At 64.8% G+C, this 57,671-nt stretch carries 47 protein-coding genes and 1 pseudogene (2 of these 48 only partly in view); 28 read left to right on the top strand and 20 right to left on the bottom strand.

What is annotated here, in order from left to right; genetic code table 11:
- The 4 genes in view from RPS27_RS35580 to RPS27_RS35565 are tightly spaced (at most 32 nt apart) and all read right to left on the bottom strand, a layout consistent with a single transcriptional unit that may run on beyond the window.
- Nucleotides 1–1,055 carry the 5' portion of a malate/lactate/ureidoglycolate dehydrogenase gene (locus RPS27_RS35580; protein WP_212065295.1) on the bottom strand. It extends 19 nt beyond the left edge of the window, so the window shows 1,055 of its 1,074 coding nt (coding positions 1–1,055); the start codon lies at nt 1,053–1,055; its stop codon lies off the left edge, out of view.
- Nucleotides 1,056–1,066: 11 nt separating this feature from the next.
- Entirely contained in the window at nt 1,067–1,978 is a 912-nt protein-coding gene (locus RPS27_RS35575) for an NAD(P)-dependent oxidoreductase (protein ID WP_212065294.1), read from the bottom strand.
- Nucleotides 1,979–1,990: 12 nt separating this feature from the next.
- Nucleotides 1,991–3,241, bottom strand: a complete 1,251-nt coding sequence (locus tag RPS27_RS35570) for a Zn-dependent hydrolase (RefSeq protein ID WP_211417764.1) — start codon at nt 3,239–3,241, stop codon at nt 1,991–1,993.
- 32 nt (nt 3,242–3,273) lie between these two features.
- Nucleotides 3,274–4,191: a LysR family transcriptional regulator gene (locus RPS27_RS35565; RefSeq protein WP_194407013.1), complete on the bottom strand. Its 918-nt coding sequence runs from the start codon at nt 4,189–4,191 to the stop codon at nt 3,274–3,276.
- Between the two features lie 120 nt (nt 4,192–4,311).
- Between RPS27_RS35565 and RPS27_RS35560 the strand changes: the two genes are divergently transcribed.
- The 6 genes from RPS27_RS35560 to RPS27_RS35535 all read left to right on the top strand — a co-directional run bounded on the left by RPS27_RS35560 (nt 4,312) and on the right by RPS27_RS35535 (nt 9,890).
- Nucleotides 4,312–5,127 (top strand): putative hydro-lyase, encoded by an 816-nt coding sequence (locus RPS27_RS35560; RefSeq protein WP_313754998.1) that lies wholly within the window; start codon nt 4,312–4,314, stop codon nt 5,125–5,127.
- 88 nt (nt 5,128–5,215) lie between these two features.
- Nucleotides 5,216–6,460: an ABC transporter substrate-binding protein gene (locus RPS27_RS35555; RefSeq protein WP_212065292.1), complete on the top strand. Its 1,245-nt coding sequence runs from the start codon at nt 5,216–5,218 to the stop codon at nt 6,458–6,460.
- Nucleotides 6,461–6,657: 197 nt separating this feature from the next.
- Nucleotides 6,658–7,491: a branched-chain amino acid ABC transporter permease gene (locus tag RPS27_RS35550; RefSeq protein ID WP_246776496.1), complete on the top strand. Its 834-nt coding sequence runs from the start codon at nt 6,658–6,660 to the stop codon at nt 7,489–7,491.
- On the top strand, nt 7,491–8,474 hold the full coding sequence (locus RPS27_RS35545) for a branched-chain amino acid ABC transporter permease (RefSeq protein WP_194407017.1): 984 nt from the start codon (nt 7,491–7,493) through the stop codon (nt 8,472–8,474). The genes RPS27_RS35550 and RPS27_RS35545 overlap by 1 nt, the downstream gene beginning before the upstream one ends.
- Nucleotides 8,471–9,202 carry an ABC transporter ATP-binding protein gene (locus RPS27_RS35540; protein ID WP_313754997.1) on the top strand — a complete coding sequence of 244 codons (732 nt, stop codon included), beginning with the start codon at nt 8,471–8,473 and terminating at the stop codon, nt 9,200–9,202. Before RPS27_RS35545 ends, RPS27_RS35540 begins: the two co-directional genes overlap by 4 nt.
- Nucleotides 9,186–9,890 carry an ABC transporter ATP-binding protein gene (locus RPS27_RS35535; RefSeq protein WP_194407019.1) on the top strand — a complete coding sequence of 235 codons (705 nt, stop codon included), beginning with the start codon at nt 9,186–9,188 and terminating at the stop codon, nt 9,888–9,890. Before RPS27_RS35540 ends, RPS27_RS35535 begins: the two co-directional genes overlap by 17 nt.
- 150 nt (nt 9,891–10,040) lie before the next feature.
- Here RPS27_RS35535 and RPS27_RS35530 read toward each other — a convergent pair whose 3' ends face one another.
- Nucleotides 10,041–10,727: an aldolase gene (locus tag RPS27_RS35530; RefSeq protein WP_212065290.1), complete on the bottom strand. Its 687-nt coding sequence runs from the start codon at nt 10,725–10,727 to the stop codon at nt 10,041–10,043.
- 65 nt (nt 10,728–10,792) lie between these two features.
- Here RPS27_RS35530 and ltnD point away from each other — a divergent pair.
- The 7 genes and pseudogenes from ltnD to RPS27_RS35495 form a co-directional block, all read left to right on the top strand.
- Nucleotides 10,793–11,752, top strand: a pseudogene (ltnD, locus tag RPS27_RS35525) (L-threonate dehydrogenase); the annotation flags it as partial.
- 14 nt (nt 11,753–11,766) lie between these two features.
- On the top strand, nt 11,767–12,549 hold the full coding sequence (gene otnI / locus RPS27_RS35520; protein WP_212065289.1) for a 2-oxo-tetronate isomerase: 783 nt from the start codon (nt 11,767–11,769) through the stop codon (nt 12,547–12,549).
- The gene (otnK, locus tag RPS27_RS35515) at nt 12,546–13,835 is read left to right on the top strand and encodes a 3-oxo-tetronate kinase (protein ID WP_212065288.1); all 1,290 of its coding nucleotides are present in this window, start codon (nt 12,546–12,548) and stop codon (nt 13,833–13,835) included. Before otnI ends, otnK begins: the two co-directional genes overlap by 4 nt.
- 171 nt (nt 13,836–14,006) lie before the next feature.
- A complete protein-coding gene (locus RPS27_RS35510; protein ID WP_212065287.1) occupies nt 14,007–15,698 on the top strand; it encodes a methyl-accepting chemotaxis protein in 1,692 nt (563 codons plus the stop codon).
- Nucleotides 15,699–16,234: 536 nt separating this feature from the next.
- On the top strand, nt 16,235–18,331 hold the full coding sequence (locus RPS27_RS35505; protein ID WP_313754996.1) for a methyl-accepting chemotaxis protein: 2,097 nt from the start codon (nt 16,235–16,237) through the stop codon (nt 18,329–18,331).
- A gap of 168 nt (nt 18,332–18,499) precedes the next feature.
- Complete coding sequence (locus tag RPS27_RS35500) at nt 18,500–21,679, top strand: efflux RND transporter permease subunit (protein WP_212065286.1); 3,180 nt, start codon at nt 18,500–18,502, stop codon at nt 21,677–21,679.
- Nucleotides 21,666–22,862 (top strand): efflux RND transporter periplasmic adaptor subunit, encoded by a 1,197-nt coding sequence (locus tag RPS27_RS35495; RefSeq protein WP_211417754.1) that lies wholly within the window; start codon nt 21,666–21,668, stop codon nt 22,860–22,862. Before RPS27_RS35500 ends, RPS27_RS35495 begins: the two co-directional genes overlap by 14 nt.
- A gap of 150 nt (nt 22,863–23,012) precedes the next feature.
- On the opposite strand, the gene RPS27_RS35490 is transcribed toward RPS27_RS35495, so the two are convergent.
- Nucleotides 23,013–24,521, bottom strand: a complete 1,509-nt coding sequence (locus RPS27_RS35490) for an acetyl-CoA acetyltransferase (RefSeq protein WP_212065285.1) — start codon at nt 24,519–24,521, stop codon at nt 23,013–23,015.
- A gap of 136 nt (nt 24,522–24,657) precedes the next feature.
- Nucleotides 24,658–25,791 (bottom strand): nitronate monooxygenase, encoded by a 1,134-nt coding sequence (locus tag RPS27_RS35485; RefSeq protein ID WP_194407029.1) that lies wholly within the window; start codon nt 25,789–25,791, stop codon nt 24,658–24,660.
- Between the two features lie 301 nt (nt 25,792–26,092).
- On the opposite strand from RPS27_RS35485, the gene yghU reads away from it, so the two are divergent.
- A complete protein-coding gene (yghU, locus tag RPS27_RS35480) occupies nt 26,093–26,968 on the top strand; it encodes a glutathione-dependent disulfide-bond oxidoreductase (protein WP_212065284.1) in 876 nt (291 codons plus the stop codon).
- A gap of 117 nt (nt 26,969–27,085) precedes the next feature.
- Here the strand turns inward: yghU and RPS27_RS35475 are convergent, their stop codons facing one another.
- The 5 genes from RPS27_RS35475 to RPS27_RS35455 all read right to left on the bottom strand — a co-directional run bounded on the left by RPS27_RS35475 (nt 27,086) and on the right by RPS27_RS35455 (nt 31,397).
- On the bottom strand, nt 27,086–27,811 hold the full coding sequence (locus tag RPS27_RS35475; protein WP_313754995.1) for an N-acetyltransferase: 726 nt from the start codon (nt 27,809–27,811) through the stop codon (nt 27,086–27,088).
- 20 nt (nt 27,812–27,831) lie between these two features.
- The gene (locus RPS27_RS35470) at nt 27,832–28,449 is read right to left on the bottom strand and encodes a flavin reductase family protein (protein WP_212065283.1); all 618 of its coding nucleotides are present in this window, start codon (nt 28,447–28,449) and stop codon (nt 27,832–27,834) included.
- A 113-nt stretch (nt 28,450–28,562) separates the two neighbouring features.
- A complete protein-coding gene (locus tag RPS27_RS35465) occupies nt 28,563–29,840 on the bottom strand; it encodes an acyl-CoA dehydrogenase family protein (RefSeq protein WP_028143270.1) in 1,278 nt (425 codons plus the stop codon).
- Between the two features lie 291 nt (nt 29,841–30,131).
- Nucleotides 30,132–30,512 carry a VOC family protein gene (locus tag RPS27_RS35460; protein ID WP_211417748.1) on the bottom strand — a complete coding sequence of 127 codons (381 nt, stop codon included), beginning with the start codon at nt 30,510–30,512 and terminating at the stop codon, nt 30,132–30,134.
- Between the two features lie 105 nt (nt 30,513–30,617).
- A complete protein-coding gene (locus RPS27_RS35455) occupies nt 30,618–31,397 on the bottom strand; it encodes an SDR family NAD(P)-dependent oxidoreductase (protein WP_194407032.1) in 780 nt (259 codons plus the stop codon).
- A gap of 168 nt (nt 31,398–31,565) precedes the next feature.
- Here RPS27_RS35455 and RPS27_RS35450 point away from each other — a divergent pair, with 168 nt between their 5' ends.
- From RPS27_RS35450 to RPS27_RS35440, 3 genes are read left to right on the top strand one after another with little or no spacing between them, the layout of a single operon-like run.
- Nucleotides 31,566–32,354, top strand: a complete 789-nt coding sequence (locus RPS27_RS35450) for an enoyl-CoA hydratase/isomerase (RefSeq protein WP_211417746.1) — start codon at nt 31,566–31,568, stop codon at nt 32,352–32,354.
- Nucleotides 32,355–32,364: 10 nt separating this feature from the next.
- Nucleotides 32,365–33,351 carry a phosphotransferase family protein gene (locus tag RPS27_RS35445; protein ID WP_211417745.1) on the top strand — a complete coding sequence of 329 codons (987 nt, stop codon included), beginning with the start codon at nt 32,365–32,367 and terminating at the stop codon, nt 33,349–33,351.
- A gap of 3 nt (nt 33,352–33,354) precedes the next feature.
- A complete protein-coding gene (locus RPS27_RS35440) occupies nt 33,355–33,732 on the top strand; it encodes a DUF6285 domain-containing protein (RefSeq protein WP_194407035.1) in 378 nt (125 codons plus the stop codon).
- Nucleotides 33,733–33,873: 141 nt separating this feature from the next.
- On the opposite strand, the gene RPS27_RS35435 is transcribed toward RPS27_RS35440, so the two are convergent.
- Nucleotides 33,874–34,653, bottom strand: coding sequence for an enoyl-CoA hydratase-related protein (locus RPS27_RS35435; protein WP_212065281.1), 780 nt, complete (start codon nt 34,651–34,653; stop codon nt 33,874–33,876).
- A gap of 213 nt (nt 34,654–34,866) precedes the next feature.
- On the opposite strand from RPS27_RS35435, the gene RPS27_RS35430 reads away from it, so the two are divergent.
- Nucleotides 34,867–36,141: an acyl-CoA dehydrogenase family protein gene (locus RPS27_RS35430; RefSeq protein WP_212065280.1), complete on the top strand. Its 1,275-nt coding sequence runs from the start codon at nt 34,867–34,869 to the stop codon at nt 36,139–36,141.
- 116 nt (nt 36,142–36,257) lie between these two features.
- Here the strand turns inward: RPS27_RS35430 and RPS27_RS35425 are convergent, their stop codons facing one another.
- Nucleotides 36,258–37,835 (bottom strand): fatty acid--CoA ligase, encoded by a 1,578-nt coding sequence (locus RPS27_RS35425; protein ID WP_212065279.1) that lies wholly within the window; start codon nt 37,833–37,835, stop codon nt 36,258–36,260.
- A gap of 236 nt (nt 37,836–38,071) precedes the next feature.
- The gene (locus RPS27_RS35420) at nt 38,072–38,944 is read right to left on the bottom strand and encodes an SDR family oxidoreductase (protein WP_194407039.1); all 873 of its coding nucleotides are present in this window, start codon (nt 38,942–38,944) and stop codon (nt 38,072–38,074) included.
- Between the two features lie 116 nt (nt 38,945–39,060).
- Here RPS27_RS35420 and RPS27_RS35415 point away from each other — a divergent pair, with 116 nt between their 5' ends.
- The 4 genes from RPS27_RS35415 (at nt 39,061) to RPS27_RS35400 (ending at nt 43,033) form a co-directional block, all read left to right on the top strand.
- Nucleotides 39,061–39,870: a crotonase/enoyl-CoA hydratase family protein gene (locus RPS27_RS35415; protein WP_194407040.1), complete on the top strand. Its 810-nt coding sequence runs from the start codon at nt 39,061–39,063 to the stop codon at nt 39,868–39,870.
- Nucleotides 39,871–40,030: 160 nt separating this feature from the next.
- Nucleotides 40,031–41,575 (top strand): acyl-CoA synthetase, encoded by a 1,545-nt coding sequence (locus RPS27_RS35410; protein WP_212065278.1) that lies wholly within the window; start codon nt 40,031–40,033, stop codon nt 41,573–41,575.
- Nucleotides 41,576–41,685: 110 nt separating this feature from the next.
- Nucleotides 41,686–42,489 (top strand): enoyl-CoA hydratase/isomerase family protein, encoded by an 804-nt coding sequence (locus tag RPS27_RS35405; RefSeq protein WP_212065277.1) that lies wholly within the window; start codon nt 41,686–41,688, stop codon nt 42,487–42,489.
- 139 nt (nt 42,490–42,628) lie between these two features.
- Nucleotides 42,629–43,033, top strand: a complete 405-nt coding sequence (locus tag RPS27_RS35400; RefSeq protein ID WP_194407043.1) for a YccF domain-containing protein — start codon at nt 42,629–42,631, stop codon at nt 43,031–43,033.
- A 148-nt stretch (nt 43,034–43,181) separates the two neighbouring features.
- Here RPS27_RS35400 and RPS27_RS35395 read toward each other — a convergent pair whose 3' ends face one another.
- Entirely contained in the window at nt 43,182–44,720 is a 1,539-nt protein-coding gene (locus tag RPS27_RS35395; protein WP_212065276.1) for a winged helix-turn-helix domain-containing protein, read from the bottom strand.
- A 148-nt stretch (nt 44,721–44,868) separates the two neighbouring features.
- Here RPS27_RS35395 and RPS27_RS35390 point away from each other — a divergent pair, with 148 nt between their 5' ends.
- The 3 genes from RPS27_RS35390 (at nt 44,869) to ppc (ending at nt 50,908) form a co-directional block, all read left to right on the top strand.
- Entirely contained in the window at nt 44,869–45,858 is a 990-nt protein-coding gene (locus RPS27_RS35390) for a tripartite tricarboxylate transporter substrate binding protein (protein WP_212065275.1), read from the top strand.
- 29 nt (nt 45,859–45,887) lie between these two features.
- The gene (locus RPS27_RS35385; protein WP_313755094.1) at nt 45,888–47,063 is read left to right on the top strand and encodes an FAD-dependent monooxygenase; all 1,176 of its coding nucleotides are present in this window, start codon (nt 45,888–45,890) and stop codon (nt 47,061–47,063) included.
- A gap of 1,052 nt (nt 47,064–48,115) precedes the next feature.
- Entirely contained in the window at nt 48,116–50,908 is a 2,793-nt protein-coding gene (gene ppc / locus RPS27_RS35380) for a phosphoenolpyruvate carboxylase (protein WP_212065273.1), read from the top strand.
- Between the two features lie 89 nt (nt 50,909–50,997).
- On the opposite strand, the gene RPS27_RS35375 is transcribed toward ppc, so the two are convergent.
- The 4 genes from RPS27_RS35375 to RPS27_RS35360 form a co-directional block, all read right to left on the bottom strand.
- Nucleotides 50,998–52,161: an SMP-30/gluconolactonase/LRE family protein gene (locus tag RPS27_RS35375; RefSeq protein WP_212065272.1), complete on the bottom strand. Its 1,164-nt coding sequence runs from the start codon at nt 52,159–52,161 to the stop codon at nt 50,998–51,000.
- Between the two features lie 116 nt (nt 52,162–52,277).
- The gene (locus RPS27_RS35370) at nt 52,278–53,192 is read right to left on the bottom strand and encodes an SDR family NAD(P)-dependent oxidoreductase (protein WP_194407049.1); all 915 of its coding nucleotides are present in this window, start codon (nt 53,190–53,192) and stop codon (nt 52,278–52,280) included.
- 5 nt (nt 53,193–53,197) lie between these two features.
- On the bottom strand, nt 53,198–54,337 hold the full coding sequence (locus tag RPS27_RS35365; protein WP_211417732.1) for a thiolase C-terminal domain-containing protein: 1,140 nt from the start codon (nt 54,335–54,337) through the stop codon (nt 53,198–53,200).
- A 3-nt stretch (nt 54,338–54,340) separates the two neighbouring features.
- Complete coding sequence (locus RPS27_RS35360; RefSeq protein ID WP_027568974.1) at nt 54,341–54,754, bottom strand: Zn-ribbon domain-containing OB-fold protein; 414 nt, start codon at nt 54,752–54,754, stop codon at nt 54,341–54,343.
- Between the two features lie 177 nt (nt 54,755–54,931).
- Here RPS27_RS35360 and RPS27_RS35355 point away from each other — a divergent pair, with 177 nt between their 5' ends.
- The 3 genes from RPS27_RS35355 to RPS27_RS35345 all read left to right on the top strand — a co-directional run.
- Nucleotides 54,932–56,281, top strand: coding sequence for an amidase (locus RPS27_RS35355; protein ID WP_212065271.1), 1,350 nt, complete (start codon nt 54,932–54,934; stop codon nt 56,279–56,281).
- Nucleotides 56,274–56,960 carry a DUF2848 domain-containing protein gene (locus RPS27_RS35350; protein WP_212065270.1) on the top strand — a complete coding sequence of 229 codons (687 nt, stop codon included), beginning with the start codon at nt 56,274–56,276 and terminating at the stop codon, nt 56,958–56,960. Before RPS27_RS35355 ends, RPS27_RS35350 begins: the two co-directional genes overlap by 8 nt.
- 179 nt (nt 56,961–57,139) lie before the next feature.
- Nucleotides 57,140–57,671 carry the 5' portion of a 2OG-Fe(II) oxygenase gene (locus RPS27_RS35345; RefSeq protein WP_212065269.1) on the top strand. Its footprint extends 215 nt past the window's final position, so only the first 532 of its 747 coding nucleotides appear in the window; its start codon is at nt 57,140–57,142; the stop codon falls past the right edge of the window.

Below are 57,671 nucleotides of genomic sequence, written 5' to 3'. Positions count from 1 at the left end.
ATTGCGGCCTCGTCCAGGCCGAATTTCTTCCCGGCCTCCAGGATCTCCTGCCAGGTGGTCGGATCGACCGGAATGCCTTCGGCGAGGCGCTTTGTCTTGGTCTCGCGTTCGGGCTCGCCGGCGATCTTGACCTTGTCGACCCCGGAAGCGGGCGGCGAGCCGGTGTGCCAGGCCACAAAGCTCTCGACTTCACGCGCGAGGTTCTCGCCGGTGCCGAGCTTGGCGGGATCGATGACGATCGAGAGCATGCCGTTGAGGACGTTGTACTTGCCGTCGGACGGGCCCTTGACGACTTGCCCGCCGGAGAGCGCGCCGCCGAGGATTTCGCACACCAGCGCGAGGCCCGAACCCTTGTGCTCGCCGAACGGAAGGATGGCGCCGTAGGGCGGGATCACCGTGTAGCGCGGATTGACCGTGGGCTTGCCTTCATTGTCGATGATGGTGCCGGGCTCCAGCGCGACGCCCTTGTTGTGGGCGACGCGGGTCTTGCCTTGCGCGATTCTGCTGGTGGCGAAGTCGAGCACGATGGGATCCTTGCCCCGGCGCGGGATGCCGACGCAGAACGGGTTGGTGCCGTGGCGCGGATCGCTGCCACCCCAGGGCGCCACGATCGGCCGCGAGATCACGTTGACGAAGTGGATCGAGACCAGGCCGTGGTCGATGCATTGCTCGGCCCAATGGCCGATGCGGCCGATGTGGTGCGAGTTGGAGAGGCCGACCAGGCACACGCCGTTCTGCTTGGCGCGCTCGGCCGCAAGCTCCATCGCCTCATGGCCGATCACCTGGCCGTAGCCGGTGACGCCGTCGAGGGTGAGGAGCGGACCGGTGTCGAGCACGATCTTGACGTGCGCGTTCACGGCGAGGCCGCCATTGGTGACGCTCTGGACGTAGCGCGGGATCATGCCGACGCCGTGGGAATCGTGTCCCTTCAGATTGGCCTCGACGAGATTGCTGGACACGAGCTCGGCCTCTCGGTCCGAGGAGCCGCCGGCCTTGACGATGGCGCGGATGGCCTTGGTGAGCGGCTCAGCCTTGATGATGCGATAGTCGGCCATTGTCGTTGCTCTTATCCCTTCACGATCCGGCGGCAGTGCTCCCACGCCGCGCCAATCAGGTTCTCGCTGGCCTCCGGCGTCCGGAATGCCGAATGTGCCGACAGCGTCACGTTTGGAATCTTCGTCAGCGGATGATCGCCGGGCAGGGGCTCGGTGTTGAAGACATCGAGGCCGGCATGGCGGATGTGGCCGGACTTCAGCGCGTCGATCATGGCGGCTTCGTCGACGATCGCGGCGCGCGCGGTGTTGACGAAGATGACGCCCGGTTTCATTTGAGCGATCTTCTCGCGCGTGATCATGCCGCGCGTCTCGTCGTTGAGCAGCAGATGCAGCGACACCACGTCGCTGCGCGCCAGCAAGGTGTCGAGATCGGTGAACTCGACGCCCGGATAGCTCTTCGGCGAGCGGTTCCAGGCGATCACCTTCATACCGCTGCCGGACGCAATGCGCGCCACTTCAGCTGCGATGCCGCCAAAGCCGATCAGCCCGAGCGTCTTGCCGGTGAGCTGCATGCCGTCCTCGCGCAGCCAGTTGCCGACGCGCATCTCGCGATCCATCTTCGCGATGACCCGGGCCGACGCCCACATCAGCGCGATCGCGGATTCGGCGACTGCGGTGTCGCCGTAGCCCTTGATCAGATGCACGGAGATGCCGAGCTCGGCAAGTTCCTCCGGATTCATGTAGCTGCGTGCGCCGGTTCCGAGGAACACGACGTGCTTGAGCCCCGCGCACTTCTTGGCGACCTCGGTCGGCAGTGCGGTGTGGTCGACGATCGCGATCTCGGCGCCGTCGAGAACTTCCGGATATTGCTCCGGCTTGATGTCGGGATTCCGGTGGATCCGCACCTTGGGATCACCGGGCTTTTCCAGCCGCTCCATGATCACGGCGAGGGCTTCGTTGGCGTCGACGAAAACTCCGCGCATGGCTCTCTCCGGTCAGGACGCGACGCCGGCGATCGCCAGCACGGTATGCATGAGGACGTTGGTTCCTGCGGCGCAGTCGGCCTGCGTGGCGTCTTCCAGCTCGTTGTGGCTGATGCCGTCCTTGCAGGGCACGAACACCATTGCCGCCGGCATTTTGGTGTTGAGGTTGCACGCGTCGTGGCCGGCGCCCGAGGTGATACGGCGCGAGGAGTAACCGAGCGTCTTCGCCGCGCTCTCGACCGCTGCAATGAGCTTGGGATCGAAATGCGTCGGCGGCTTGCGCCAGACCAGATCGAGCTTCACCTCGACCTTGCGGCGCGCGGAGATCTCGGCAATCGCGGCGCGCAGATCGCGGTCGAGCGCGTCCATGATCGCCCCATCCGCGCTGCGGCAATCCACGGTGAAGGCGATCTCGCCGGGAATGACGTTGCGCGAGGGATTGGCGATCACGGCCTCGCCGATGGTGCCGACCGCCTTGGGCCCGTGCTTCCTCGCGATCGCCTCCATCGCCAGCACGATCTCCGACAGCGTCGCCAGCGCATCGCGTCGCAGCGGCATCGGGGTCGAGCCGGCATGGCTCTCGAAGCCGGAAATCTTGCCGTCATACCACAAGACGCCCTGGCCGGAATCGACCACGCCGATGGTCTTGCCTTCGGCCTCCAGGATCGGGCCCTGCTCAATGTGCAATTCGACGAAGCAGCCGAGCTTCTGGAAGCCCACCGGCTTGTCGCCGCGATAGCCGATGCTGTCGAGCGCCTGGCCGACGGTCGTGCCGTCGATATCCTTGCGCGACAAAATGTCGTCGGTGGTGAAGTCGCCGACATAGGCTGCGGAGGCCATCATCGCCGGCGCGAAGCGCGAGCCTTCCTCGTTGGTCCAGTTGACGACGCAGATCGGCGCCTCGGTCTCGATGCCGGCATCGTTCAGCGTGCGGATGACTTCGAGCGCGCCGAGCGTGCCCAGGATGCCGTCATACTTGCCGCCGGTCGGCTGGGTGTCGAGATGCGAGCCGATGCCGACGGGCGGCTTCGACATGTCGCGTCCCTTGCGCAGGCCGAATTGTGAGCCGAGCGCATCGGTGTGCACCTCGAGCCCGGCTTCCTCGCAGGCTTTGCGGAACCAGTCGCGTACCTGCTTGTCTTCGGCACTCAGTGTCAGCCGCCGCACGCCGCCTTTGGCCGTCGCGCCGAATTGCGCGGTCTCGTGGATGGAGCCCCAGAGGCGGGCGGAATCGATTTGCAAATTGGTGACGGCTCGGCTCATGCGTTCGGTCTCTCGATTGTCCGGCGCCTTTTTCAATGACCCGCCAGCGCGGGCGCGTCAACCGCGAGGCTGCTCTGCGCAATTTGCCGTGCAAGCTCGGCGACGCGCTCTACGGCGACGACGTCGGGCGAGGCAAGCCAGCTCGCGGTGAAGGTCAGCGGCGCGATGGCAAGGTCGGTGTCGAGCAGCTGCAGCCGCCCGTCGGCAAGCTCGTTCTCGACGATGGCGTCGGGGATCACGGCAACGCCGAGCCCCTCGACCGCCATGTGGATGACGGTGGCCAGTGAAGCCGACGCGTGCAGGCGGATCGGCGGCAGGTCCGGCCGGTCGAACACCTCGCGCACGACCTCGTAAGGCTTGGTCTTGCGCGGGAAGGTGATAATCGGAAATCGCGCGAGATCCGCCGGCGTCACCGGGCCCTTGCCGAGGCCGAGCGAGGGGCTTGCGAGAAAGCCGATCGGATAATCGGCGAGCACGCGGTTGTGCACGCCGGAGGCGGACAGCGGCCCGACGACGAACGCAAGCTCGATCTCCTGCGCGAGCAGGCGGGCGGTGAGGTTCGGCGTGATGTCGACTTCGATCTCCAGCGACAGGTTCGGATAGACCTGGTTCACGCTCTTCACGAGGCGCGGCAGCCAGGTGTGCACGATGGTCTCGGCGACGCCGAGCCGCATCACGCCGCGCATCGCCGACCGATCGCCGATTTCCGCCATCATCTGGGCGCGCAGGCCGATCAGCTTCTCCGCATAGACCATCATCTGGCGGCCGCTCGGCGTCGGCGAGGCCACGCGATGATCGCGGTTGAGTAGCTTCACGCCCATCTCGCGCTCGAGCTGGGCGATGCGCTGGGAGATCGCCGGCTGGGTCGTGTTGAGCCGCTGGGCGGCGCCCCGGAAGCTGCCGAGCTTCACAACCCAGAGGAACGTCTCGATCGACCTGAAGTCCAGCATTGGAAGGATTTTCCCAGTCGATAAATCAGATTTATCGAGATTGATTAGAAACGACGATTAGACTTTATAGCACGCTTGGTGTTGGCTTGTCTTTGTCGAGTTTATAGGCAGGTCGATCTCATGACTGTTTTGGTGGCAGCGCAGCAAACTGAAACGCCCGACACGCTCCCGAGCCGCAAGGCGCGGCTTGCCTATCGTCAGGGACTGGTCGCTTCCACCGCCGGCGTCGCTCCCGGCTTCGTCCAGGGCAATCTGACGATCCTGCCGGCGGAACATGCCGGCGCCTTCCACCGCTTCTGCCAGCTCAATCCGAAACCGTGCCCGATCATCGGCATGTCCGATGTCGGCAGCCCCCACATTCCCGCGCTCGGCGCCGATCTCGACATTCGCACCGACGTGCCGCGCTACCGCGTCTGGCGCGACGGCGAAGTCGTCGACGAGCCGACCGACGTGACCAAGCATTGGCGCGATGATCTCGTCACCTTCGTGCTCGGCTGCTCGTTCTCGTTCGAAGAGGCGTTGCTCGACGCGGGCATGCCGATCCGCCACATCGAAGAGAACGTGCGCGTGCCGATGTACCGCACCAACATCGCGTGCGGCGAGGCCGGTCCGTTCGCCGGCCCCATGGTGGTGTCGATGCGGCCGTTCAAGCCGGCGGACGCGATCCGTGCGGTGCAGATCACCTCGCGCTATCCCGCCGTGCACGGCGCGCCCGTGCATATCGGCCATCCGCATCTGATCGGCATCAAGGATATCGCCAAGCCCGACTACGGCGATCCCGTGCCGGTCGCCGATGACGAGATCCCGGTGTTCTGGGCCTGCGGCGTGACGCCGCAATCGGTCATCAACGCCGCGAAGCTTCCGTTCGCGATCACGCATTCGCCCGGCCTGATGCTGGTGACGGATCTCAAGAACAGGAACATGGCCGTGATTTAGTGGGCAGCGTTTGCTGCTTCTTCGGGCTTTACCGCATCCATCAATCGCTTCATTCGATCAACCGAAATTCAGTACAGGGGACTTTGCCATGACGATCACTCGCCGCGACGTGTTGTTGGGAGCCACCGCCACTGCCGCTCTCGTGCCGCTGGCAGCGCGCGCGCAGACCTCGGAAGTCGTGATCGGTGTGATCTATCCGTTCTCCGGCGGCAGCGCCCAGCAGGGCGTCGACGCGCAGAAGGCCTATGAGACCGCGCTCGAAGTCATCAACAAGAGCACCGATTTCGATCTGCCGCTGGCCAAGGGCGAGGGCTTGCCGGGCCTCGGCGGCGCGAAGATCCGCCTCGTCTTCGCCGACCACCAGGCCGATCCGCAGAAGGGCCGCGCCGAGGCCGAGCGCCTGATCACGCAGGAGAAGGTCTGCGCCATCATCGGCACCTATCAGAGCGCCGTCGCCGTCACCGTCAGCCAGATCTGCGAGCGCTATCAGGTCCCGTTCGTGTCCGCCGACAATTCCTCGCCGAGCCTGCATCGCCGCGGCCTGAAGTACTATTTCCGCGCCGCGCCGCACGACGAGATGTACTCGGCCGCCATGTTCGACTTCTTCGACGCCATGAAGAAGAAGGGCACCAAGATCGAGACGCTCTCGCTGTTCCACGAGGACACCATCTTCGGCACCGATTCCGGCAACGCCCAGACCAAGATCGCCGGCGAGCGCGGCTACAAGATCGTTACCGACATCAAGTATCGCGCCAACTCGCCCTCGCTCTCGGCTGAGGTGCAGCAGCTCAAGTCTGCGAACGCCGACGTGCTGATGCCCTCGAGCTACACCACCGACGGCATCCTCCTGGTCAAGACCATGGCCGAGCTCGGCTACAAGCCGAACGCGATCGTGGCGCAGGATGCCGGCTTCTCCGAGAAGGCGCTCTACGATGCCGTCGGCGACAAGCTCGAAGGCGTGATTTCGCGCGGCACCTTCTCGCTCGACCTCGCGCAGAAGCGCCCGATGGTCGGCAAGATCAACGAGATGTTCAAGACGCGCTCGGGCAAGGACTTCAATGACCTGACCTCGCGCCAGTTCATGGGCCTGATCATCCTCGCCGACGCCATCAGCCGCGCCAAGTCGACCGACGGCGAGAAGATCCGCGATGCGCTGGCGGCGACCGACATCCCGGGCGAGCAGACCATCATGCCCTGGAAGCGCGTCAAGTTCGACGAGATGGGCCAGAACAACGACGCCGACCCGGTGCTGCTGCAATATGTCGGCGGCAAGTTCGTCACCATCTTCCCGCCGCAGGCCGCGATCGCCGAGGCGATCTGGCCGATGAAGTAAGATTGGGAAAGCGGGAGCTCAGACGTAGCTCCCGCCCTCATCCTGAGGAGCGGGCGTAGCCCGCGTCTCGAAGGACGGGGGCTGGGCCATCCTTCGAGACGCGCGCTTGTGCGCGCTCCTCAGGATGAGGATCTATTTCGGGGGACAGACTTTTGACAGCCCAAGCCATTATCCAGAGTCTCGCGAGCGGCCTGCTCATGGGCCTGCTCTACGGACTGATCGCGGTCGGCCTCGCGCTGATCTTCGGCCTGATGGACGTCACGAACTTCGCCCATGGCGAGTTCCTGATGATCGCGATGTACCTGTCCTTCTTCCTGTTCGCGTTCTTCGCCATCGACCCCTTGCTGTCGGCGCCATTGGTCGCCGCGGCACTATTCGTGTTCGGGGCGGTGATCTATCTCTTGATTGTACGCTTCGCCATGCGGGCCAAGGCCAATGCCGGCATGGTGCAGATCTTCACCACCTTCGGCCTTGCCATCGTGATGCGCGGCCTCGCGCAGTTCTTCTTCACGCCGGACTATCGCAGCATTCCGCAGTCCTGGCTCGGCGGAAAGACCATCTCGATTGCCGGCATCTTCCTGCCGGAGCCGCAGCTGGTCGGCGCGCTGGTCTCGATTCTCGCCTTCGCCGGTCTCTATTTCTTCATCCACCGCACTGATTTCGGCCGTGCGCTGGAAGCCACCCGCGAAGATCCGGGTGCGGTCGCGCTGGTCGGCATCGACAAGAACCGCGTGTTCGCGTTCGGCTGGGGCCTTGGCGCCGCGCTGGTCGGCCTCGCCGGCGCGATCATGGCGAGCTTCTTCTACATCTATCCCGATGTCGGCGCGTCCTTTGCCCTGATCGCCTATGTCACGGTGGCGCTCGGCGGCTTCGGCAGCGTGTTCGGCGCCTTCGCCGGCGGCATCATCGTCGGTCTCGTCGAAGCCACCACCGCCCTGGTGCTGCCGCCGTCGCTGAAATCAGTCGGCATCTACGCGGTCTACCTGCTGGTCGTCTTCATCCGGCCGCGCGGCCTGTTCGGATCGATCTGATGGACAAGGAATTTGCAGCGCGGCGCCGCCGCGACCTCATCATCGCCGCGGTGCTCGCCGCGATTGCCGCAGCGGCGCCCTTGTTCGTGAAGGACGTCGTCGTTCAGAACATCCTGATCCTGACGCTAATGTATGCGGGGCTGTCGCAGAGCTGGAACATCCTGTCCGGCTATTGCGGGCAGATCTCGCTCGGGCACGCGCTGTATTTCGGCCTCGGGGCCTACACCACCGAGCTGCTGTTCACCAAGTTCGGCGTGCTGCCCTGGTTCGGCATGCTGGCCGGCGGCGTGGTGTCGGCGCTGATCGCGATGGGGCTCGGTTATCCCTTCTTCCGCCTGCGTGGCCATTACTTTGTGATCGCCACCATCGTCATCGCCGAGATCGGCCTGCTGCTGTTCCACAATTGGGAATGGGCGGGCGCCGCGATGGGCATCACCATTCCGATCCGGGGCGACAGCTGGCTGAAATTCCAGTTCCTGCGCACCAAGCTGCCATACTTCTATTTCGCCCTGGCGCTGTGCTGCCTTGCCTGGTTCGTCACCTGGTGGCTGGAAGACTCCAAATGGGGCTTCTGGTGGCGCGCGGTGAAGGACAATCCGGACGCGGCCGAGAGCCTCGGTGTCGACGTGTTCAACTCCAAGATGGGCGCGGCCGCGGTCTCCGCCTTCCTGGTCGCCGTCGGCGGCAGCTTCTACGCCCAGTTCGTCTCCTACATCGACCCTGAGAGCGTCATGGGCTTCCAGTTCTCGCTGCTGATGGCGCTGCCCGCCGTGCTCGGCGGCATCGGCACCCTGTGGGGGCCGGTGTTAGGGGCCGCCATTCTGATCCCGCTGACGGAGCTGACGCGCTTCAAGTTCGGCGGCTCGGGGCGCGGTGTCGACCTCATCGTCTACGGCACGCTGATCGTCCTGATCTCGCTGGCCCTGCCACGAGGCCTGCTGAGCCTGTTTTCACGCCCGAAGAAGACGGGAGCCGCACGATGACGCCGCTTCTCGAAACCCGCGGCGTCTGGCAACGCTTCGGCGGCCTCGTCGCCAACAGCGACGTTTCGATCTCCGTCGGCCGCGGTGAGATCGTCGGCCTGATCGGCCCCAACGGCGCCGGCAAGTCGACGCTGTTCAATCTCGTCGCGGGCGTGCTGCCGCCGACGCAAGGCTCGATCCTGTTCGATGGCGAGGACGTCACCCGCATGCCGGCGGCCCAGCGCTGCCAGCGCGGCGTCGGGCGCACCTTCCAGGTGGTCAAGAGCTTCGAGACCATGACGGTCATCGACAACGTCATCGTCGGTGCGCTCGTCCGCAACACCGTGATGCGCGAAGCGCGTCGCAAGGCGCACGAGGTGCTGGAGTTCACCGGCCTTGCCGCGCGCGCCGACGTGCTGGCGAGCGACCTCGTGCCGGCCGAGAAGCGCCGCCTCGAAGTCGCCCGTGCGCTCGCGACCGAGCCGAAGCTGCTGCTGCTCGACGAAGTCCTCACCGGCCTCACGCCGACCGAGGCGCAGACCGGCGTCGCGCTGGTGCGCAAGGTGCGCGATGCCGGCATCACCGTGCTGATGGTCGAGCACGTCATGGAGATCGTGATGCCGCTGGTCGACCGCGCCATCGTGCTCGACCTCGGCAAGGTGCTGGTCGAGGGCAAGCCAAACGATGTCGTCCGCGATCCCAAGGTGATCAAGGCATATCTGGGAGATCGTCATGCTGTCGGTGCGTGAAGTCACGACCGCCTATCAGGGTCTGGTCGCGATCTCCGCGGTCTCGATCGAAGTCCAGAAGGGCGAGATCGTCTGCGTCGCCGGCGCCAACGGCGCGGGCAAGTCGACGCTGCTGAAATCCATCGCCGGTGCCGAGCGTCCGCGCTCGGGCAACGTGACCTTCGACGGCAGGCCGCTCAACGGCATGGCGCAGCATCACATCACGGCGGCCGGCATCGCCTATGTGCCGGAGAACCGCCGCCTGTTTCCGCGCCTGTCTGTGCGCGACAATCTGCGCCTCGGCAGCTATCTCTATCGCGGCGAAGCCGACCGCGAGGGACCGCTCGATCTCGTCTTCCAGCTGTTCCCGCGCCTCGCCGAGCGCCTCGATCAGCGCGCCGAAACGCTCTCCGGCGGCGAGCAGCAGATGCTCGCGATTGGCCGCGCCCTGATGACCCGTCCGCGGCTTCTGATGCTGGACGAGCCCTCGCAAGGCATCATGCCGAAACTGGTCGACGAGATCTTCCAGGCGGTGCTGCGCATCCGCGACGCCGGCATGACCGTGCTGATCGTCGAGCAGCGCATGGCCGAGTGCCTGGAGATCGCCGACCGCGCCTACATCCTGCAAACCGGCCGCGTGCTGATGCAGGGCCCGGCCGCGGAGATCAAGGGCAATCCGGATGTGCGCAAGGCGTATCTGGGGCTGTAGCGGTAGAGTGTTAGGCCCGCTCGCGCAACATACTCGCTGTCATCGCCCGCGAAGGCGGGCGATTCAGTGCTCAGAGATGCCAACGAGATACGGATAAGCCGCGGCGTACTGGATTCCCCGCCTCGCGGGGAATGACAGTGGTGGACGAGTTCAATGTCCGTGCCCATGCTCCGGCAGCGTCACCCCGAACACCTTCACCAGGTCCGCCACCTGCTCCGGCGACAGATACCGCGGGTTCATCCCGCGCAGCAGCAGGTACAGCTTCGCGGTCTCCTCCAACTCCTCGGTCGCGAACACCGCCGCTTCCAGCGTGTCACCGGCAACCACCGGGCCGTGATTGGCGAGCAGCACGGATGAATATTTTCCCGCCAGTCCCTTGATCGCGTCCGCGACAGCGGGATCGCCGGGCCGATAATACGGCACGAGCGCGGTGGCGCCGCATTTCATCAAATAATAGGCCGTCATCGGCGGCAGCGCGGCGCGCGGGTCGATCTCGGGCAGCATCGACAGCGCGACCGAATGGGTGGAGTGCAGATGCACGATCGCCTTCGCGCTGCCGCGTGTGTCGTAAAGCGCGGTGTGCAGCGGAACTTCCTTGGTCGGCGCATCGCCCGAGAGCAGCCGGCCGGTTTCGTCCAGCCGCGACAGCTTTGCCGGATCGAGGAAGCCGAGCGAGGCGTTGGTTGGCGTCACCAGCCAGCCGCCGCCGTCCAGCCTGACGCTGATATTGCCGGAGGAGCCCGGCGTCAGCCCGCGCTCGAACAGGGACCGTCCGAAGCGGCAGATGTCCTCGCGCAGCCGGGTCTCGTTGCTGCTTTCAGTCCTCATGGCCGTCATGCCCCTTTGTCTCACGCTTTGGCAGCGCGACCAAGCCGTGTTATCGGTTCGTCGAGCCCGCCGCAAAGGCCGGCCGTCCAGGAAACGTTCGCAAGGGTCAGTTGCATATGTCCGCCTCCACGTCTCAAAATCAGCGCATCGCCGTCATCGGGCTCGGCTCGATGGGGTACGGCATGGCGACCTCGCTGAAGCGCGCCGGCCACGCGGTCACCGGTTGCGACGTTTCGGCTGACGCCGTGGCGCGTTTCGTCAAGGATGGCGGTGCGGGTGCCAGCACGCCGGCAGAGGCGGCCAAGGGCTCCGATATCGTCGTCAGTGTCGTCGTCAATGCCGCGCAGACCGAGACGATCCTGTTCGGCAAGGATGGCGCCGCCGAGACCATGCCGAAGGGCAGCGTGTTCGTCTCCTCCGCCACCATGGATCCCGATGTGGCGCGACGCCTCGCCAAGCAGCTCGAGGCAACCGGGCGGCATTATCTCGATGCGCCGATCTCAGGCGGCGCGCAGCGTGCTGCGCAAGGCGAGCTGACGATCCTGGCCTCCGGCAGTGCCGCCGCGTTTGCAAAGGCGCGGCCGGCGCTCGATGCCATGGCCGCCAAGCTCTACGAGCTCGGCGATGCCGCCGGGCAGGGCGCCGCCTTCAAGATGATCAACCAGCTGCTCGCCGGCGTGCATATCGCCGCCGCGTCGGAGGCGATGGCGTTTGCCGCCAAGCAGGGCCTCGACATCCGCAAGGTCTACGAGGTGATCACCGCGTCCGCCGGCAATTCATGGATGTTCGAGAACCGCATGCCGCACGTGCTGGACGGCGATTACACGCCGCGCAGCGCCGTCGAGATCTTCGTCAAGGATCTCGGCATCATCCAGGACATGGCGCGCAGCGCCCGATTCCCCGTGCCGGTCTCCGCCGCCGCGCTCCAGATGTTCCTGATGACATCAGCCGCCGGCATGGGCCGCGACGACGACGCGTCGGTGGCGCGGATGTATGCGCAGGTTACCGGCGTGAAGCTGCCCGGCGACAAGTAAGCAAGAGGACTCCCATGCCGCGTTTTGCCGCCAATCTCTCGATGATGTTCACCGAGGTGCCGTTCCTCGATCGCTTCGATGCCGCCGCTTCAGCCGGCTTCACCGCGGTCGAGTTTCTCTTTCCGTACGATCATCCCGCCGAAGCGGTCGGCGAGCGGCTCAAGCGCAACGGCCTGACGCAGGCGCTGTTCAATCTGCCGCCGGGTGACTGGAATGCCGGCGAGAAGGGCTTTGCGGCGTTGCCGGCGCGGTTCAACGATCTCAAGGCGAGCCTCGAGACGGCGCTGCCTTACGCCAAGGCGACCGGCGTGAAGCGCCTGCACCTGATGGCCGGCATCGCCAACCGCGGCGAGCGCGTCGCGATCGAGGCCTTCTACAAATCGGTGGCATGGGCCGCGGAGTTCTTCGCACCCCACGGCATCGACGTCGTGATCGAGCCCATCAACGCGCGCAACGTGCCCGGCTACTTCCTCAACGATTTCGGCTTCGCGCGCGACCTGATCCAGGAGCTGAGGCTTGCGAACCTCAAGCTCCAGTTCGACATCTATCACTGCCAGATCATCCATGGCGACGTCACCATGCGGTTGCGTGAGATGATGCCGATCATCGGTCACATTCAGATCGCCAGCATCCCTTCGCGCAACGAGCCCGACGGCGAGGAACTCAACTATCCGTTCCTGTTCGAGGAGCTCGACCGCCTCGGCTATACCGGCTTCGTCGGCTGCGAGTACAATCCGCGCGGCAAGACCACCGACGGCCTTGCCTGGTTCAAGCCCTACGCTGGAGTGAAGCCGTGACACTTGCAGCGAACATTGCTCTTGGCTGCATCGCCGACGACTACACCGGCGCGTCCGATCTCGCCAACACGCTGACGCGCGCGGGCCTGCGTACCGTGCAGACCATCGGCGTGCCCGCGGACGATCTGGCGCTGCCCGAGGTCGATGCCGTCGTGGTGTCGCTGAAGAGCCGCTCGATCGAGGCGGGCCTTGCCGTGTTGCGTTCGCGCGCGGCGGAGACATGGCTGCGCAGCCGTGGCGCAAGCCATGTGCTGTTCAAGACCTGCTCGACCTTTGATTCCACCGACGCCGGCAATATCGGCCCTGTCATGGACGCGCTCCGCGCCGAGTGCGGCGAGGCGATCGTGCTGGTGACGCCGGCCTTCCCGGAGACCGGTCGCACCGTCTACCAGGGCAACCTCTTCGTCGGCGCCGTGCCGCTCAACGAGAGCCCGCTGAAAGACCATCCGCTCAACCCGATGCACGATTCCAACCTGGTGCGCGTGCTCGCGCGTCAGAGCAGGACGCAGATCGGTCTCGTCGACCTCGCGACCGTCACGCGCGGCGCCGATGCCGTGCGGGCGCGACTGGCCGAGCTCGCCGGCAAGGGGATCGGCGCTGCGATCATCGACGCCGTGTTCGACCGCGACCTCGAGACCATCGGCCTCGTGGCCGGCGAACATCGCTTGTCGGTCGGTGCCTCCGGCATGGGCCTCGGGCTTGCGCGCGCGCTGGTCTCGACGGGCAAGGTCAAATCGACCGCTGCGAGCAGCGACGCCGGTGCGGCGGTCGGCGGACCGGCGGCCTGCCTTGCCGGAAGCTGCTCGCAGGCGACGCTTCAGCAGATCGCCAATGCCGAACGTGTCATGCCGGTGTTGCACCTCGATCCCGAGCAGATTGTCTCAGGCCAAGGCGAAGCGCAGCGCGCGCTCGCCTGGGCCCGGCCACTTCTGGCGGAAGGTCCCGTTCTGATTGCCTCGAGCGCGACGCCGGAGGCCGTTACCGCTGTCCAGGCGCGCCACGGCCGCGACGCCGCCGGCCACGCCATCGAGCAGGCCATGGCCGATATCGCCGAAGGGCTGGTGCAGGCCGGCGTCAGGCGCCTCGTCGTTGCCGGCGGCGAGACGTCCGGCGCAGTGGTCGATCGGTTGAAGATCCCTGGATTTCTCGTGGGGGTAGAAATCGCGGCGGGGGTCCCCGTGTTGCGCGCGGTCGGTGCGGCTGCAGGCGAGATGCTGCTTGCCCTGAAATCCGGCAATTTCGGCGGCCCCGCGTTCTTCTCCGACGCGCTTGGGCTCATGCGCTGAGCGCAGGGCATTCTTAGCTGCCCCTTCATTTCTTTCTGGCTTCCGTACTCGTACGGAGCCGTAGTTAACGTCTGCTCAGGTGCTCTGAGGTTGGATGTCGGCGCTGCTCCTTTTGGTTGATTCGATAAAATCTCTGCACGCGCTGCCGCGCCACCACAACGAGACCCGATTATGTTCGCCAAGCTTTCCATCCGCGCCAAGATCATCAGTGTCGTGGCGTTCCTGCTGGTCGCGATGACCGGCATGGGCCTGCTCGCCGTGTCGAAGATGCGGTCGATGAATGCCAGCACCGTCGATATCACCACGAACTGGATGCCGAGCGTCAGGGTGATCGGCGACCTGCGGGCCGCGGTCATCACGTACCGCAACGTGGTACGCCAGCACATGCTGGCCGAAGCCCTGGAAGATAAGCTCGTGGTGGAGAAGACTGCTGTCACCGTGACCGAGGCACTCGCCAAGACGCGCAGCAAGTATGAAGCCATGATCAGTTCCCCGGAAGAGCGCGCGCTCTACAGCCAGTGGTCAAAACTCTGGGACGATTACAAGAAGGGCACCGACGAGGTCATGGCCTTGTCGCGCAAGGAGGCGGGCAAGATCCCGCGCGAGGCACAGGAGCTCAACTCCAAGACGGTCAACAAGATCGGCCTTCAGGCGGATGAGGTCCTGAACAAGGACATCGAGCTCAACACCAAGGGCGGCGAACAGGCCGCTCAGGATGCCGCCGACAACTATTCCTACGCCTTCATGCTGGTGTCGGTCATTCTCGGCGCCGCTGTGGTGATCGGGATCGGCCTCAGCTTCTATCTGGTCCGCGACGTCTCGAATGGCATCAATTCCATCACCGAGCCGATGCAGGCGCTGGGCCGGGGAGATCTGGCCGCCGAGGTCCCGCATCGCGGCGAGAAGACCGAGATCGGCGCCATGGCCGACGTGCTCCAGATCTTCAAGGAGGCGTTGATCGCCAAGAAGGCTGCGGACGAAGCTGCGGCCGCGGATGCCGAAGCCAAGATCGAGCGCGGCCGCCGCGTCGACAACATCACCCGCGAATTCGAAGCCATGATCGGCGAGATCGTTCAGACCGTGTCGTCGGCTTCGACGCAGCTCGAAGCCTCCGCTTCGACGCTGACGTCCACTGCCGACCGCTCCCAGCGGTTGGCGACCACGGTTGCCGGCGCTTCGGAGGAGGCTTCGACCAACGTGCAGTCGGTGGCCTCTGCCACCGAGGAGATGGCCTCGTCGGTCGGCGAGATCAGCCGTCAGGTGCAGGAATCGGCACGGATGGCAGGCGATGCCGTCGGCCAGGCGCGCGCCACCACCGAGCGCGTCAGCGAGCTGTCCAAGGCCGCCGCGCGCATCGGCGACGTCGTCGAGCTGATCAACACCATCGCGGGCCAGACCAATCTGCTCGCGCTGAACGCGACCATCGAAGCCGCGCGTGCCGGTGAAGCCGGTCGCGGTTTCGCCGTGGTGGCCTCCGAGGTGAAGGCACTCGCCGAGCAGACCGCGAAGGCCACCGGCGAGATCGGCCAGCAGATCTCCGGCATTCAGGCCGCGACCAACGATTCGGTCGGCGCCATCAAGGAGATTTCCTCCACCATCGAGCGCCTCTCCGAGATTTCCTCGGCGATCGCGGCCGCGGTGGAAGAGCAGGGCGCGGCGACGCAGGAGATCGCCCGCAACGTGCAGCAGGCCGCACAGGGTACGCAGCAGGTTTCCTCCAACATCACCGACGTGCAGCGCGGCGCGACCGAGACCGGCACGGCGTCCTCGCAGGTGCTGTCGGCAGCGCAGATGCTGTCCAACGACTCCGGCCGATTGAAGAACGAGGTCAGCAAGTTCCTGACCAACGTCCGCGCGGCCTGATCCCTCCGTCAGGTATCGGATGACCCAAGAGCGGCGCCCCTCGGCGCCGCTCTTTGCCTTTGGAGAGAGCCTGCACGCACTGACATATTTTTCACGTGGGTCGTACGGTTCCAAATCTTTACGGGTTCCAACTCGGAAAGCTCTATTGGTCCTTGCAGTGTTTCGGAGACGGCCTCGTGAGACTGCCTTCATTTTCTGCCATTTGCTCCATTCAATTGAAGATCGCCCCGATCGCCGGCGTTTGCCTCGCGGTCACCTGTATCGCTCACGGCCGCTCAAATGCGGTCCAGCGACTCGGAGCGGCTGACGAGCGACGTCGGCAGTTGCTGACCAGGGCGGTGTGAAGAGACACATTCCATTTGCGTTGCGCCGTGCATTCGCGTGCGCAACGTTTTGATAAGCATAAGCAGTGAAGCCCCAGAGCCATACGACTGCACTTTGACGTGAGACAACATCACGTTGCGAACGTGGGGTAGTTCTCGTGAGACCGACCGATTCCGTTATCGGAAGTGGCGCTCGGAAGAAGGAAGCAAGCGGTGCATCTCAGAATAGGCAGGGTCCTGCCGGCCATCATCTCGGTGCTTGCCTTGATGGGGATCGCGGCAACCGGCTACACAGCCATTCACGCCTACCATGATCGCGAGGAGGCCGCGGCCTTCGTCGGTCTCAACGGCATTTCCCAATCACTGCTGCACAGCGCCGGGCAATGGGCCAAGGAGCGCGGCATGACCAATGCAGCACTGAACTCGCCAGAGGTAATTCCGACCGATCGTTGTTCGGAGATCGACGGTGTGCGCGCGACGTCCGACCAAGCCTTCCGCGATGCTGTCCATCGGCTGCGCGACGTTCCGGCCATGAAGGGCGTCGAACAGCGCATCTCGGAAGCGGAGCGGGCATTCACGAACTTTGAGGACCTGCGCCGCAAGGTGGATGCAAATCTAGCAAAGTCCGGATCGGAACGGGACAGCGAGGTGGTCAAAGCTTTTGCCCCGGCGATCACCGACCTGATCGAGATCGCCGCCAGCAAGCCGCGCCTGACCTTGGAGACCCTGACCAATTCGCCTTCGGCAGTGATGGCGCGCCTTGTCGGTCTTCGGCATCTGACCGCGGAAATGGCCGAGAACGCCGGCCGCGAACGTGCGTTCCTCGGCGGGTTGATCAGTTCGCGCGCGAAGCTCGCCGCAGATGGGATCGGTCGGATCGCGACCTTCCGCGGCCACGTGGAACTCGCTTGGGCGACAGTCGCTCCGATCGCCGACCGCAGCGACGTGCCGACGGGGCTCGCACGAGCCATCAAGCTGGTGAAGGAAGACTACTTCCAGACCTACGGAGCGCTGCGGGCGGAGGTCCTCGCGGCTGGCCCGGGCGGCGACTATAAGATCAGCGGCCATGACTACGTCACCCGCGCGACAACGGCGATCAATTCCATTCTCGCTCTGGCCGACGCCATCGGCGCAGCGGCCGATATGGAGGCCGCCGAGCAGGCGAAGGCGAGTGCCTCGAATCTGATCGTCAGCGTTGCAATCCTTCTGGCGAGCATCGGGCTCGCATTTCTGAGCTTCTGGGTTGCGATTTCGCGGATCGTGCGTCCGCTCTCGGCTTTGACGGCCACGATGGGCGAACTTGCCGCCGGCAATTTCTCCGTCGTTCTGCCCGGTCTCGGCCGCAAGGACGAAATCGGCGACATGGCGCATGCGGTCGAAATCTTTAAGGTTAAGGCCGAAGAGAAGGCGCGCTTGGAGGCCGAGGCCAAAATCACGCAGGATAAGATTGCCGCCGAACAGCGCAAGGCCGACATGCACAGGCTCGCTGGCGCATTTGAAACCGCCGTCGGCGAGATTATCGACACGGTATCCTCGGCATCTACCGAACTCGAAGCTGCGGCGGGCACGCTGAATACGACTGCCGAGCGCGCACAGCAATTGGCAGTCGTGGTCGCAGCGGCGTCGGACGAAGCTTCCTCCAACGTCGAATCGGTCGCGTCGGCGACCGAGCAGCTCTCCTCCTCTGTCACCGAGATCAGTCGACGCGTACAGGACCAGGCTCGCATGGCCAACGAGGCCGTCGGCCAGGCCGGAAGGACCAACGACAAAATCGGCGAGTTGTCGCGAGCGGCCTCTAGGATTGGCGACGTCATCGAACTCATCGACCAGATCGCCGGACAGACCAATCTCCTGGCCCTCAACGCCACGATCGAGGCCGCGCGTGCCGGCGAGGCCGGCCGGGGTTTTGCGGTGGTTGCATCCGAGGTGAAGGCCCTTGCCGAGCAGACAGCCAGAGCCACCGGCGAGATTTCCCAGCACATCGCAGGAATGCAGGCGGCCACTCAGGACTCCGTCGGTGCGATCCGGGAGATAGGCGGTTCGATCGGGCACCTTTCAGAGATCGCCTCCGCCATTGCGGCAGCCGTTGAAGAGCAGGGCGCGGCCACTCAGGAGATCGCGCGCAACGTGCAGAAGGCAGCCCAGGGAACGCAACAGGTGTCGGCCAATGTCGGGAATGTCGAGCACGGGGCCACTGAGACCGGTTCGGCTTCGGCTCAGGTGCTATCGGCCGCTCAAATGCTGTCACGCGATTCCAATCGCCTCAAGCTCGAGGTCGGAAAGTTCCTCGATACGGTACGCGCCGCTTGAGCCGGGCCACCGCATGGCTGTGATGTCGATTTTGCAGTGCGGTAGCAGGGAAGTGAAGGCAGGATAGTTCTGGTTATTAGCGTTTCCGGCGGTGCTCCGGTAAAGGGGAATGGGGTTCGCCGTGGGGGCGGCTTCCGTAGTCTCATTTGACCTGGAATTGCCTGGCGCATGATTGCTCTGGTCCGTATTGCCCTGAGCCGGCCGTATACGTTCGTCGTGCTCGCGCTCCTGCTGCTCATCATCGGGCCGCTGGCGGCGCTGCGGACGCCGACCGACATCTTCCCTGACATCCGCATTCCCGTGATCGGCGTGGTCTGGCAGTACACCGGCCTGCCGCCCGACCAAATGTCCGGCCGCATCACCACGCCGTTCCAGCGCGCGCTGACGACGACCGTCAACGACATCGAGCACATCACCGCCAACTCCTATAACGGCTTTGGCATCATCAAGATCTTCTTCCAGCCCAACGTCGACATCCGCACCGCCAATGCGCAGGTCACCGCGATCTCGCAGACGCTGCTCAAGCAGATGCCGCCAGGCGCGACGCCGCCCTTGATCCTGAACTACTCGGCCTCCACCGTGCCGATCATCCAGGTGGCGCTGTCGGGCGATGGCCTGACCGAGCAGAACCTCGCCGACATCGGCATCAACCAGCTGCGCACGCCGCTGGTCACCGTGCCCGGCGCGGCGATCCCCTATCCGTTCGGCGGCAAGCAGCGCCAGGTCCAGATCGATCTCGATCCCACCGCGCTCCAGGCCCGCGGGCTATCCGGCCAGGACGTCGCCAACGCGCTGGCCGCGCAAAACCTGATCACGCCGGTCGGCACCCAGAAGATCGGCCAGTTCGAATACAACATCCAGCTCAACAATTCGCCGCTGAAGATCGACGAGCTCGGCAACCTTCCAATCAAGACCGTCAACGGCGCCATGGTCTATGTGCGCGACGTTGCGAGTGTACGCGACGGCAATCCGCCGCAGACCAACATCGTTCATGTCGACGGCAACCGCTCGGTGCTGATGATGGTGCTGAAGGCAGGCGCGACCTCGACGCTCGACATCATCGCCGGCATCAAGCAGAAGGTGATTGACGTCAAGGACCAGCTCCCCGACGCACTGAAGATCGGCTTCATCGGCGACCAGTCGGTGTTCGTCCGCGGCGCGATTCAAGGCGTCGCGGTCGAGGGCGTGATCGCGGCGCTGCTGACCAGCGTCATGATCCTGTTGTTCCTCGGCAGCTGGCGTTCGACCATCATCATCGCGGTCTCGATCCCGCTCTCGGTGCTGGGCGCCATCATCATGCTGTCGGCGATCGGCGAGACGCTGAACATCATGACGCTTGGCGGCCTCGCGCTCGCGGTCGGCATCCTCGTCGACGACGCCACCGTGACCATCGAGAACATCAACTACCATTTGGAGCAGGGCAAGCCGGTCGAGCAGTCGATCCTCGACGGCGCCAACCAGATCGTGACGCCGGCCTTCGTCTCGCTGCTCTGCATCTGCATCGTGTTCGTCCCGATGTTCTTCCTCAGCGGCGTCGCGCGCTTCCTGTTCGTGCCGATGGCGGAAGCCGTGATGTTCGCGATGATCTGGTCGTTCATCCTGTCGCGTACGCTGGTGCCGACCATGGCGAACTATCTATTGCAGGCGCATGTCCACCACGACGGCGCCCCGCCGAAATCGCGCAATCCGCTGGTCTGGTTCCAGCGCGGCTTCGAGGCGCGGTTCGAGCGCATCCGCGGCGGCTACCATGATTTCCTCGGCCTTGCGCTGGCCCACCGTGCGGTGTTCGTGATCGGCTTCCTCTGCGTGGTCGGCGCGTCCTTCGCGCTGGTGCCGTTCCTGGGGCGCAACTTCTTTCCCGCGGTCGATGCCGGCAACATCCTGATGCATGTCCGAACCCAGGTCGGCACCCGCGTCGAGGAGACCGCCAACCAGCTCGCCGAGGTGCAGAAGGCGGTGCGCAAGCTGATCCCCGGCGAGATCGAGACCATGACCGACAACATCGGCATGCCGATCTCCGGCATCAACATGACCTACAACAACACCGGCGTCATCGGCCCGCAGGACGGCGACATCCAGATCAAGCTGAAGGAGGGCCACAAGCCGACGGAAGAGCATGTGCGCGTGCTGCGCGAGCAATTGCCGCGGTTGTTCCCCGGCGTTAGCTTCGCCTTCCTGCCCGCCGACATCGTCAGCCAGATCCTGAATTTCGGCGCGCCGGCGCCGATCGACCTGCAGATCCGCGGCGCCAATCTCGCCGCCAACTTCGCTTACGCCAACACCCTGCTGGCAAAGGTCCGCAGGATCCCGGGTGTGGCCGATGCGCGCATCCAGCAATCGCCGAACGCGCCAACCTTCAACATCGATGTCGACCGCACCCGCGCGCAATATGTCGGCCTGACCGAGCGCGACGTCACCAACAGCCTCGTGGTCAATCTCGCAGGATCCTCGCAGGTCGCGCCGACCTATTACCTCAATCCCGACAATGGCGTGTCCTATTCGATCGTGATGCAGACGCCGCAATACCAGATCGACTCGCTCAGCGCGCTGCAGACGCTGCCGATCACCGCGGCCGGCAATGCGCAGTCGCCGATCCTCGGCGGCATCGCCGACATCAGGCGCTCGGCCTCGAGCGCGGTGGTCTCGCAATACGACATCCAGTCGATGGTGCAGATTTTTGCGACGACCTCGGGCCGCGACCTCGGCGCAGTCGCCGCCGACATCCGCCAGGTGATTGCGGATACGGCCAAAGAGGTGCCAAAAGGATCCTCCGTGGTGCTGCTCGGACAGGTGCAGACCATGAACAGTGCCTTCACCGGCCTGTTGTTCGGGCTGCTCGGTGCCGTCGTGCTGATCTATTTCCTGATCGTCGTGAACTTCCAGTCCTGGTCCGATCCCTTCGTGATCATCACGGCGCTGCCGGCTGCGCTCGCCGGCATCGTCTGGATGCTGTTCACGACCGGGACCACGCTGTCGGTCCCCGCGCTGACGGGCGCCATCATGTGCATGGGCGTTGCCACCGCCAACAGCGTGCTCGTGATCTCCTTCGCGCGCGAGCGCTACGAGGCGCTCGGCGATCCCATTGCCGCCGCGCTCGAGGCCGGCTTCGTCCGGTTCCGCCCGGTGCTGATGACCGCGCTCGCCATGATCATCGGAATGGCGCCGATGGCGCTGGGGCTGGGCGAGGGCGGCGAGCAGAATGCGCCGCTTGGCCGCGCGGTGATCGGCGGCCTGATCTTTGCAACCTTCGCCACGCTGATGTTTGTTCCCGTGGTGTTCAGTATGGTACACAAGAAACAAGGCGTCAAAGTCGCCGCCCCTTTGGAGACCTCGCATGTCGCCCACTGAATCCGGCTCCCCGGTGTCGCGCCGGAAACTGGGCATCTTCGGCGTGGTGGCGCTGATCGCGGCTGGCCTCGTCGTCGGCACGGGCATCCGTGCCCGCGAGGAGCAGGGCTCCAAGCTGAGGGAATGGACCGATGACCAGGCCATTCCGAGCGTGGCGGTGATACAGCCGAGCGCCAAGGCGCAGAGCGCCACCATCGACCTGCCGGGCCGGCTGGAAGCCTATTACCGCGCGCCGATCTTCGCCCGCGTGTCGGGTTATCTGAAGAGCTGGAGCGCCGACATCGGCGCGCGCGTCAAGGCGGGGCAGGTGATCGCCGAGATCGAGGCGCCCGATCTCGATCAGCAGCTCTTGCAAGCCAGAGCTGACCTCGCCAGCCAGCAGGCCAGCGCGAGGCTGTCGGAGGCAACGCTGAACCGGCGCAAGACGCTGGTCGCCTCCAACTTCGTCTCGGCGCAGGAGATCGACGAGCGCACTGCCGACCTCTCCAACAAGAACGCCGCCGTCAATTCGGGCAAGGCCAATGTCGAACGGCTGGAGGCGCTGGCCGGTTACAAGAAGATCACCGCGCCGTTCGACGGCATCGTCACCGCGCGCGACACCGACGTCGGCGCTCTGATCAATGCCGGCGGCGGCTCCGGTCCGGCGATGTTCGTGGTCTCGGACATCACCAAGCTGCGCGTCTACGTCAATGTCCCCCAGAATTACGTGCCGGCGATCAAGATCGGCGCCAAGGCGACGATCGCGCTGCCGGAATATCCGAACCGGAATTTCCAGGCGACGGTGGAGGCGTCCTCGCAGGCCGTCGACGTTGCCTCCGGCACGACGCGCATGCAGCTCGGGCTCGACAATTCGAGCGGAGAGCTGATGCCCGGCGGCTATGCCAGCGTGAAGCTCAACCTGCAGCGCGATTCCGCGCCGCTCAGCATCCCCGCCAGCGCCCTGATATTCAACGGCAGCGGCTTGCGCGTCGCAACCGTCGGCGCGGACGACAAGGTGCTGTTCAAGCCGGTGACCATCGCCCGCGACCTCGGCCGCGAGATCGAGCTCGCCTCGGGGATCGCTGCGGACGACCGCGTCATCACGGCCCCGCCGGACGGCCTCTCCGACGGCGATCCGGTGCGCGTGGTCGGCGCCAGGGGCAAGCCGGCGACGGCGTCGGAGAAGCAGGCGCCGAAGGGGTAGGGCAGTCCCGTTCCCCGGACGCAGCGCAGCACGCAGTGGTGCGCTGCAGAGCCGGGGCCCATCTCTTCGCGCCGTAGCATGTCGCTTTCTAGGTCCCGGCTCTGCGGAGCGGCCCTTCGCGCCGCACCGCGTCCGGGACACGAGAACAAGCTAGGCGACGCGCCACTCGGGCACACCATCCGCGGCCATCGTGATCTCGCCCAGCGATCCCACCGGCGTCCGGTCCATATCGAGCAGATGCGCCAGCGTCGCTTCATCGCTCGCCGGTATCCGCGCCAATGTGCGCCGGTCATCCGCCGTCCGCAGCATCACCACGCCATGCTCGACATCGCCGCCACGGCCGTAGAGCACCGTAAAGCTCTCGACCCTGCCCTTGCCCGAGGTCACGTCAACGAACTCCGGCACCGCGCGCTTGTTGCGGTCGGCTTCAGCTTGCACGCTGGTTTCCTGCGCCAGCGCCTCGCGCGGCGGCGCCTTCGCCACCACCAGCGCGTGGTGCTTGGTGACGAAGCCGCCCTGGCCATAGAGCAGGCCGAGCCTGGCGCCGTCGCGCAGGCGCCGCACCATCGCGCAGGCCGCATGCGTCATGTAGGTATTGAGCGGTGCGCCGAAGAAGGTGAGGCCGCCGGTCACGGTCGGCTGCACGTCGGCACCAAGGCCAAGCGTGCGCCGTGCCATCTTGGGCACGCAGGGGAAGCAGCTATAGAGCTCGATCGCGTCGAACTTTTTCCCGTCGCCGCCGGCGAGGTCCACCACCGCTTTGAGCACCGCGTTCTGCGGATGGCTCTCGTAGAACTGGTCGCGGAGCAGATAGTCGCGCGGCTCTTCCGCCGAGGCGCCGCCGAGCGGATAGACCAGTTTGTCCTCCGCGATGCCGAGCGCGCGCGCCTTGGCGAGGCTGGTGAGCAGCAGTGCGCCGCCCATGTTGACGCTGGGATTGGCGACCATCAGCTTGTTGTAGGGCCACGCGATCAGGCGATTGTCCGCGCTCGGCGTCGTGATCTCCTCCGGCGCATAGCGCCGCTTCAGCCACGCATTGGGATTTTGCGCGGCGGCCTCCGAATAGCGCGACCACAGCATGCCCGATTCCGCCATCGCCTCGCGCGGCGTCTGGCCCCAATGCGCGGAGGAGGCGGCCTCGTAGAATGGATAGACCGTGACGGGCCGGAACACCCCTAGCTTCACCGCCAGAGGCTTCTGGAACGCCGCGCCGCGCTTGGGCTCCTCGACGTCATGGGCGAACGGCGTCCATGGCAGTTTTGCGCCGGCACGCTCCGCCTTGGTCGCGGTCGATTGCGCCTCGGCGCCGCAGATTGCGGCCGCTGTGCATTCGCCGCGGGCGATACGCTTGGCCGCCTCGTGGATGTAGCGGATCGGGCTCTCGCCGCCGACCGGGCCGTAATAGCAATGCGCTGGCGAAATGCCGAGGCGTTGCGCCAGCAGCTTTTCCGGATCGCGATAGCGCCAGCTCAGGAAGTTGACGACGTCGAGCGACTGCACCTCGCCGAGCAGCTTTGCACCGGCATCCGCCTCGGCGCGCCGCAGCGCCTGTTCGAGCAGGTCGAGCGGCTCGAGGCCTTCGGTGATCTCCTTCGGGCGGTCGACGATCTCGCCGATGCCGACGATGACGGGGATGCGTTCGGGGGAAACAGTCGTCATTTTTCTTGCTTCTTCACTCTCTCAGAAATCTCCGACCTCATCCCGAGGAGCCCGCGAAGCAGGCGTCTCAAAGGATGGGCCGCGGGCTCTCGTGGTTCGAGACGGCGCTTGCGCGCCTCCTCACCATGAGGGTCTATCATTCCGCCACCAGCGCATTCATGTGCTCGACGGCTTCGGCGAAATCTACCTTGAACTCCTGCACCACGGCACCCGCCGACTTCACGCTGTCGATCAGCCCGACGCCCTGGCCGACGAAATAGCTGACGAGATCGCGCGCCCTGGCGTTGCCGCTCGCGGCCGCGCGATCGATCGAATGAAACGCATCGCGGCTGATGATGCTCTGCAGCGGCATCGGCAATGCGCCCGGGCTGTCCGGCGCGCGGTCCCAGGCGTCGGTCCAGACCGAACGGAGCTGCCGCGCCGGCTTGCCGGTGCGTCCCTTGGAGCGCACGGCGTCGCGCGAGGACGCCGCGATCATCTTCTCGCGGAAGATCTCCGTGGTTTCGGCTTCCACCGTCGCGAGCCACACCGAGCCGGTCCAGGCGCCGGCCGCGCCCATTGCCATGCAGGCCGCCATCTGCCGTCCGGTCATGATGCCGCCGGCCGCTAGCACCGGCACGTCGCGAATGGGCTTGATCGCCTTGATCACCTCCGGCACCAGCACCATGGTCGAGACCTCGCCGCAATGACCGCCGGCTTCGGTGCCCTGCACCACGAGAATGTCGACGCCGGCCGCGACCTGGCGCAGCGCATGCTCCTTGGCGCCGACCAGCGCTGCGACCGGCACGCCGTGTTTCTTGCCCATCTCGATCATCGCCTTGGGCGGCACGCCGAGCGCGTTGGCGATGAGGCGGATCGGATGATTGAAGGAGACCTCGAGCAGCTGCAGCGCGGTTTTTCCGTCGAACGGCTGCGGCTGATCGGCTGCGACCTCCGTGCTCGCCAGTTCGATGTCGTATTTCTTCAGGAGCTCGCGCGTGTAGGCGCGGTGCTCTTGCGGCACGCGCGCTTCCAGGCTCTTCCAGGTGACGTCCTTCTCGCCCGCCGTCGAGATGTTCTCGGGGATCAGCACGTCGATGCCGTAGGGCTTGCCGTCGACGTGATCGTCGATCCACTTCAACTCGCGTTCGAGCGTATCGGGCGTGTGCACGGTCGCCCCCAGCACGCCGAAGCCGCCTGCGCGGCTGACGGCGGCGACGACGTCGCGGCAATGGCTGAAGGCCAGCAGCGGGAACTCGATTCCCAGCATGTCGCAGATCGGCGATTTCATGGCTCTCTCTCCCGGCGGCCTTCGCATTTTCGTTGTTTTCGCTGGCGAAGCAAAGTGACGCGAGCCAATCGATGACATGCCGGATTCGGCGAGGCATCTTGTGTGTAGGCGTCGCGCGCTTCCCACTCGCCGACCGCCCGTCATTCCGGGGCTCGCCCTGTGGGCGCCCCGAATGACGGGGAGGGCCGCCTGCCATGACAAAACGTGAAGTTGTCGCGGCCGGCAATGCGTTGCCGTGCCCTTGTCATCGGCCATTCCAGGGCTAATTAATGCAGGCGCATCTTTCCGCCGGAGCCCCCGCATGACCGACACCCCCGCCTACGTGCCGCCCAAAGTCTGGACCTGGAACAAGGAGAATGGCGGGCAGTTCGCCAGCATCAATCGCCCGATCGCCGGCCCCACCCATGACAAGGAGCTCCCGGTCGGCAAGCACCCGCTGCAGCTCTATTCGCTGGCCACCCCGAACGGGGTCAAGGTCACGGTGATGCTGGAGGAGCTGCTGGCCCTCGGCCACAAGGGTGCCGAATACGACGCCTGGCTGATCAAGATCGGCAATGGCGACCAGTTCGGCACCGGCTTCGTCGCCATCAACCCGAACTCGAAGATCCCGGCGCTGATGGACCGCTCGGGTCCGGAGCCGATCCGGGTGTTCGAATCCGGCTCGATCCTGTTCTACCTCGCCGAGAAGTTCGGCGCCTTCCTGCCGAAGGACGTCAAGGCCCGCACCGAGGCGATGTCCTGGCTGTTCTGGCAGATGGGCAGCGCGCCCTATCTCGGCGGCGGCTTCGGCCATTTCTACGCCTACGCGCCGACCAAGATCGAATACGCCATCGACCGCTTTGCGATGGAGACCAAACGCCAGCTCGACGTGCTCGACCGGCGCCTTGCCGACAACGAATATCTCGCAGGCAAGGAGTACACGATCGCCGACATGGCGGTGTGGCCGTGGTACGGCGCGCTCGCCAAGGGGCTGGTCTATGGCGCCGGCGAGTTTTTGTCGGTGCAGGACTACAAGAACGTGCAGCGCTGGACCGACCAGATCGCGCAGCGCCCCGCCGTGAAGCGCGGCCGCATGGTCAACCGCGTCTCCGGCGATCCCGCCAGCCAGCTGCACGAGCGGCACGACGCCGGCGATTTCGAGACCAAGACGCAGGACAAGATCGAGCCTGCGACGTAGGTGCGTAGGGCGGATTAGCCGAAGGCGTAATCCGCCACTCTTCGTCATGTAGGCGTTCGGCGGATTGTGCCGGCGGACTGCGCTTCGCGCAGCCGCGAGCCAATCCGCCCTACGCGATCAATCCGGCAAAATTTCCCCGGAGCCGCCAAGATCCGCGGGCAGGTCGGCATATTTCGGCAGGCCATCCCTAACCGAGACCATCTTGCTCGCGTAGTTCGCGTGCAGGGTCGGCTGGTGTCGGTATCCCTTCAGCAGATTGGCGTAGACGTCGATCAGCCGCATCCGCGGATGCTCGGTCATGACGTGGCCGCCGCAGCGCTTGCAGAACTTTCGATAGGAATGCTCGGTCTTGTTGAACGTCCCGAGCTCTGTCTCGCCCTTAATGATGCGCACAGCGTCCGACTTCCACAGGCTGAAGGCGTTGATCGGCGCCGCCGACCAGGCTTGGCAATCGGCGCAATGGCAATAGCCGGCAAACATCGGTTTGCCGGCGACCTCGACCTCGACCGCGCCACAGAAACAGCCGGCGCGATAGCTCGCCTGTGGCTCGGCATGCGTATTCCTTCCCTCGGCGAGGAGATCGTTGTATTCAGGACTCTTCCGCATGAAATTGCGAATGAAATCGCACTCGACCAAGAGCTTGCGGCCCTGCGCCCGCACCGCATCCAGCGTGGCGCGGCCGAGCTTCGAGCCGATGCCGCGGCCGCCGAGCTCCGGCGGCACCTCGGTGTGCACCAGCGTGATCGCGCCGTCGGTCTTGCGGTAGGTGACGAAGGCGATCGGCCCGTCGACGTCGAGCTCGAACCGCTCGCGTTCTTCATTGTCGCGAAAGGCTTCCGGCATCGTTTCGCTCCTGGGTACGACTATTTGGTCTTTGCGCCTTCCGCCGCCGGAAACACCACGCGGTCGTCGGTACGGCAGTAGCGGTCGGCGAACATGCGGCCGATCGGGTGATAGCGGTCCATGTGCACCCGCATCGTCTCGTCATCCCACAGCTCGTCGCGAATGTGGAAGTGGAGGCCTTCGCCCATGATCAGTTTGCGATCGTCGTTGACGTCGATCAGCTTCCAGAGCTTGCACTCCATCGCCCAGGGCGTGTCGGCGAGCCGCGGCACCGCGATTGTCGTCGAGGGCGCAAGCTTGAGGCCGAGATAATCTGGCTCACCGATCTCAGGCGGAAAGTCGCCGCTGCTCTCGTGCATCGCTCGCGCCAGCGGCTCATCAGCGATATTGACCACGAATTCGCCGGTGCGCTGGATGTTGAGGAAGGTGTCCTTGTCCTCACCGTCAGGCTTGCGGTTGGCCGCGAACATGCAGAGTGGCGGATCCTCGCAGAAGGCGTTGAAGAAGCTGAATGGCGCTGCGTTGACGACGCCGGTCGGCCCGAGCGTCGTGACCCACGCGATCGGCCGCGGCAGGATGAAGGACGTCAGCACCTTGTAGCGCTCGCGCGGCGTCAGCTCGCTGGCGGCGTAGTCCATGATGGCTCCTGGGCAAGTCGTCATTGCCGGGCTTGCCCCGGCAATCCGTCAATCCTGAAGACATGCTCCTCACGATGGATGCGCGGGTCAGGCCCGCGCATGAGGAGTTGGGATCACGCCATGCTCAGCTCGTGGCGCCCGACCACCATCCAGTGCACCTCGTCCGGACCATCCGCAAAGCGCAGGTGACGCACGTCCTGGTACATCTCGGCGAGGGGAGTCCAGTGCGAGATGCCGGTGGCGCCGTGCATCTGGATCGCCTGGTCGATGATCTTGCAGGCGCGCTCCGGCACCATGGCCTTGACCATGGAGACCCAGACGCGGGCCTCCTTGTTGCCGAGCACGTCCATCGCCTTGGCGGCCTTCAGCACCATCAGCCGCATCGCCTCGATCTCGCACCGCGCCTGCGCGATGATTTGCATGTTGCCGCCGAGATGGGCGATCTTCTTGCCGAAGGCTTCGCGGGTGAGGCCACGCTGCACCATCAGGTCGAGCGCCTTCTCGGCCTTGCCGATGGTGCGCATGCAGTGATGGATGCGCCCCGGTCCGAGACGGAGCTGCGAGATCTCGAAGCCGCGGCCTTCGCCGAGCAGCATGTTCTCCTTGGGCACGCGCACATTGTTGAAGCGCATGTGCATGTGGCCGCGCGGCGCATGGTCCTGGCCGAACACGTACATGGGCCCGAGCACCTCGACGCCGGGCGTGTCGCGCGGCACCAGGATCTGCGACTGCTGCTTGCTCGGCGCCGCGTCCGGATTGGTCTTCACCATCACGATGAGGATCTTGCAGCGGGGATCGCCGACGCCGGAGATGTAGTACTTCTCGCCGTTGATGACCCATTCGTCACCGACCAGTTTTGCGGTCGTCGAGATGTTCTTGGCGTCGGAGGAGGCGACGTTCGGCTCGGTCATGACATAGGCCGAGCGGATCTCGCCGTTGAGCAGCGGCTTCAGCCACTTCTCCTTCTGCTCCTTGGTGCCGACGCGCTCCAGCACCTCCATGTTGCCGGTGTCGGGCGCCGAGCAGTTCATGCTCTCCGATGCCAGCGGACTCTTGCCGAGCTCGGAGGCGATATAGGCGTAGTCGAGGTTTTTCAGGCCCTGGCCGGTCTCGTCGTCGGGCAGGAAGAAGTTCCAGAGGCCTTCCTGCTTGGCCTTGTTCTTGGCCTTCTCCAGCACCTCGAGCTGCTTCGGCGTAAAGCTCCAGCGGTCTTCCTTGCCTTCGCCGGCCTTGGCGAACTCGATCGACATCGGCTCGACGGTGTCGCGGATGAACTTCTTGACGTGATCGTAGAGCGGCCGGACCTGGTCCGACATCCGGAGGTCGTTGAGCTCGTCGCCGGGATTGAGGGTGTAGTTGGTGGTGCGGGGAATATAAGTGTGTTTTGTCATTGTTCCTCCCGGGGACGCTGAGATCGTTCTGGCGGCAGAATAGTGCCAGCGCGGCCAAAGTGCGAGCGCGCATTTTTCACGCGGAGCCATGCCACGCGATGGAATTTGGCGAGCTCGTTTGAAATGTTGTTTGAATGGAGTGGAGAGGCGGCAAGTCCGCGCCTCACACGCCGCTGTCATCGCCCGGCGAAGACCGGGCGATCCAGTATTCCAGAGACAGCGACGATTGGATCAAGAGGTCGCGGCGTATTGGATTCCCCGCTTTCGCGGGGAATCCACCGAGCGTGAGGTTTAGTTCGGCAGCCGATGCATCGCGCAGATCTTGTTGCCGTCGAGATCGCGCAAATAGGCGAGATAGAGCTTGCCGCCGGGGCCCTGGCGGATGCCGGGCGGATCCTCGATCGGTTTTGCGCCGGCGGCAACGCCCGCCGCATGCCAGGCATCGACCTGTTCCGGCGAATTGGCGGCAAAGCCGATCGTGCCGCCGTTCGCGCAGGTCGCGGGCTCGCCGTTGATCGGCTTCGACACCGAGAACACGCCGGTCTTGGTGATGTAGAAGATGCGGTGACCGTCGACCCTGGCGGGCCGGACCTCGAGCGTGCTCAGCAAATTGTCGTAGAACGTCTTGGCCTTGTCGAGATCGTTGGTGCCGATCATGATGTGCGAGAACATTTGCCCATTCCCTCAGTATTGTAGCCCGGATGGAGCGAAGCGAAATCCGGGTCTTGTTTGCTTGTGCGGTCCCGGATTGCGCTTCGCTCCATCCGGGCTACAAAATCAAAACGCCGTATAGCCGCCGTCGATCACGAACGTATCGGCCGTATGATACGACGACGCCTTGCTCATCAGATACACCGCGATGCCGCCGAAATCGGATGGTTCGCCGAAGCGCCGCACCGGAATCCGCGGCATCACGTTGGCGACGAATTTCTCGTTCGCCATGATGCCTGCGGTCATGTCGCTCTTGATCCAGCCCGGCAGGATCGCGTTCGCGGTGACGCCGTGGCGGGCGAGCTCGACGCCGAGCGCGCGCACCAGCGCGTTGATCGCGGCCTTGGTCGCGGCATAATGCTCGTTGCGCGCGGTGCCGAAGATCGAGGCGAGGCTCGAGGTCGCAACCAGTCGGCCGAAGGGGTCGCCGGCATTGGCGCGCTCGGTCATGTGCCGCGCGGCAGCCTGGAAGGCATGGAACACGCCGTCGAGATTGGTGGCAAACATCGTGCGCCATTCCTCCTCGGTGCGCTCGATGAAGGAGCGTCGGCCGCCGCCGCCGATGCCGGCATTGGCGAAGCAGCCGTCGACCCGGCCGAAAGTGTCGAGCGTCGCCTTCATCGCAGCATTGACCGAGGCCGGATCGGTGACGTCGCAGACGCGGCTGTCGACCTTGCCGGAGAGCCCCGACAGGCTCGCGGCGGCGGCCTTGTTCTTCTCGGCATTGCGGCCCCAGATCGAGACGTTGCAGCCCTGGCCCGCGAGCGCCTGCGCGATGCCGAGCCCGATGCCGCCATTGCCGCCGGTGATCACGGCGACGCGGCCGGTGAGGTCGAAAAGGTTCATGGCGCGTTTCCCGTTTTTTGGCACAGATGCGCATCAGCCGCTGCGCGCAAGATTGCTTGCTATGCTCTGATCACCATGGACAAGACCGCGTCAAAAATCAAATATGCGCCCCGGCAAAACGAATTCCGGTCTGCGAAACTGGCGCAGGCCGCAACTCACGAGGAAACCATGCAGTTCAAACACGTCACGCTCGATTTCGATGGTTCGGTCGCAATCCTCAGGCTCGACCATCAGGAGGTGATGAACGCGGTCTCCGTGGACATGCTGGGCGGTCTTTCCGAAGCGCTCGATACGATCGAGGAGAAGAAGGACGAGGTGCGCTGCGTGGTGTTGACCGGCGCGGGCCGCGCCTTCTGCACCGGCGCCAATCTGCAAGGCCGCAACAACCAGTCGAAGAAGACCAAGGCCGGCCTGACGCTGGAGACCGGTTTCCATCCCTTCCTCCGCCGTATCCGCAATCTGCACTGTCCCATCATCACCGCAGTCAATGGCCCGGCCGCCGGCGCCGGCATGAGCTTCGCGCTGCTCGGCGACATGATCTTGTGCGCGCGCTCGTCCTATTTCCTGCAAGCCTTCCGCCGCATCGGCCTCGTGCCGGATTGCGGCTCGACCTGGCTGTTGCCGCGGCTGGTCGGCCGCGCGCGCTCCATCGAATTGTCGCTGATGGGCGAGCGGCTGCCGGCCGAGAAGGCGCTGGAATGGGGCCTCGTCAACCGCGTCTATGACGACGGCGTGCTGATGGAAGAGGCGATGAAGCTCGCGCGCGACCTCGCCAGCGGTCCGACGGTGGCGCTGTCGCTGATCCGCAAGCTCTACTGGGACAGCCCGGAAAATTCCTTCGAGGATCAGCTCAATCTCGAATTCCAATGCCAGCTTCGTGCGGGCGACACCCAGGATTTCCGCGAGGGCGTCGGTGCGTTCCTGGAGAAGCGGCCCGCGCAGTTCAAAGGCAAATGATCAAAGGCAAATGATTGAGGCCGAGCTTTCCCGCAGCGTCCAGCGCTGGTGCAAGGGCGCGACCGGCGTCATCGGCGCGGCCAAATTGTCGGGCGGCGCCAGCCAGGAAACCTGGCGCTTCGACATCACCCATCCCGACGGTGCGATCGGTGCGATCCTGCGCCGCTCGCCGAAAGGCTACGGCGCTGCGCCGACGCGCGCGGCGGGTCTTGGGGCTGAAGCGCAGCTGATGCAGCTCGCTTATGAGGCCGGTGTGCCGTCGCCGCGCGTGATGCATGTGCTCGTGCCGGAGGATGATCTCGGCACCGGCTTCATCATGCAGCGGGTCGAAGGCGAGACCATCGCGCGCAAGATTCTGCGCGACGATGAGTTCGCGGCGGCGCGGCCGCATCTGGCGCGCCAGATCGGCGGCATTCTCGCCGGCCTGCATCGGCTGCCGCAGGACAAGCTGCCAGAACTGCGCAGCAGGTCGGCGACGCAGGAGATTTCCGAGTTCGAGCGTGACTATCGCAGCCTGAACTGGCCCAAGCCCGTGTTCGAGCTGGCGCTGCGCTGGCTGCGCGACCACGATCCTGGCCCCTCGGTCGAGACGACCTTGGTGCACGGCGATTTCCGCAATGGCAATCTCATCATCGGTGCCGACGGCGTGCGCGCCGTGCTCGATTGGGAGCTCGCCCATCTCGGCGATCCCATGGAGGATCTCGGCTGGGTCTGCGTCAATTCGTGGCGCTTCGGCGAGATCGACAAGCCTGTCGGCGGTTTTGGCTCGCGTGAGGAGCTGTTTGCGGGTTATGAAGCCGCAGGCCGCAAGGTCGATCCGACGCGCGTCGAATTCTGGGAAGTGATGGGCACGCTGCGTTGGGGCATCATGTGCGGCGGCATGATGCAGCGGTTTCGCGAGGGCCCCGACCATTCGATGGAGCGCGCCATGATCGGCCGCCGCGCCAGCGAGACCGAGATCGATCTGTTGCGGCTGCTATCGCCGCGCGGGAGCTGAGCCATGCAGGACGAGCCGACCCCGATCGAGCTGACCAAATCGGTCGCCGATTTTCTGCGGAGCGACATCACCCCGCTGATCTCCGGCCACCAGGCCTTCAAGCTCCGCGTCGCCATCAACATCCTCGACCTCGTGACAAGGCAATTGACGCGGGAAGAGGGAAGTGATGCTGCGGAAGTGGAGCGGCTGCGCGCGCTGCTCGGAATCGACGGATCAGTGACGGATCTCAACCGCGCGCTCGCGGATCGCATCGCCAAAGGCGAGATCGATCTCGCAACCCCCGGCCTCGCCGAGCATCTGTGGGCGACCACGATGGACAAGCTCGCCGTCGATCAGCCGAACTACGCGTCCTACAAGCGGGAACTGGGGCGGGGCGGGTAAACGACGCTCCATCCGCCGTCATTCCGAGGCGTCGCACAGCGACGAACCCGGGATCCATTCATCTGCGCGTTCTGCCGCCTAATGGATTCCGGGTTCGCGCCTGTCGACGCGCCCCGGAATGACGAGCGGAGAGAAGCCCGGTCACTTCCCCACCCATTTCGGCGGCCGCTTCTCCGAGAACGCCTTCGGGCCCTCGATGTAATCCTGCGAGGCCACCATCGCCTGCACCGCCGGGTACTCGCGCTGCTCCGCGATCGCCTGCTCCAGCGAGACGCCAAGCCCCTTCTGGATCGCCTGCTTCGAGGCCCGGATCGACATCGGCGAGTTCTTGGCGATCGTCTCGGCCCAGCGCAGCGCGGCGGTGAGTGCCCCGCCCTGCGGCACCACTTCGTTGACGAAGCCGAGCTCGAGGCCTTCCTTGGCGCTGACATGGCGCGCGGTGAGGATCATGCCCATGGCGCGCTTGAGGCCGATCTGCCGCGGCAGGCGATGCAGGCCGCCAGCGAGCGCGGCGAGGCCGACGCGCGGCTCAGGCAGGGCGAAGGTCGCGTTCTCCGAGGCGATGATAAGGTCGCAGGCGAGCGCGATCTCGAAGCCGCCGCCCATCGCGACGCCGTTCACCGCCGCGATAACAGGCTTGTCGCAGTCGAAGCGCGCAGTGAGGCCGGCAAAGCCGCCCTTGTCCCAGCCGCGCTTGCCGCCCGCCGCCTGCCACTTCAGGTCGTTGCCTGCGCAGAACGCCTTGTCGCCGCTGCCTGTGACGATCGCGATCCATTGCTCGGGATCTCCGGAGAAATCGTCGAACACCTTCTGCAGCTCGAAATGCGCATCGGTGTGCAGGGCGTTGTAGACCTCCGGCCGCGACAGCGTCACGATCGTGATCGGCCCCTTGCGTTCCACCTTGGAAAATTTCAGCTCCATCGCGCGCTCCCGGATTTTCTTTCGAAGGAATATTGGCGCCATACTACCGCGCGCCCACGCTCAAGCACCATCGAATTGCGTGGGTGCGCCTTGCGCATCCGGCACGCCTCGCATTGCTTGACTTGGCCGCGCTCTTCTCACCTTAATCGTGCGAAGCAAAAGCGCGCCTAGCGCCTTAACGCAAAACGATAAAATCAATCCGGGAGAGAACCTGTGGATTTCTCATTGCCAGCCGATCTCGTCGCCTATCTCGGAGAGCTCGACCGTTTCATCGCACGCGAGATCAAGCCGCTGGAAGAGGCCGACGACAACATCCGCTTCTTCGATCATCGCCGCGAATGGGCGCGCACCGATTTCGAGAACGGCGGCCTGCCGCGCCACGAATGGGAGGCGCTGCTGCGCAAGGCCAAGGACCTCGCGGATGCCGCGGGGCATCTGCGCTTTCCGGTGCCCAAGCAATATGGCGGCAAGGACGGCTCCAACCTCTGGATGGCCGTGATCCGCGAGCACTTCGCCGCAAAAGGCCTCGGCCTGCACAACGATCTCCAGAACGAGCACTCCGTCGTCGGAAATTTCCCCGTCGTCACCATGCTCGACCGCTACGGACGCGACGACCAGAAGGCGATGATCGACGGCTCGATCAAGGGCAAGTATCGCATCACCTTTGGATTGACCGAGCCGCATCACGGCTCGGACGCCACCCACATGGAGACGCGCGCGGTGCCCGCGACCCGCGACAACGTCAAGGGCTGGATCATCAACGGCGAGAAGATGTGGACCACCGGCATGCATGTTGCCACGCATTGCGCGCTGTTCGCGCGTACGAGTGGCAATGACGGCGACGCGCGCGGCATCACGTGCTTCCTGGTGCCGGCCAAGAGCCATGGCGTCAAGGTCGAGGAATACATGTGGACCTTCAACATGCCGACCGATCATCCGCGCGTCAGTTTTACGGACGTGTTCGTCCCGGAAGATGCACTGTTCGGCGAGGTCGGCCGCGGCCTGTCGCTGGCGCAGTGCTTCGTGCATCAGAACCGCATCCGGCAGGCTGCAAGCTCGCTCGGCGCTGCCGTCTACTGCATCAACGAAAGCGTGAAATATGCGCGCGAGCGCAAGCCGTTCGGCAGGGCGCTCGCCGAGAACCAGGCGATCCAGTTCCCGCTAGTGGAGCTTGCGACGCAAGCCGAGATGCTGCGCCTGCTGATCCGCAAGACCGCCTGGGAGATGGACCAGCTCACCGAGGAGCAGATCGAGCGCACGCTCTCCGACCGCGTCTCGATGTGCAACTACTGGGCAAACCGCCTCTGCTGCGAATCCGCCGACCGCGCCATGCAGGTCCATGGCGGCATGGGCTATTCACGCCACAAGCCGTTCGAGCACATCTACCGCCACCATCGCCGCTACCGCATCACCGAGGGCAGCGAGGAGATCCAGATGCGGAAAGTCGCGGGGTTCTTGTTCGGATATATGGGGCCGGGGAAGCATTGAGGCTTGCACCGCTCTCGTAGGGTGGATTAGCCGCAGGCGTAATCCACCACTTCCGTCACCCCGGAAAATAAAGAGGTGGGTTACGCCTGCGGCTAACCACCCTACGGCACCTCGTCCTAATTCACCCGCCGATCCTTCCCCGCCCAGTGCGGCTCGCGCAGCTGCCGCCGCAAAATCTTTCCCGACGGGTTCCGCGGCAGCGCCGGCAGGAACTCCACGCTCTTCGGCGTCTTGAAGCCGGCGATGCGCGTCCGGGTGAAATTGATGATATCGGAGGCGGTCGCCTCCTTGCCCGGCTTCATCACCACGACGGCCTTCACCGCTTCGCCCCATTTGTCGTCGGGCACGCCGATCACGGCGGCCTCCGCGACGTCAGGATGATCGCACAGCGCGCTCTCGACCTCGGCGGGATAGATGTTCTCGCCGCCGGAGATGATCATGTCCTTGATGCGGTCGTGGATGTAGAGATAGCCATCCTCGTCCATGTAGCCGGCATCGCCGGTGCGCAGCCAGCCGTCGCTGCGCAATGTCGAAGCGGTCGCCTCCGGCAGGTTCCAGTAGCCCGCCATGTTCGAGCCCGACCGCGTCGCGATCTCGCCGACCTCACGTGGTGGCAACGGCTTGCCGTCGGCGTCCAGGATCGCGATCTCGACCCCCGGCAGCGCCTTGCCGGCCGAACGCATCCGCTCGAGGCCCTCGACGTGATCTTCAGGCGGCAGCGCGACGATGGTGCCGGTGGTCTCCGTCATCCCGTACAGCTGCACGAAGCCGCATTTGAAGACCTCGATGCACTCCTTCAGCAGCGCCGCCGGGATCGGCGAGGCGCCATACAGCATGTATTTCAATCGTGAAAAGTCCACCGTCTTGGCGCGCGGCTGCCGTACCACGAACTGCATCGCTGCCGGCACCATGAACAGCTTTGTGATGCCGCTGTGCTCGAAGAAGTCCAGCACCTTGGTCGGATCGAACTCGCGCGCGATCACGCCGCGGGCGCCGTGATAGAGGCCCATCACGCCCCAGCCGGAGCCGCCGATGTGGAACACCGGCATCGCGACCAGCGAGACGTCGTCGGTCGACCACCGGTTCCACTCCGGCTTGTCCTCGGCATTGCCTGACTGCACCAGGTTGAGGAAGTTGGCGTGCGAGAGCATCGCGCCCTTCGGCTTGCCCGTGGTGCCCGAGGTGTAGAGCTGGATCGCGATGTCCTTGGTGTCGATCGCCACCTTCGGATCATCGCCGCTCTGCGCATCGCGCCAGGCCGTAAAATCCTGCCATTCCGGCGCACCGCCTTCGGTGGTGATGACAGTGCGCACGCCCGGGATCTGATCCCTGATCTGATGGACCTGCGTGATGAATTCCGGCCCGACGAACAGCACCGGCGCCTTGCAGTCTTCGACGATGAAGGCGACCTCGGGGCCGGCGAGCCGCCAGTTCACCGGCGCCATCACGACGCCGGCCTTCATCGCGCCCATCAGCAGCTCGAAATAGATGTCGCTGTTCTTGCCGAGATAGGCGATGCGGTCGCCATGTCTGACGCCCATCGCGATCAATGCGTTGGCGACCTTGTTGGTCCTGACGTCGAATTCGGCGAAGCTGGTGAGGCGGCCCTCGAACTCGTAGGCGATGGCATCGCGGCGGCTCCCGGCGCGCTCGCGCACGATGTCGGCGAGAGTTGCCAATTTCTGTGTGGACATGTTTCTCCCGTGGCGTCTTGTTTTTGTGCGGGGGAGTGTGGGGGCAATCGCGGGTGAAGACAAGATGGGGCAAATCATCCGCGGTCTCGTGTCCCGGACGCGCTGCGGCGCGGAGCGCTGCTGCGCAGAGCCGGGACCCATTCTTCTCTTATATCTAGCGTTTTGGGCCCCGGGCTCAGCAACGCATCACGTCGCAAGTGCGACGCGCTGCGCTGCGTCCGGGGCACGAGAGAGCACTATCCTCGCTTCGCCCGGTCCTTCTCGTTCTGCGCCATGATGCTCTCGCGCGCGGTCTTCCAGTCGTCGTCGCTCCAGTCGCGGAGCTGGTAGAAATTGCCGCCCATCGCGAGCGCCTGCGCGCCGTCCATCGCGATGGTCTCGCCGCTGATCCAGTCGCAGCCGCCGGAGATCAGGAACACCGCGACGTTCTGCAGCTCCTCCATGGTGCCGACGCGGCCCATCGGGTTCATCGCCTTGGTGCGCGCGCCGGCTTCGTCGCCGGGCTTGATGCGCTTGCTCATGCCCTCGGTCGGAATTTCGCCGGGCGCGATGGTGTTGAGGCGGATGCCGTAGCGGCCCCATTCGGCCGCGAGCGACATCGTCATGGCGTGGATCGCCGACTTGCTCATCGCCGACGGCACCACGTAAGGCGAGCCGTTGCGCACCCAGGTCGTGGTGATCGAGACGACGTTGCCGGGTTGCTTGGCCGCGATCCAGCGCTTGCCGACCGCCTGGGTCACGTAGAACGTGCCGTGCATGACGATGTTGGCGACGGCGTCGAAGCCGCGCGGCGACAGCTCCTCGGTGCGCGAGATGAAATTGCCGGCGGCGTTGTTGATGAGGTCGGTGAGGCCGCCGTCGCGGAAGATGGTCTCCACCATCTCCTCGACCGCGAGCGCGTTGCGGATGTCGACGCCGTGGCTGGTGACGCGGCCGCCATGGAGATCCATCAGCTCGGTCGCGGTTTCGTCGCACACGATCTTGCGCCGGCCGCAGATGTGCACTTCGGCGCCGAGCTGGAGGAAGCGAGCCGCCATCGACTTGCCGAGGCCCGTGCCGCCGCCGGTCACGAGGATGCGCCGTCCAGCCAGAAGATTTTCCTTGAACATGGCTGTTTCTCCCGTACGGATTGTCAGTTAATTGGTCGATTGACTAAATCCGGCCGCCAGCGTCCTGTAAAGCGGCACTGAACAAGAACAGGCAAGAACTAGGGGAGAATTCGTCCATGGAAGAGCGCGTCTCGATCTCGATCTCGGAAGGCGTCGCCGACGTGCGCCTGGTGCGTGCGGACAAGATGAATGCGCTGGATCAGGCCATGTTCGAGGCGCTTGTCGCCGCCACCGACCGGCTTTCAAGGGACAAGAGCGTGCGCGCCGTCGTGCTTTCAGGCGAGGGCCGCGCCTTCTGCGCCGGGCTCGACATGGGGCGTTTTGCCGCCATGAAGGAGAAGGGCGGCAACGGAATTCCGGGTGGCGAAAATCGCGATCTCACCAAGCGCACGCATGGCCAGGCCAACTTCCCGCAGCAGGCAGTGTGGGGCTGGCGCCAGCTTCCGGTGCCCGTCATCGCAGCGGTGCATGGCGTCGCCTTCGGCGGCGGCTTCCAGCTCTCGCTCGGCGCCGACATGCGCTTCCTCTCCGCGGATGCGCGGATGTCGATCATGGAGATCAAATGGGGCCTCGTGCCCGATATGGCCGGCACGCCGATCCTGGCAAGCCTCGTGCGCGACGACATCTTGCGCGATCTCACCTACACCGGCCGCATCTTCTCGGCGCAGGAAGCGATGACCTACGGCCTCGCCACCCGCATCTGCGACGACCCGCGCGCGGCGGCGCTCGAGGTCGCGCGCGAGATCGCCGGCAAGAGTCCGGATGCGATCCGCGCCGCCAAGCGGCTGCTCAACAATCTCTCGGTCGATCCGGGTCCGGCGCTGCTCGCGGAATCCGTCGAGCAGCAGAAGCTGATCGGCAGCCCGAACCAGACCGAGGCGGTGCGCTCCAATCTGGAGAAGCGCGCGGCGAAGTATGCGGATTAGTTTTCTGTCATTCCGGGATGCACCGGAGGCCAGGCCCGGAATCCATCGAGCCGCACGCTCTGTCGCCAAATGGACTCCGGGTTCGATGCTTCGCATCGCCCCGGAATGACGATCTGACTGGTACCCATTTCTCAACCCGACGAAAGATCGGAAAACAACAATGAGCGAAACCTCCGACTTCCACGGCATCGTCTCCGGCGATCGCCGCCGCACCCACACCGAAGTCGCAGCCCGTGCCGACCGCATCGCCTCCGGCATCGCCAGGATCGGCGTCAAGCCAGGCGATTGCGTCTGCATGCTGATGCGCAACGACATCGCGTTCCTGGAGGCGGCCTATGCCGCGATGCGGCTCGGTGCCTATGGCGTGCCGATCAACTGGCACTTCAAGCCGGAGGAGATCAACTACATCCTTGGCGACACCGGCACGTCCGTGCTGATCGGGCATGCCGACATGCTGCACGGCCTGCGCGATGCGATTCCCGAGGGCGTCACGGTGCTCAGTGTGCCGACACCGCCGGAGATCCTGTCCAATTATAAGATCGATCCGGGTCATCTGACGACGCCCGACTTCGCGATCGATTTCGAATCCTGGCTCGCGCAGCACCAGCCCTATGACGGGCCAGTCGTGCCGCAGCCCATGAACATGATCTACACGTCAGGCACCACAGGTCACCCCAAAGGGGTGCGGCGCAACGCGCCGACGCCGGAGCAGCAGGCGGCCGGCGAGCGCATGCGCGCGATGATCTACGGGCTGAAGCCGGGGGCCCGCGCGCTGCTGCCGGGCCCGCTCTATCATTCCGCGCCGAACTCGTTCGGCATCCGCGCCGGCAAGCTCGGCGGCGCCTTGGTGCTGATGCCGCGCTTCGAAGCGGAAGAATTTCTCGAAGCGATCGAACGGTACAAGATCGACACCATCTTCATGGTGCCCACCATGTTCATCCGCCTGATGAAGCTGCCCGAGCAGGTACGCAAGAAATACGACGTCTCCTCGCTGCGCCATGTCATCCATGCCGCAGCGCCCTGTCCGGCCGACGTCAAGCGCGCCATGATCGAATGGTGGGGACCGGTGATCTACGAATTCTACGGCTCGACCGAATCCAGCGCCGTCACCTTCGCGACATCCGAGGACGCGCTGAAGAAGCCCGGCACGGTGGGAAAGATCTCGCCCGGTGCCGAGTTGCGCTTCCTCGGTGAGGACGGCCGTGTGCTCGGCACAGGCGAGATCGGCGAGATCTATTCCCGCATGGCCGAGCTTGCCGATTTCACCTACCACAACAAGCCGGAGAAGCGCACCGAGATCGACCGCGACGGCTTCATCACCTCCGGCGATGTCGGCTATATCGACGAGGACGGCTACGTCTTCATCTGCGACCGCAAGCGCGACATGGTGATCTCGGGCGGCGTCAACATCTACCCGGCCGAGATCGAGTCCGTGCTGCATGCCGTTCCCGGCGTGCATGATTGCGCCGTGTTCGGCATCCCCGACGCCGAATTCGGCGAGGCACTGATGGCCGTGGTGGAGCCGCAAGCCGGCGTCACGCTCGAGGCCGCCGGCGTTCGTGCCGCGCTGAAGGCGCATCTGGCCGACTACAAGGTGCCCAAGCACATCGAGATCCGCAGCGGCCTGCCGCGCGAGGATTCCGGCAAGATCTTCAAGCGCCGCCTGCGCGATCCCTATTGGGAGCAGGCGGGTCGGAAGATCTGACAGTCCGTTGTCCGGATGAGCGACAGCGATAGCCGGGCCGATATGAGAGTCGAGTCCCGGATGTCGCTTCGTTGATCCGGGTTACAGAACCGATCAGGGAAGGGACCTCCATGAACGACGCGGCAGCTGCGACCCACGAAGTCCTCTACGAGACCGCCGATCACATCGCGACCATCACGCTGAACGCGCCGGAACGCATGAACACCATCTCCGGGCCGATGCTGAACGATCTGGCGCGGCTGCTCACCGAAGCCAACGAGGACAAGGACGTCCGCGTCGTGATCATCACCGGCAAGGGCAGGGCGTTCTGCGCCGGGCTCGATCTGCGCAAAGAGCGCGACGGCAATGGCCTCAGCGCCGCGTCGTCGCCAACCACGATCAACCTGCGCAACACGCCGCCGACAGTCCTGCAGGCGATGGACAAGCCGACCATCTGCGCCGTCAACGGCGGCGCGGCCGGCTATGGCATGGACACCGCGCTCGGCTGCGACATCCGCATCATGGCGGAGTCCTCGAAACTAGCCGCTGCCTTCGTCAAGCGCGGCGTGGTGCCGGAATCCGGCGGCACCTGGCTGCTGCCGCGCATGCTCGGCTGGGCCAAGGCGTCCGAGCTCATCTTCACCGGCCGCACCCTCAGTGCCCGCGAATGCCTCGAATGGGGCCTCGCCAACGAGGTCGTACCGGACGCGGAGCTGATGACCCGTGCCACCGCGATCGCCCGCGAGATCGCCGCCAACGCGCCGCTTGCGGTGCAGGCCTCCAAGCGGATGATGCGGATGGGCCTCAACGAGACATTCCACGACCACGTCCACCACGTCTATCTCCAGCTGCTGCCGCTGTTCAAAACCCAGGACATGGCCGAGGGCATGAAGGCGTTCATGGAAAAGCGGGAGCCGAAATTTGAAGGGCGGTAGCCCGGGTGAGCGCAGCGATACCCGGGACGGTGAGAGTTAAGTCCCGGATTTCGCTTCGTTCATCCGGGCTACCTTGCCGTCTTAGCAGAGACAGATTTCGATCCTATATAGAGGGCGTCATCGTCCAACGGATCATCCCATGACCCCCGTTTCCATCCTCCTCAACATCCTCTGGATCCTCATCGGCGGCGCCTGGATGGCGTTCGGCTGGTTGATCGCCGCGGTCATCATGGCCATCACCATCGTCGGCCTGCCCTGGGCGCGGGCGGCATTCAACATCGCCGTCTACACGCTGCTGCCGTTCGGCTCGCGCGCGGTCAACCGCTACGACGTCACCGGTATCGAGGATATCGGCACCGGCCCGCTCGGGGTGATCGGCAACATCATCTGGTTCGTGCTCGCCGGCTGGTGGCTCGCGCTCGGCCATCTCCTGACGGCGCTGGTGCTCGCAATCACCATCATCGGCATCCCCTTCGCCTGGGCGCACCTCAAGCTCGCCGGCATCGCGCTCTGGCCGATCGGCAAGGTGATCGTGCCGGCGTAAGGCCGGCTCGTAGGATGGGCAGAGGGCGCCAGCGAAATTGGGCGTCGTTGCCGCTTCCGGACGGGACACTTTGGGGCTGCATCGTTGCGAGTAAGTGAGTGCTTCTCGTTCAGCCAACTTGCCGGCGCTGACTGATGCGACATCCCCATCATCGTTCAGGCACGCCTGCCTTGCGCAGTCCATCGAGGTAGTGAACGACATCCTCGGCAGACTGAAGATAACGCTGCCCGGATAGTTTCATCAGCGAGCAGTCAGGCTCCAGCCTGAGCAGGGCTTCGATGTGGGGGGCTGCCTCGCGTGTCTTTCCGAGGTGCCCGTAGGTCGCGGCCAACAACATGCGGCCGTTGCGGAACTTCGGCGCGCGAGCGACCATTTCTCGAAACGGAGGAAGTGCGTCCTCGTATCGCCGCTGGATGAAATGTGCGAGCCCCTCGGTCATCAATGCCTGTGGCGGAAAGAAGGGATCGAGCCGCATATAGCGGCGAAGGGCGGCCAGACCCTCTTCCGGTTCGCCAAACAGCACCAGGCATTGGCCGTACCGCCAGTCGAAAAAGTTGGGATTGAGAGCAAACACCCTGTCCCAGGCCGCCAGGCACGCCGCGCGATCGCGCTGGAATAGGGCGACAGTGGCCAGGACATCGTGCCCGAACGGTTCGTTCGGACCGAGTTCGATGGCTCGTCGGGCGAGTTCAAACGCCTGCAGCAAGGTTTCGGTCCTCTGGTGTTCCTGATTGACGGGATTGATCCACGTTACGGTGTAGCTGCGGGCGAGCACCGCACACGGACGAGCGAACGCGGAATCCAGTTCAATGGAACGTTCGAGGAGCTTTCGAGCCTTGTAGAGCGCGTCGACCGGCTCTCCTGTCAGCAATCGTTTCATCATGTGGTTGCCGCGCAGGAAGTAGTCATATGCGTCCCAGTTCGCCGTGGGCTTGCCCAGCGGCCGATGCGCCTCCGCATCGTCGATATGGACGGCCAGTTTGACGGAAATGATCCGTGCGATTTCGTCCTGGATCGAGAAGGTGTCACCCAGCGTCCGGTCGAATCGATCCGCCCACAGGTGCGTACCCGTTGCGGCGTCGATCAATTGCGCCGTGATCCGAACGGTACCGTCGCTCCTTTGAATGCTTCCCTCGAGGATGTAACGCGCCCCGAGTTCGCTCCCGATCTGGCGGACGTCGATGCTTCGGCCCTTGTACTGAAACGACGAATTCCTGGCGATCACCAGCAGCTCGGAAAACCGCGAGAGTTCGGTGATGATGTCTTCGGTGATGCCTTCGCAGAAATAATCCTGATTTGGATCGCCCGAGAGATTGACGAAGGCCAGAACCGCGATCGAGGGAAAGTCGCCAGAGAATCGGCGTGACGGGCTACCGGCTTTGTCATCGTGCGACACCGGTCCTTCGAGCAGGTAGCCGCGCTTCGGCAGGGTCTTGATCACGCGCTGCGCCTGGTCGCCGATCGCCAGCCTGATATCGCTGATGCAGCGGGTCAGCGACTCATCGGTGACGGTGACGTTTGGCCAAATGGCCGCGATCAATTCGTCCTTGGTGATGGTCTGTCCGGCGCGCTCGACGAGATAGCGCAGCACTTCGAAGCTCTTGGGCCGCAGCTTGATCTCGCCGGCCGGCCCAAGCAGGCACAGCCGCTCCAGGTCGAGCGTCCAAGAGCCGAAAATCAGCTTCATGTCCTGATCTTACCCGAACGACGCTCCGTCCGGAGCGGCAAGTTTCAGGCTAATTTCATGACAGTTTCAGGACGGCGAGCCCCCTTTCATGGTTTGCTGGAATTTGTCCATGCTTGCCCTCTGCCAGGCTCTCTCAGGGAGAAAGCTGATGCGGTTGCGAAACCTTCGAAATGTCATTGCCTTAACGATGCTTCTGGGCGGAACCGTTGTGGCGACCGCGCCCGCCTGTCGGGGTGACGACGCCTGGCCGGTGCACACCGTGAAGATCATCGTGCCGTTCGCCGCAGGCTCCGCCAATGATGTGAGCGCGCGCTTCTATGCCGACGGATTGGCCAAGCGTTGGGGCAAGCCTGTCGTCGTCGAGAACCGGCCCGGCGCCGATGCCGTCGTCGGTGGCGGTGCGTTTGCAAACGCCAGGGACGACCACACCCTTCTCTACGGGACCGCCTCGATGCTCACCGTGAACCCACTCTTGCAAGACTCGCTTCCCTACGACCCGTCCCGGGACATGGTGCCGATCGCTTCGACGGCTAGCTCCATCCTGGTCATCGCGGTTCAGGACCGTCTGCCGGTGCGCTCACTGCAGGAGCTGATGCAACTGGCCCGGTCGAAACCGGGCGAGCTGTCGTGGAGTTCGGGGCCGAGCCTGCCGCATTTCGTGTACGCGGCGATGCTGGTACGGCACGCGCTCGAGCAGGTCTACGTTCCGTACCGGGATGCAACGGCTCAGCAGGCCGACTTTGGCGAGGGGCGTGTCCAGATCCTGTCCCATGCCCTGCTGGCGGTCAGGGCTCCGGTCGCTGCCGGCAAGGCGCGGATACTTGCCGTCACGAGTCCCGCACGCCAACCCAGCTTGCCCGACGTGCCGACGGTCGCCGAGGCCGGCTTTGCTGAAATGGAAATCGAGGGTCTTGCCGGTCTTTTTGGCTGGCGCGACATGCCTCCGGCGCTGCGCGACAGGATTTCCGCGGACGTGCAGGCGGTGGCGGCCGACCCCATTGTCCGCTCCCGAATAGAGGCAAGTGGCGCACAAGTCCTCGGCAGCACGCCGGTTGAGTTTTCTGCGGCCATCGAGCGGCAGCGAGCGCGCATCGAGCAAATCAACCGCCTCGTCAATTTGAAGAGTGCGGCGAAGTAATACGATCCTTGGCAAGCGAGAGGATACGAATGAGACTTCGGGCAGCCGTCGTCGGTGGCGGAATAGGCGGTCTTTCAGCGGCATGCGCGCTGTCTCGAAGGGGTGTCGAGGTCACGGTTTTCGAGCAGGCGGACGTGCTTGGCGAAATAGGTGCCGGCGTGTCGATCTTTCCGAACGCTTTGCGGCAACTCGAGCGAATGGGGATGGGGCCGGCTCTGGCCAAAGTCGGCGCCAGGATCGGCGAGGCATCACAATATTGCCGCTCCGACGGCACCAAGGTTGGCACTGTCATCACGACCGACTCGAGCGGCTGGAACGGGTTGTATGGCATGCACAGGGCTGATCTGCTGAACGTGCTCGCGGCGAATCTTCCAGGTGAGTTCGTGCGCACCGGCCATCGCTGCGTCGGATTCGAGCAGAGCGCGGCGGCGAGATTGACATTCGCGAACGGGGAAACCGCCGAGGCCGACGTCGTGATCGCCGCCGACGGCATACATTCTGCCTTGCAGAAATATGTGGTCGAGCCGAAGCCGCCCGAATATTCCGGTGTGCGCTCCTATCGCGGCTTGATTGCCAGCGACAAGCTTCCCGGATGGCGAGAGGCAGCCCACCAGGTCTGGATGGGAGAGGGCAAGCACTTCATCGTATTTCCTGTGCGCGCCGGCCGGCTGCTGAATTATGTCGGCTTTGTCCCCAGCAAGGACGCCAAGGCCGAGTCTTGGTCCGCAGTCGGAGACCGTGACGAGCTCGCATCGGCCTTCGTCGGATGGGATGCGCCCGTCGTGGGACTGCTCGAAGCCATCGAGAGCTGCTTTTGGTGGGGTTTGTATGACCGCAAACCGCTGCAATCGTGGACCAATGGGCGGCTTGCGCTGCTGGGCGATGCAGCTCACGCCATGCTTCCGCATCTGGGGCAGGGCGCCAACCAGGCGATCGAAGACGGCGTTGCATTGGCGGTCCTTCTCGAAGGGCGGAAACCGGCCGACGTGTCGGCGATCCTGCCGCAATACGAAAAGATGCGCCGCGTTCGCACCGACGTCATTCAGGCGGAGGCACGGAAAAATGGCCTGCGTTACGATTCCAAATATGAGGACCTCGGACAACGCGATCGCGAAGTCGCGGACTTCGCCGCGTTCCGCAGGTGGCTATTTGATTATGATGTCGAAGAAGCCGCCATTGTCCAGCGCGCACAGGTTCTGGAGTAACCCAGGTGGGTGCTCCGGCCCGATCGAGCTCCGTGGTGACGATGCGCCGCGTGCGCCGTGCCTTTTGCCCCAATTCCTCGCGTCGCCCGACGGGCAAAACACGCCAGATGCAGGTCAAGAGGCGGTGCCGCAAAATATTCTGATTGACCGAAATTATTGTTTCGGCTAAACCGCATTCCATCCCGGCCCGCCAAAGGGGCGTTTCGCGATCGTCACGATACGTGAGCCGGGAGGCGATGGACGCGGCAGCGCCGGCGCGTGAGGTGATGGCAGGGCGGGCAACCCTCGTGAGCCATCACGATCCGCGATACGACACGGCGCGGTCACAGCGTTTGTTTTCGGCGTCGGGGGCGAGCACGCGCGAGCTCTCGAATGTCCGGGGAGGGACGTCCGCGGACGGCAAAAGCGTGTGGTCCTGACGCCCGGGGTTCTGGCGTCAAGGCTTGCCGTGATGTGGCGGCCCGACCGGGCGCGTGCATCGATCAGCCGCAAGGCGACGGGGGCAATAGTGCATCGCTCCCCGGGGAGAGCGCGCCATAAGCCGTAACACCATTGCGCAGGGAAGGCCGGGAGCTCGGCATCACCTGTGGTCAACCCCGCGTGCGTTCTTGTCGCGTGCGGACCTTCGGGGTGCCAGCCGGCGCCCGGCCTTCCCTGCGCCCTTTCTCTTCGATGGGGCGAAACGGACAGCCAAGCTCGGGCGGAACGCGCCGCGAGATCGCGAAGGCGTGTTTACAGAGATAAACCAGGCAGCTCTCGTGCCAGTCGAAGCTCTCGTGCCCCGGACGCAGCGCAGCGCTCCTTCAGCGGCGCGCTGCAGAGCCGGGGCCCATCTCTCCACGTGGACCGTGTGGCTCCTGGGTCCCGGCTCCGCAGCAACGCCGCCAGCGCGTTTACGCGCGTCTTCGACGCACGAACGGCGTTGCTGCCTTTCCGGGAGACGAAGGCCACCGTGTGCACCGCTCCCAAGTTCATCTTGCGCTGCGGTAGAAAAATATCGCACACTCATTCGCGCCGGGGAGCCACAGGGAGCTCTGCAAGAGGAGCGAGCCATGTCCCTCCAGACCATTTCATCCGACGCCACTGAGCATCGCGCCAACCGGCCCGAGGACGCCCAGGCCACGGAAGCGGAGGCGCGGCTGCGGGACGACATCCGCCTGCTCGGGCGCATCCTCGGCGACACCGTGCGCGACCAGGAGGGCGCCGACGTGTTCGACCTGGTCGAGCGCATCCGGCAGACTTCGATCCGGTTCCATCGCGACGAGGACCGGCTCGCCCGCCGCGAGCTCGAGCAGATCCTCGATAGCATGTCGACCTCCGAGACGGTGCGGATCGTCCGCGCCTTCAGCTATTTCTCCCACCTCGCCAACATCGCCGAGGACCAGAACAACATCCGCCAGATGCGGGCTCGCGGCGCAGGCAAGAACTCAGGCGTGCTGGCGGAAACGCTGGCCCACGCCAAGGCGGCGGGCATCGACCCCGACGCGCTGCGCAGCTTCTTCAAGTCCGCGCTGGTCAGCCCGGTCTTGACCGCGCACCCCACCGAAGTGCGCCGCAAGAGCACCATGGACCGCGAGATGGAGGTCGCAGGCCTGCTCGACCGCCGCGAGCGCGTCGCGCTGACCGCGGAGGAGGCGGATGCCAGCGACGAGCAGCTCCGCCGCGAGGTGCTGACACTATGGCAGACCAATCTACTTCGCCGCACCAAGCTCACCGTGCTCGATGAGGTCGCCAACGGCCTGTCGTTCTATGATTATACCTTCCTGCGCGAGGTGCCGCGCCTCGTCAACGCGCTGGAGGACCGTCTGGAGGAGGGCGGCGAGCAGGCGGCCGGCGAGCTTGCCTCGTTCCTGCGCATGGGGAGCTGGATCGGCGGCGACCGCGACGGCAATCCCTTCGTCACCGCCGACGTGATGCGTGGCACGCTGCGGCTGCAGTCGAGCCGCGTGATGCAGTTCTATCTGAACGAGCTGCACGTGCTGGGCTCGGAATTGTCGATCGCGGCGCATCTCGCCGATGTCTCCGAGGAGCTGCGTAACCTCGCCGAGCGCTCGCCGGACACCTCGCCGCACCGGAGCGGCGAGCCTTATCGGCTGGCGGTCTCCGGCATCTATGCGCGCCTGACCGCGACGGCCGAAAAGCTCGAGGTCGAGATCACGCGCCGGCCGGTCGGCAAGGGGGCGCCTTATACCAGCGTCAAGGAGCTGCAGGCCGATCTCGACGTGCTGCACCGCTCGCTGATCTCCAACAATGCCCGCGTCATCGCGCGCGGCCGGCTGCGGCTGCTCCGCCGCGCGGTGGATTGCTTCGGCTTTCATCTGGCGCGGCTCGACATCCGCCAGAACTCGGCGGTGCACGAGCGCACCATCGCCGAGCTGATGGATGCCGCCAACCCCGGCATGTCCTATCTCGCGCTCGGCGAGGACGCACGCATCTCGCTGCTGACCAACGAGCTGCGCTCGACGCGCGCGCTGGTGTCGCCCTTCGTCAAGTACAGCGACGAGACCATGGGCGAGCTCAACGTCTTCCATGCCGCCGCGGAGGCGCATGCCAAGTTCGGCTCGGACGCCATTCCCCAATGCATCATCTCGATGTGCAAGGGTATGTCCGACATGCTCGAGGTCGCGGTGCTGCTCAAGGAGGTCGGCCTCGTCCATCCTTCCGGCCGCAGCGCCATCAACATCGTGCCGCTGTTCGAGACCATCGAGGATCTGCAGGCCTCCTCCGGCATCATGGATCGCATGCTGTCGCTGCACGATTACCGGCGCCTCGTCGACAGCCGCGGCAGCGTGCAGGAGGTCATGCTTGGCTATTCCGACAGCAACAAGGATGGCGGGTTCGTCACCTCGGGCTGGGAGCTCTACAAGGCCGAGATCAATCTCGTCGAGGTGTTCGAGCGCCATCACGTGCGCTTGCGCCTGTTCCACGGCCGCGGCGGCTCTGTGGGGCGCGGCGGCGGGCCGAGCTATGACGCCATCATCGCGCAGCCAGGCGGCGCGGTGAACGGCCAGATCCGCATCACCGAGCAGGGCGAGATCATCTCGTCGAAATATTCCAACGCCGAGGTCGGCCGCAACAATCTGGAGATTCTGGCGGCCGCGACGCTCGAGGCGAGTCTCTTGCATCCGCGCCAGAGCGCGCCGCGCCGCGAATATCTGACCGCGATGGACGAATTGTCGAACCTCGCCTTCAAAGCCTATCGCGGCCTCGTCTACGAGACCGAGGGCTTCGTCGATTATTTCTGGTCATCGACCGTGATCAACGAGATCGCGACGCTGAACATCGGCAGCCGCCCGGCCTCGCGCAAGAAGACCCGCGCCATCGAGGACCTGCGCGCCATCCCCTGGGTGTTCTCCTGGGCGCAATGCCGCCTGATGCTGCCGGGCTGGTACGGCTTTGGCAGCGCGGTCGAGCAGTGGATCGCGGAGCATCCCGACAAGGGCATGCCGTTCCTCAAGGAGCTCTACAGGGAATGGCCGTTCTTCCGCATGCTGCTGTCGAACATGGACATGGTGCTCGCGAAAAGCTCGATCGCGATCGCCTCGCGTTATGCCGAACTCGTGCCCGACGAAGCCTTGCGTGAAAAAATCTTCGGCCGCATCCGCCGCGAATGGCACGCCTCGATCGAGAGCCTGCTCGACATCATGGCGCAGGACCGGTTGCTGCAGGGCAATCCGTTGCTGGAGCGCTCCGTGCGCCACCGCTTCCCCTATCTCGATCCGCTCAACCACGTGCAGGTCGAGCTCCTGAGAGAGCATCGCGCGCAGAACCCGGACGAGCAGGTGCTGCGCGGGATTCAGCTGACGATCAACGGGATCTCGGCGGGGTTGCGGAATACGGGATAGGAGCGAGTGGCGAATAGCGAATAGCGAATGGCGAGTAGCGAAAAGGAGACATGGTCCCTAACGACTCGCCACTCGCCACTCGCGCTACCTCACGGCTTCATCGCGCCCTGCACGCTGGTGTAGACCGCATAGAGCGAGGTCGAGCCGCAAATATAGAGCCTGTTGCGCTGCTGGCCGCCGAAGCAGAGGTTGGCCACGGTCTCCGGAATGTGGATCTTGCCGAGCAATTCGCCCGATGCCGTATAGCACCGCACGCCGTCCTCGTTCGGATCGCCCCAGCCGACCGAGCACCAGACCCGCCCTTCGGTGTCGCAGCGGACGCCGTCGGTGATGCCAGGCTTCGGCATCTCGGCGAAGACCTTGCTGTTCGAGACCTTGCCCGCGGCGACGTCGAGGTCGAACACGCGGATATGCGAGGGATTGTCCGGCCCGTCCGTGAAGCCGGTGTCGCAGATGTAGAGCTTCTTCTCGTCCGGCGAGATGGCGAGCCCGTTCGGCTCGACGAAATCGTCGACGACGACCTTGACCTCGCCGGATTTGGGATCGACCCGGTAGACATTCTTCTTCTCCTGCTCGGGCTCGGCCTTGATCCCCTCGTAGAACCCGCCGATGCCGTAGGCGGGATCGGTGAACCAGATCGCGCCGTCGGCCGTGACGACCGCATCGTTCGGCGAGTTCAGCCGCTTGCCGTTGAACTTGTCGGCGATCACGGTGATCGAGCCGTCGAGTTCGGTCCGCGTCACGCGCCGGCCGCTGTGCTCGCAGGTGATGAGGCGTCCTTCGCGATCGATGGTGTTGCCGTTCGAGTTCATCGAGGGCTGACGATAGACGCTGAGGTGACCGTCATCCTCCGAGAAGCGCATGATGCGGTTGTTCGGGATGTCGCTGAACAGCACATAACGGCCTGCCGCGAAATAGACCGGGCCCTCGGCCCAGCGGAAGCCGGTCGCGACGCGCTCGACCGCCATGGTGCCTGCGAAGGCGGGAAAACCGGAGGGGCCGAATGTCGGCGGCCCTTTCTTGGCGGATTCCAGGTGGGCATCCGGGTAGCGGCTGCCGGGCAACGGTCCGAGCGGCAATGGCGCCGTCGACATCGTCGGAGCGCCGGTCTGGCCCAGGGGCGCCACGGAAGCAGCGCCGGCCGCGCTGATGGTCATGCCCGTTGCCGCGACTGCGGCGGCGCCCTTCAGCAGGGTGCGGCGGGCGAGAACGGGTTCGCCGGAATCGGTGATGATTGGCTGGGGTATCGTCATGGTCGACTCCCGATTTTTTTGTTGGGAGGAGACCATCCGCCCGCATTCGGGCGTAAAGCGGGCGATCTCCGGCCGAACAACCGGAGATCGCAATGCAGCAATAGAAGGGGATCCGGCTAGACGGGATCCCAGGTGAAGATGTCGGCGGAGCGGTCGAGCTTGTAGAACGAGCCCTTCAGCGCCGGCATGCCGTGTTCCGCGATCGACTGCGGTGTCCAGCCCTCGCTCCGCTGCACCGAGCGAATGGGGCGGTTCTGGCTGAACAGGAAGATCTCGTTCATGCGCACGCCGAAAATCTGCCCCGTGACGTCCTTGGCGGAATCGCCGAGCAGATAGCCGCACAGCGGGGCGATCTTTTCGGGCCCCATCTGCTTGATCTTTTCGACCCGCGCCTTCTCCGCTTCAGTCTCCGTCGGGATGGTGCCGATCATGCGCGTCCAGGCGAACGGCGAGACGCAGTTGGAGCGGACGTTGAAGCGGCCCATGTCGAGCGCGATGGACTTGGAGAGGCCGACGATGCCGAGCTTGGCGGCGGCGTAGTTGGCTTGTCCGAAATTGCCGATCAGGCCCGAGGTCGAGGTGAAGTGCACGAACGAGCCGCTCTCCTGCTCGCGGAAGATGCGCGCCGCGGCGTGAGAGACGTAGAACGAGCCCATCAAATGCACCTTGATGACGGCTTCGAACGCCTCGACGCTCATCTTGTGGAAGATCATGTCGCGCAAAATGCCGGCATTGTTGACGACGCCGTCGAGCCGGCCGAAATGATCGGTCGCGGTCTTCACGATCTTGCTGGCGGGAATGGCTTCCGCGACGCTCTCGAAATTGGCGACCGCCGTGCCGCCGCGCTTCTTGATCTCCTCGACCACTTCCTCGGCCGGTGCCGCGTTCGAGCCCGCGCCGTCGGAGGCGCCACCGGGATCGTTGACGACAACCTTGGCGCCTTCGCCCGCGCACAGGAGCGCAATCTCGCGCCCGATGCCGCGGCCTGCGCCGGTGACGATGATGACCTTGTCCTGCAGTGATTTGCTCATGTGGATTACCTCTCGTTCGTAAACACGATCGTGCCCGACGCGGCGAACATGCCGCCGACGCCATGACACACCGAAATTGTCGCGTTCGGCACCTGCGCCGGCGCGATGCCGCGCATCTGTCGCACGCTCTCCTGCAGCGCGTACATGCCGTACATGCCCGAATGCATATAGCTCAATCCGCCGCCATTGGTGTTGAGCGGCAGTTTCCCGCCGGGCCGCGTATTGCCGTCCGCGATGAATTTTCCGGTCTCCTCATGGGGCATGAAGCCGAGATCGCCGAGGCCGAACAGCGGCAGATGCGCAAACGCATCGTAGATCATGAGATGATCGACATCTGCGTGCGTAATGCCAGCTTCCTTGAAAGCGAGGGGACCTGCGGTCTTGAACGCCCGCGAGGAGTTGAACGTCTCCATCTGGCTGACCATCGGCGTCTCGACGCTCTCGCCGGTGCCCATGATGTAGACCGGCTTGCGCGGAAAGTCCTTGGCGCGGTCGGCCGAGGTCAGGATCAGCGCGCCGCCGCCATCGGTGACGAGGCAGCACTGCAGCAGGCGGAACGGATAAGCGATCATGCGCGAGTTGAGAACGTCGGCGACGGTGATCGGGTCCTTCATCATCGCGCGCGGATTCTTCGCCGCCCATTCGCGCTGCACCACCGCGACCGAAGCCAGCTGCTCGTGGGTGATGCCGTAGGTCTTCATGAAGCGCAGCACGGGGATCGGGAACATGCTGGGCGGACCGTAGACGCCGTAGGGCGCCTCGAACTGGCCTTGCAGGCTATCGGCGGGGATCGAGCGCGGCGCCTTGCCGATCATTGACTTGCCGCTCTCGGCATGGGTGATCAGCACGGTCTTGCACAGCCCGGCCTCGATTGCTGCCGCGGCGTGACGAACGTGCAGCATGAACGAGCAGCCGCCGACCGAGGTGCCGTCCACCCAGGTCGGCTTGATGCCGAGATAATGGCAGACCTGCTGCGGCGTCTCGACCGCGGTGGCGAAGCCGTCGATGTCGGACAGCTTCAGCCCGGCATCCGCGATGGCATTCAGCGCCGCATCCGCGTGAAGCTGGAGCTGCGACATATTCGGGATAACACCGAGCTCGGTGGTCTCGGCCGCGCCGACGACGGCAACCTGGTTCTTGCGCATGGCTTACCCCTTCGCCGGACGGAAGACGGGAAGGGTGATCTTGTCGTCGAGCGCCTCGAAGGCGACTTCGAGCTTCATGTCGAGCTCGAGCGCCTCCGGCGTCTGCGGGCAGTCGATGATGTTGCTCATCATCCGCGGCCCCTCGGCAAGCTCGACCACGGCGATCGCGTAGGGCGGCGTGAAGCCGGGCGCGGCGGGCCGGTGGTTGATCACGTAGCTGTAGAGGAAGCCCTTGCCGCTCGCCTTGAAGATGCTGACCTTGCGCGAGGCGCAGGACGGGCAGAACGGGCGCGGCGGGAAGTAGACATGCGCGCAGGCGTCGCAGCGCTGCAGGCGCAATTCGCCGGCTTTGGTGCCGTCCCAGAAATGCTGGGTCTCCGGCGTCGGTTTCGGTCGCGCGCGCTGCGGTTCGGCCATCTCGGCGGCTCCTCCAAGAGACAGGCTTGGCGCCCGCCTGCTTCGATCTTGATGCGACAATCGGCTATCGTGCGTCAACGGTCCAGCAATACGCATGCATGCCATCATGCGCACAATGCTTGTGTCGAACTCAGCCAGCGCTATAGATTGCGCGCGACAATATTCCGTGAGACAGACATGCCCGATTTTCCGACACTGGCAAAAATCGCCGAAGACCTCGAAAGCGGCCGCACCACCTCCCGACAGCTGGTCGAGGCGTGCATCGCCAGGATCGCCGATCCCTCAGGCGAGGGCCGGCGCACCTTCCTCCATGTCGACAAGGACGCTGCGCTTGCCGCGGCGGATGCGATGGACGGCTTGCGCAAGGTGAAGGCGGCGCCGTCGCGCTATGCCGGCATTCCGGTCTCGATCAAGGATCTCTTCGACATCAAGGGCCAGGTGACGCGCGCCGGCTCTCGCGCGCTCGACGATTCGCCGCCGGCCGAGCAGGATGCTGCGACGGTGGCGCGGCTGCGCAAGGCCGGCTTCGTCGTGATCGGCCGCACCAACATGACCGAGTTCGCCTATTCCGGCATCGGTATCAATCCGCATTACGGCACGCCGAAGGGCGCCTGGAACCGGGCTGTCGGCCATGTGCCGGGCGGCTCGTCCTCGGGCGCAGCGGTGTCCGTGCTCGACGGCATGGCACATGGCGCCCTCGGCACCGACACCGGTGGCTCCTGCCGGATTCCCGCGGCCTATAACGGCATCGTCGGCTACAAGCCGACGCAGCGGCGCGTGCCGCTCGACGGCTCGGTGCCGCTGTCGTTCTCGCTCGACAGCATCGGGCCCTTGGCACGATCGGTCAGCTGCTGTGCCATTCTCGATGCCGTGCTCGCGAGCGAGCCGATCACTGCGCTCAAGCCGCGCCCGGTGAAGGGCATGCGGCTCGCGGTGCCGACCACGATCGCGCTCGACGACCTCGACGCAGAGGTCTCCGAGACCTTCGAGCGCGCGCTGAAGGCGCTGGCCGATCACGGCGCCATCCTCGAGCGCATCGAGATGGCCGAATTCCACGACATCGGACCGATGAACGCCAAGGGCGGCTTTGCCGCGTCCGAGAGCTATGCCTGGCATCGCTATCTCCTCACGTCGAAGGGCGACGTCTACGATCCCCGCGTCTCCGTTCGCATCATGCGCGGCGAGGCGCAGAGCGCGGCCGACTACATTGATCTGCTCAACGAGCGCCGCTCGCTGATCGCCCGCGTCAATGCACGCATCGCGCCCTATGACGCCTTGGTGCTGCCGACCACCGCCAACACGCCGCCGAAGATTTCGGATTTGGCCGACGACAAGGCGTTCACCGCGCAGAATTTGCGCGCGCTGCGCAACTGCACCCTGATCAACATGATTGACGGCTGCGCCATTTCGCTCCCTGCGCATCGCCAGGGCGACGTTCCCGTCGGCCTGATGCTTGCAGGCGCGGGTGGCTCGGACCGTCGTATCTTCGAACTTGCTGCCGGCATGGAGGCCGTCATTCGTGTTTGACCTCACTTTCACCGTCGACGCCCAGGATACCACCACGCCGCTGACGCTGGCGATCGACCAGATGGTCATCGCCGGCTGGACCGGTCGCGATCCCGTCGCGCGCGACAAGCACATCAAAGAGCTGCAAGAGATGGGCATCGCCCCGCCGGCCTCGACGCCGATCTACTACCGCGCCTCGGCGCGGCGGCTGACCCAGGACAACAGCATCGAATGCACGGGCGGCGATTCCTCCGGCGAGGTCGAGTTCGTGCTGATCGGCTGGCAGGGCCGCATCTTCGTCGGCTGCGGCTCCGACCACACCGACCGCAAGGTGGAGGCCTACAACGTCACGGTGTCCAAGCAGATGTGCGACAAGCCGATCGCCTCCACGCTGTGGGAGCTCGAGGACGTCATCGGCCATTGGGACAAGATGATCCTGCGCTCCTGGGCCACCATCAAGGGCGAACGCGTGCTCTACCAGGAGGGCACCCTGGACGCGATGCTGCCGGTCAAGGATCTGATCGCGCGCGGCTTCGACGGCAAGAAGTTCCCCGACGGCTGCGCCATGTTCGGCGGCACCTTCGCCGCCAAAGGCGGCATTCGCCCGGCCGAGCGGTTCGATTTCGAGCTCGAGGACCCCGTGCTGAAGCGCACGATCAGGCACGGCTACGACGTCGTGACGCTGCCGGTGCGGGGCTAGGTTCCCTACGGGAATCGGGTGGTCGTAGCCGTTGCGTTCTGCCAAACACTCTTCGTCATTCCGGGGCGCGCCTCTTGGCGCGAACCCGGAATCCATCGTGGAGCAAATCGGTGGAGGAATGGATTCCGGGCTCGCGACTGCGTCGCGCCCCCGAATGACGGAGAGACAGGATCATCGCCATGGCAATCGCGAAACGTATTACCGATGTCGATGCTGCGCCCGATCTTGCATCGCACGTCGATGCCCTCGACTGGCCGCAGATCACCGCCGAACTCGACTTCCAGGGCTGTGCCGTCCTGAAGAACCTGCTGACGCCGGACCAGTGCCGCGCCGTCGCCACGCTCTATCCGGATGACACGCATTTCCGCAGCCGCATCGTCATGGGCCGCCACGGCTTTGGCCGCGGCGAATACAAGTATTTCTCCTATCCGCTGCCCGACCTGATCGCGCAATTGCGGCCGGCGCTGTACGCGCATCTGGAACCCGTTGCCAATCGCTGGAACGAAGCGATGGGGATCGACATCCGCTATCCCGCCGTGCACGCCGCTTTCCTCAAGCGTTGCCACGAGGCGGGGCAAGCGCGGCCGACGCCGCTGCTGCTGCAATATGAGGCCGGCGACTTCAACTGCCTGCACCAGGACCTCTACGGCGAGCACGTGTTCCCGCTGCAGGTCGCGATCCTGCTGTCCGAGCCGGGCCGCGATTTCACCG

The sequence above is a fragment of the Bradyrhizobium sp. WYCCWR 12699 genome, assembly GCF_032144035.1.
Classification (GTDB): Bacteria; Pseudomonadota; Alphaproteobacteria; order Rhizobiales; family Xanthobacteraceae; genus Bradyrhizobium.
Note: the sequence above shows the minus strand (reverse complement) of the source record. Positions and strands in the feature narration are given on the sequence as shown.

Coding starts and splice junctions, on each gene's coding strand:
- RPS27_RS35375 (WP_212065272.1), bottom strand. CDS start 52,161: ATGACGATACCCCAGCCAATCATCACCGATTCCGGCGAACCCGTTCTC.
- RPS27_RS35390 (WP_212065275.1), top strand. CDS start 44,869: ATGCGGTTGCGAAACCTTCGAAATGTCATTGCCTTAACGATGCTTCTG.
- RPS27_RS35400 (WP_194407043.1), top strand. CDS start 42,629: ATGACCCCCGTTTCCATCCTCCTCAACATCCTCTGGATCCTCATCGGC.
- RPS27_RS35485 (WP_194407029.1), bottom strand. CDS start 25,791: ATGAAATCGCCGATCTGCGACATGCTGGGAATCGAGTTCCCGCTGCTG.
- RPS27_RS35545 (WP_194407017.1), top strand. CDS start 7,491: ATGGACAAGGAATTTGCAGCGCGGCGCCGCCGCGACCTCATCATCGCC.
- RPS27_RS35395 (WP_212065276.1), bottom strand. CDS start 44,720: ATGAAGCTGATTTTCGGCTCTTGGACGCTCGACCTGGAGCGGCTGTGC.
- RPS27_RS35495 (WP_211417754.1), top strand. CDS start 21,666: ATGTCGCCCACTGAATCCGGCTCCCCGGTGTCGCGCCGGAAACTGGGC.
- RPS27_RS35565 (WP_194407013.1), bottom strand. CDS start 4,191: ATGCTGGACTTCAGGTCGATCGAGACGTTCCTCTGGGTTGTGAAGCTC.
- RPS27_RS35455 (WP_194407032.1), bottom strand. CDS start 31,397: ATGAACCTTTTCGACCTCACCGGCCGCGTCGCCGTGATCACCGGCGGC.
- RPS27_RS35555 (WP_212065292.1), top strand. CDS start 5,216: ATGACGATCACTCGCCGCGACGTGTTGTTGGGAGCCACCGCCACTGCC.
- RPS27_RS35355 (WP_212065271.1), top strand. CDS start 54,932: ATGCCCGATTTTCCGACACTGGCAAAAATCGCCGAAGACCTCGAAAGC.
- RPS27_RS35415 (WP_194407040.1), top strand. CDS start 39,061: ATGGAAGAGCGCGTCTCGATCTCGATCTCGGAAGGCGTCGCCGACGTG.
- RPS27_RS35445 (WP_211417745.1), top strand. CDS start 32,365: ATGATTGAGGCCGAGCTTTCCCGCAGCGTCCAGCGCTGGTGCAAGGGC.
- RPS27_RS35460 (WP_211417748.1), bottom strand. CDS start 30,512: ATGTTCTCGCACATCATGATCGGCACCAACGATCTCGACAAGGCCAAG.
- RPS27_RS35540 (WP_313754997.1), top strand. CDS start 8,471: ATGACGCCGCTTCTCGAAACCCGCGGCGTCTGGCAACGCTTCGGCGGC.
- RPS27_RS35385 (WP_313755094.1), top strand. CDS start 45,888: ATGAGACTTCGGGCAGCCGTCGTCGGTGGCGGAATAGGCGGTCTTTCA.
- RPS27_RS35570 (WP_211417764.1), bottom strand. CDS start 3,241: ATGAGCCGAGCCGTCACCAATTTGCAAATCGATTCCGCCCGCCTCTGG.
- RPS27_RS35440 (WP_194407035.1), top strand. CDS start 33,355: ATGCAGGACGAGCCGACCCCGATCGAGCTGACCAAATCGGTCGCCGAT.
- RPS27_RS35510 (WP_212065287.1), top strand. CDS start 14,007: ATGTTCGCCAAGCTTTCCATCCGCGCCAAGATCATCAGTGTCGTGGCG.
- ppc (WP_212065273.1), top strand. CDS start 48,116: ATGTCCCTCCAGACCATTTCATCCGACGCCACTGAGCATCGCGCCAAC.
- RPS27_RS35370 (WP_194407049.1), bottom strand. CDS start 53,192: ATGAGCAAATCACTGCAGGACAAGGTCATCATCGTCACCGGCGCAGGC.
- RPS27_RS35435 (WP_212065281.1), bottom strand. CDS start 34,653: ATGGAGCTGAAATTTTCCAAGGTGGAACGCAAGGGGCCGATCACGATC.
- RPS27_RS35420 (WP_194407039.1), bottom strand. CDS start 38,944: ATGTTCAAGGAAAATCTTCTGGCTGGACGGCGCATCCTCGTGACCGGC.
- RPS27_RS35405 (WP_212065277.1), top strand. CDS start 41,686: ATGAACGACGCGGCAGCTGCGACCCACGAAGTCCTCTACGAGACCGCC.
- RPS27_RS35500 (WP_212065286.1), top strand. CDS start 18,500: ATGATTGCTCTGGTCCGTATTGCCCTGAGCCGGCCGTATACGTTCGTC.
- RPS27_RS35465 (WP_028143270.1), bottom strand. CDS start 29,840: ATGACAAAACACACTTATATTCCCCGCACCACCAACTACACCCTCAAT.
- RPS27_RS35575 (WP_212065294.1), bottom strand. CDS start 1,978: ATGCGCGGAGTTTTCGTCGACGCCAACGAAGCCCTCGCCGTGATCATG.
- RPS27_RS35360 (WP_027568974.1), bottom strand. CDS start 54,754: ATGGCCGAACCGCAGCGCGCGCGACCGAAACCGACGCCGGAGACCCAG.
- RPS27_RS35535 (WP_194407019.1), top strand. CDS start 9,186: ATGCTGTCGGTGCGTGAAGTCACGACCGCCTATCAGGGTCTGGTCGCG.
- RPS27_RS35550 (WP_246776496.1), top strand. CDS start 6,658: ATGGGCCTGCTCTACGGACTGATCGCGGTCGGCCTCGCGCTGATCTTC.
- RPS27_RS35450 (WP_211417746.1), top strand. CDS start 31,566: ATGCAGTTCAAACACGTCACGCTCGATTTCGATGGTTCGGTCGCAATC.
- RPS27_RS35425 (WP_212065279.1), bottom strand. CDS start 37,835: ATGTCCACACAGAAATTGGCAACTCTCGCCGACATCGTGCGCGAGCGC.
- RPS27_RS35490 (WP_212065285.1), bottom strand. CDS start 24,521: ATGACGACTGTTTCCCCCGAACGCATCCCCGTCATCGTCGGCATCGGC.
- RPS27_RS35530 (WP_212065290.1), bottom strand. CDS start 10,727: ATGACGGCCATGAGGACTGAAAGCAGCAACGAGACCCGGCTGCGCGAG.
- RPS27_RS35470 (WP_212065283.1), bottom strand. CDS start 28,449: ATGGACTACGCCGCCAGCGAGCTGACGCCGCGCGAGCGCTACAAGGTG.
- yghU (WP_212065284.1), top strand. CDS start 26,093: ATGACCGACACCCCCGCCTACGTGCCGCCCAAAGTCTGGACCTGGAAC.
- RPS27_RS35475 (WP_313754995.1), bottom strand. CDS start 27,811: ATGCCGGAAGCCTTTCGCGACAATGAAGAACGCGAGCGGTTCGAGCTC.
- RPS27_RS35410 (WP_212065278.1), top strand. CDS start 40,031: ATGAGCGAAACCTCCGACTTCCACGGCATCGTCTCCGGCGATCGCCGC.
- otnI (WP_212065289.1), top strand. CDS start 11,767: ATGCCGCGTTTTGCCGCCAATCTCTCGATGATGTTCACCGAGGTGCCG.
- RPS27_RS35365 (WP_211417732.1), bottom strand. CDS start 54,337: ATGCGCAAGAACCAGGTTGCCGTCGTCGGCGCGGCCGAGACCACCGAG.
- RPS27_RS35560 (WP_313754998.1), top strand. CDS start 4,312: ATGACTGTTTTGGTGGCAGCGCAGCAAACTGAAACGCCCGACACGCTC.